Source organism: Trichococcus sp. (assembly GCF_055118575.1).
The window spans coordinates 1-54,575 of record NZ_JBSQPW010000015.1; the positions used below are offsets into that span (position 1 = coordinate 1).

The window sequence follows — 54,575 nt, forward strand, 5'->3', positions numbered from 1 at the left end:
TTAGATAAATCTGTCCTATTGCGCTCTTCGATGCTCAGTCGGACAGATTTCCTAAATTTCTTTCAGGGCTGAACGAACCCGTTCAGCATTTCTTATATAACTAGGAAAGTATATAATTTTCCGGCTGTGGAACGTTGTTCTAGTGCGTGTTTCACAGTTTTTCTTTTGGTTCCACAGTGGTAAAATAGAGGTATGAATAAGAACATTCTCCATACTATTTTCTTTGATGAGAACAATCATTGGGACCAGTTTTCTAAAAAATTCAAGCTGAAGATAAGACCTGTGGTCTTTCGAGAGGTTGAAAAGTTTAGATACTGTGGGGATATTTCTAAAGGATTCCGGTTATTCGTTTGTGAAGGATGCCATGCGGTAAAAAAAGTTCCAATTCGGTGTAAAGGCAAATTTTGTCCGACCTGTTCTGTCGGTGAAAGTGAGAGGTGGAGTGAAATTGTATCTCAGGATATGTTCCACACCACTCACAGACATATTGTTTTTACAATTGATGAAGGCTTGAGGAATATCTTTTTAAAGTATCATCGGGAAATACTTTTGAAAGGACTAATGGATGAGGCTGCGCAAGTGATTTTGGACTACTTCAAGAAACAGAAGATTCGGCCTGGCATCATTTTGACTCTCCACACTTTTGGATCCAAACTGGAGTTTAACCCCCATGTACATATGATTGTAACCATGGGTGGGCTGACCAAAGGTGGTGAGTGGAAAGATTACGATTATATTCCATACAAAATGTTGCGGATAAATTGGCAGAATGCAGTGTTAAAGTTGATTCGGCGCGTGTTATCTCCGAAGGAGAAAAAAGAAGTACAGCCACAGCTTCAAACAGCTTATACTAAAAATGCTGAAGGCTTTTACGTCAACGCTCCGAAGAGAAGCCGAACGAATGTCAAAAGAGTTCTGCAGTATATCAGCCGCTACATGAAACGCGGACCGATCGCGTTAAAACGTATCCTCATGTACGATGGTGATATCGTAATGTTCCGTTATCACGACAAACGGACTGATACCGATGAAACAGAAATCATGCTTGCGAAGGAGTTTATTGCAGCTTTAGTAAGGCATATCCCCGATAAAAACTTTAAAATGGTCCGCAGATATGGGTTATACAGCAGGAGACTCAAGACAGTTGCGAAAGAAGTCGTTAAAGAAATCCAATCAAAGATAAAGCGGCTGTTGTTGAATGTTTCGACTGCTTTGAAACCAAAGAAATGGGCTGAACGAATTGTCGAATGTTTTGGAGAAAATCCCCTAAAATGTTCCTGTTGCGGAAACCTCTTTGTGTTCCGCGGGATTGTTGTGTCCAAAAATGGAGTGCTTATAATCCAATACGCGAATGATTCGGAGGCTAGGAAATATCTACGAGAGGAGATTCGGTACATTGAGTCAAAAGAATTCAAAATTAACCAAAAACAAGCTGAAAAAGAAATTTATGAAGCAATTCGCTTCGACTGGGAAAAACAACGTCAACTATATATGCCTTCAATGTAGAATCAAGGAAACGATTCCGAAGGAAGTCGTGGATGAATTTGATTTGTGGGATGAAGGTGATTTATCTGATGCGCCGAGATTCACTTGTCAAAATTGTGGTGGAGAGATGTACCCGGAATACTACAAAAGTACCCACGGTGTGGAATATAAACTATCAGATTATCAAAAATAATAATACAACAACGCAAAAAAGGCATCGGGGTGTTTTTCCCCGATGCTTTTCTTATTCGTTCGAACCGTCTCGTGGTGCAGTATTTGTAACAATTCTGATTTTCCAATTTTTATGAATTTATGGTATTATAAGGTGCGTATATTGCATCGGGGATGCAAAGAGTTGGATGGAATTGCAACATGTTTTTGGTTGAGTACTTCCATGTTTGAAATTTATGAAATGAAAGATTGGAGAACAGGCATGAAAGTCACAATTGTAAATTGTTTTGATACAAACCGTGATAGAGTGGATTTGATTTATGATTACTTCAAGGCGAAGAGCTATGAAGTTACCGTTATTGAATCTGATTTTCATCATGGCAGAAAAGAGAAAAAGGACATTACCCGTGATGATTTCCTGTTCGTCGATACCTTGCCTTATGAGCGTAATCTCTCGGTCGGCAGGTTAAAATCGCATGATGATTTTTCTAAAAAAGCTATACAACTTGCGGCAAATCTGCATCCGGATATCCTGTATGTAATGTTCCCACCGAATTCTTTGATGAGATATGCCAGTGCATATAAAGCTAAAAATCCGCAGGTGAAATTGATAGCAGACATCATCGATCTTTGGCCGGAAAGCATGCCAGTGCCGGGGAAACTGAAGAAGTTGTTTGTCTTCAAAATGTGGGCCGATATCAGGAACAAACATTTGGCAAAAGCTGATTTGGTTTTGACTGAATGTCATTACTATTATGATGTATTGAAAAATTACATTGGTCAGACAGAAACTGGGACGTTATATTTAGCGCAAGATTCAGTTCCACACGAGCCCAAAAAATCTACTAAGCTTTCCCAAGAGAGTTTCGATATTTGTTATTTGGGTTCCATCAACAACATCATTGATATCGATTTTATTTCCGAGTTGATCAAAAAGATGTCCGCCGTAAAAAAAGTGCGTCTGCATATCATCGGTGATGGCGAATCCAGGGATGAATTTATCCAAAGTTCCGAACGAGCCGGTGCTGAGGTTCTTTACCACGGCAAAATCTACGACGCCAATGAAAAACAGGCCATTTTCGATCAGTGCTATTTTGGTCTGAACATCATGAAAGAAACTGTTTCGATCGGCTTAACCACGAAATCGATCGATTATTTCAATGCGGGCTTACCGATCATCAACAACATCAAGCATGATACCGTAAAACTGGTTGATCAGTACGGTATCGGCATCAATATCACGAGAGATTTGGATAATGTTTCTGAAATAATGAGCGAATCGATCGTGTTAAACGAACAACGAAGAACAAAGGTCAAAGAAATATTTGAACAGTATTTTTCCAGATCAGCTTTCTATGAACAGCTGCAAGTTTTATTGCGTAAAATAGATATTTGATAGGCACGATTGCCAGTTGCAATGATGCAAAAACAGAACTAGCCATTACCACAGTGATTGCTAGTCAAGAAGGGAACGGTTGTTATTCAAAATCAAAAAATTTCAATACTCTTGGCTACTTACAGACCTAATTGGGAATTCTTCAAATTATTGTTGATCAGTTTGAATAATCAAGATTATCCGCATTTGGAATTGTTGGTGCGCGATGACAGCGACCAAATCGAAACAAGCGAAAGAATTCAGGAATACTTGCGGGAATTTATCACAGCGATGCCGTATGTCTTTACGATTAATGAGCGGAATATGGGCAGCAACAGAACTTTTGAATTGCTGACGGAGGAGGTGGCGTCTGGAGGCTACCTTGCCTATTGCGATCAGGACGATGTATGGGAACCTGAGAAACTAAGCACCCTCGCCGCGCTGATTGAAGCACCTAGTGTCACCTTGGCTTACTCTGATTTATCCGTCATCGATCAGGACGGCAATAAAAAAGCCGACAGTTTCAGAGAGTTCCAAAAACGGGTCATCCATATTTATGGGGCTGATCTGTTCGGAACCTTGTTGATGCGCAACAGCGTCACCGGTTGTTCAATGTTGATTGACACGGAAGTTGCCAAACGGGCCTTGCCTTTCAGCAACTATTTTGTTCATGACCATTGGCTGACCTTGGTCGCCTCCAGCATCGGTGAACTGGCCTATTCGGCTAAGCCGTTGATCCAATACCGATTGCATGACAATAATCAAATTGGTGCCTCGATGCTGCCGGGCATCAACAATAAGGCGGATTATGTGGAGAAAAAATTGTCCCAGGATATTGTACGTTTCAATTCTTTGTTGGCAGGAGACTTGTTTACGGCAGAGCAAAAAGCGCTTATTCAAGGGAAAATCACTGCTGTCGAGCATAGGAAGGCCTTCATCCAATCACCTAGCCTGTCCGGTTTTAGCAAATTGTTCAAGGCTTTGCAAGGGGATCATCAATTGTTTCTGGTCGAATTATTTTTGGGGATGGCCGGCAACAAACTGGGTGAGCGATTCCTGAAATTCCTGAAACGCTAGCAGTCAGTTCGCCGCTCGATAGAGTGAGTAGAATAGTAATGTAAAGAAAATACACTAAAAATTATCAGGAAAGAATAGGAGCTGAAGAAATGAAAGGAATTATTCTAGCTGGAGGTAGTGGGACAAGACTATATCCGCTGACGAAAGCAGTCTCAAAACAATTGATGCCCATCTATGACAAACCGATGATCTACTACCCAATGTCTACGTTGATGTTGGCGGGGATCAAGGACATTTTGATTATTTCCACGCCGACCGATACTCCCCGTTTTGAACAGTTATTCGGTAATGGGGCTGAATTAGGCTTGAATATCGAGTACGCTGTACAGGAGAATCCTGATGGATTGGCACAAGCTTTCATCATCGGTGAAAAGTTCATCGGCGATGATTCCGTCTGCCTGATTCTGGGCGACAACATTTACTACGGCAGCGGCTTGGCTAAAATGCTGCAACGTGCGGCCTCCAAAGATAAAGGCGCAACAGTCTTCGGCTACCATGTTCAAGATCCGGAACGCTTTGGTGTGGTGGAATTTGACGAAAATATGCGAGCCATTTCGATTGAAGAAAAACCGGAAAATCCGAAGAGCAGTTATGCGGTAACCGGGTTGTATTTCTACGATAATGATGTGGTGCAAATCGCGAAGAACATCAAGCCATCTCCACGCGGCGAATTGGAAATCACCGATGTCAACCGCGTTTACCTGGAAAAAGGCTTGTTGGATGTCGAAATTATGGGACGCGGCTTCGCTTGGTTGGATACGGGCACCCATGAGTCGTTATTGGAAGCTGCGACTTTCATCGAAACCATCGAAAAACGTCAAAATTTGAAAGTGGCTTGCTTGGAAGAAATTTCTTACCGCATGGGTTACATCAGCCGTGAGCAGTTAATCGAATTGGCACAACCTTTGAAGAAAAATGCATATGGCCAATACCTATTGCGCTTGGCAAATGCTTAAAAAATAAAAAGGACCGTTCCGCCTCAATAGGATAGGAAATGAAGTTCAGCCAGAAAAAAAGGGGTAATCGAGTATGAACGTTTTAGACACAAATTTGCAGGACGTAAAAATTATTGAAATGCCAGTCTTCGGTGACCACCGTGGCTTCTTTACGGAAAGTTATTCCAAAGAAAAATTTACAGCAGCAGGAATCACAATTGATTTCATCCAAGATAACCATTCTTTATCGGTGGAACCTGGTGTCTTACGTGGGATGCATTTCCAGACTCCAGAAAAAGCCCAAACCAAATTAGTCCGTGCAACAACTGGTGTCATTTATGATGTTTTGGTGGATATGCGCGTAGGTTCGCCTACTTACGGTAAGTGGGAAGGTTATATTTTGAGCGAATACAACCATCGCCAATTATTGGTGCCAAAAGGTTTTGCTCACGGATTTGTGACTTTGACACCTAATTGCAATGTCCAATACAAAGTCGATGAATACTATTCAAAAGAGAACGACGGTGGAATTGCTTTCGATGACCCGGCAGTGGGAATCATTTGGCCTATGCCGATCGATAAGCTGGTCCTGTCTGAAAAAGACACGCAACATCCGACTTTAGCCGAGTTGGATAATCCATTTATTTACGGAAAAATTTAAGGACTAGGGGACACATGAAATGAAAAATATTATTGTTACTGGTGGGGCAGGATTCATCGGATCGAATTTTGTTCATTACGTAGTGAACAACCACCCTGAGATTCACATCACAGTGTTGGATAAATTGACTTACGCTGGAAATAAAGAAAACTTGGCTGGTCTTCCGACTGACAGAGTGGAATTGGTTGTAGGAGACATTGCTGATGCCGAATTGGTGGATCGACTTGTGAAAGAAACCGATGCAGTCGTGCATTATGCTGCGGAATCCCATAACGACAACTCGCTGAAAGACCCGTTTCCGTTTGTTCAGACGAACATTATCGGTACGTACACTTTGATCGAAGCGTGCCGCAAATATGGCGTACGCTATCATCATGTTTCAACGGATGAAGTGTATGGCGACTTACCATTACGGGAAGACCTTCCTGGACATGGGGAAGGTCCGGGTGAAAAGTTCACTGCTGAGACACCCTATAACCCATCCAGTCCCTATTCTTCCACAAAAGCGGGTTCTGATTTGTTGGTGAAGGCTTGGGTCCGTTCTTTCGGATTGCAAGCGACGATCTCAAACTGTTCCAATAACTACGGGCCTTATCAACATATCGAGAAATTTATTCCGCGCCAAATCACCAATATCTTATCCGGCATTCGTCCAAAACTGTACGGAGAAGGTAAGAATGTTCGTGATTGGATCCATACGAACGATCACTCTTCAGCCGTATGGGCGATCTTGACAAAAGGCCGTATCGGAGAAACCTATCTGATCGGTGCGGATGGAGAAGAAAACAACAAACAAGTATTGGAGCTGATCCTTGAACTTATGGATCAACCAAAAGATGCTTATGATCACGTTAAAGATCGCGCTGGCCACGACTTGCGTTATGCGATCGATTCGACAAAACTTCGCGAAGAATTAGGATGGACACCAGAATTCACCAATTTCAAAGACGGTTTAGCTGATACCATAAAATGGTATACAGACAATAAAGACTGGTGGGCAGCTGAAAAGGCAGCCGTTGAAGCGAACTACGCGAAAAACGGTCAATAGATGACAGAAATATAAAAGAGGTAGGATATTCCTGCCTCTTTTTATAGAGGAGGAACTTTTTGATGATTTTGATTACGGGTTCGAATGGCCAATTGGGTACAGAATTGTGCCACTTATTGGATGAAAGAAATATTACCTATACTGCGACGGATGCAGCCGAAATGGATATTACGGATAAGGCTGCCGTGGATGCGGTTTTTCAAGAAGTGAAGCCTACCTTCGTTTTCCATTGCGCGGCCTATACGGCAGTGGACAAAGCCGAAGATGAGGGCAAAGAACTGGATGAAAAAATCAATGTGCTGGGGACAAAAAATATTGCTGAAGCAGCCGAGGCGGCAGGGGCAACGCTGGTCTACATCAGCACAGACTATGTATTTGACGGCACGAATACAGGAGAATATGCTGCTGATGCGGAAACGAATCCTAAAAACGAATACGGACGAACGAAATTGGCTGGTGAGCGACTGGTGCAATCGATCTGCTCAGATTACTATATCATCCGTACGTCTTGGGTGTTCGGCCAATATGGCCACAACTTTGTCTATACGATGCGCCGTTTGGCAGAGACATATCCGACTTTAACAGTCGTAAGCGATCAAGTCGGCCGTCCGACATGGACCCGTACTTTAGCTGAGTTTATGGTGCATGTGATGGAAACCAAACCAACAACAGGCATCTATCATTTATCCAATGACAACAGCTGTTCATGGTACGAGTTTGCCTGTGAAATTCTGAAAGATTTTGATGTGGAAGTAAAGCCGGTCACCTCAGAAGAATATCCACAAAAAGCTTACCGCCCGAAACATTCCGTGATGGATTTAAGTAAGGCCAAGGCAACCGGTTTTGCGATTCCAACATGGCAAGAGGCTTTAGCAGGCTTTATAAAAAATATTTAGTCACAAAGATGAATGAGGATTTCGGTCAGTGCCGCGAACAAGCCGGCATTGACCGGAATATTTTTTACATAATCCTTAATCAGGGCTGAACGAACCCGTTCAGCTTTTCTTGTTTGATTCGTTCAATTTGACTATTATGTTGAAACTATTCGTTATGAAATATGTGGAAAGGAATTAAAAAAATAAGTTCATTATGGGAGAGAGATTAAATGGAGAATCAGAACAAATTTTCAAAGTGTCTGACCCTGACATTGTTGGCTATGATGACCTTGAACATAGGACTTACAACGGTTTATGCGACGACGTATGAAGTAGAATCTAGTTTAACAGCGCAACCGTCAGAGGACGGATCCATAGGGGCAGAATCATTCGATTCGATTGAAATTGATAGCGCTATTGAAGACACAGATGCAGCAAATACAACTAGTGACCAGACCGCTGACCCGAATTTAAAAACGGATGCAACACCGGAAGTGGTTGATCCTTCAGTAACTGAATCAGAGTCTTCAAATGTGGTGAATTCAGAAAATAATGATGCTTTAATTTTGGAAGAAATCCCCGAAGAAGTATACGATCGAGAAAGAACGGCGGATAAAGCAATGCAAATGATGGAAGATGATTTAGCTCAAAATGGAGATTTCCAGGCACTTTCCAGAAGTCTGACTATATCGCCAACTACGACTTTCATCAACAACATTGCAGCTTCTGCAGTGACAACTTGGTCAACGCATCAAGTATTGCCATCCATAACAATTGCCCAAGCAATTTTGGAATCCGCCTGGGGGACAAGCAAACTGGCTGTGGAAGCCAACAATCTTTATGGCATTAAAGCCTCTGATGATTGGACAGGTGAAATCTACGCCATAAATACTGCCGAATACGGTGATGAGGGATGGCATATTGTCACTGCCAATTTCAGAAAGTATAATTCTTGGTTGGACAGCACCAGTGATCACGCAGCGTTTTTTACCAGTACAGCTTGGAGAAAAGAAAACTACAAAAATGTAGTAGATGAGACCAACTATAAAAGGGCTGCCCACGCTTTAAGTGCAGCCGGATATGCAACAGACCCAGCATATGCATCGAAGCTGATCAGCATCATTGAAAACTACAATTTATCCCGATTCGATCCGGTACCCAACATTACGATGAGTACCTACGTTGAAAATGACGGCTGGTCTGGATTGGGAATTGGTGCTGATTATAATGGGAAAGTCAGTGGAACAATAGGGGAAAGTAAAAAAATATACAGTTTTAAGCTCTCCATCGATAACCATGCTATTGCTGATGAAAAAGGTTTAGGTATCGAATATGCCGCCCACATCCAAGACTTAGGGTGGACAAACTATGTTTCCGAAGGAACGGCTTTGGGAAACGCCAGCCAAAATAAACGGATGGAAGCCATTAAAATAAGATTGACCGGAAATACCAATCTTAACTACACCATATGTTACCGAGTTCAAACTGCAAATCTAGGTTGGACTGGCTGGGCAAAAAATGGTGAACCAGCAGGAACGGAAGGGTTTGAATATGGTATAGAAGCAATCGAAGTTTTGTTGTTGCCTCATTCAGAAATGACGCCATCTTCACCTGAGGTTGCCTTTCAATCTTTGAGCGAAATGAAAGCAATTCAACTGAGTTATGCAGCCTACAGCCAGAATCTCGGATGGCAAGCAAATGTTTTTGAAAAACAGACAGCAGGCCAGATGAATTTGAGACTTGAGGCTTTTAAAATCAATATGAGCAACAGCAAATATGCAGGAATGCTCCAATATCAAGCGTTTGTAGAGGAAAGTGGTTGGCAAGCATGGCAACTAAGCGATTCAACAAGCGGCACAACAAATCAAGCCAAGCGCGTTGAAGCAATCAAAATCCAGCTCAACGGTTTGATGGCCCCGTATTTCGATGTCTATTACCGCGTGTACGTAGGAGGGATAGGCTGGCTTGATTGGGCGAAAAACGGTCAAATGTCAGGGACAAATGGAATGGCCTCTCGTATCGAAGCGATGCAAGTTACCTTAGTGGAAAAAGGGTCTGCTAGCCCTGGGGTGACAACCCGGCCGTATATTGAAGTTCCCCCTATTTCCTATAAGATCTTCAGCAAATCAACAGGCTGGCAGGGTGCAGTGAGTCATGGAGCTACCAGTGGAGCGGTCATCGATTCCAATCAAGTTGAGGCACTGCAAATCAAAGTACCTAACTTAAACATAAGTGGAACAATCCAATATCGTACTCATGTCCAGGACTATGGTTGGCTAGAATGGGCATCTAGTGGGGAAACAGCTGGGTTCACTGATAAAGGAAAACGCGTTGAAGCTATCGAAATCAAGCTGACTGATGATCTTGCTGCCAAATACGACGTGTATTATCGCGTTTATACCAACGCATTCGGATGGTTAAACTGGGCCAAAAACGGCGCATCAGCCGGGACTTCTGGGCTAGCTGATCCAATCAAAGCAATTGAAATCAGAATTCTTCAAAAAGGCAGTACAGCCCCAGGGACAACCGCCACACCATATGTCGATAAAAAAGAGTATGCGAGTGTCCTTTATCAAACCCATGTTCAAAATATCGGCTGGCAAAGGGCTGTAGCGGATGGAGTACTCAGTGGTACCACCGGCTTGTCTTATCGCCTAGAGGGAATAAAAATTGACCTACAAAATAGTGCATATAGCGGCTCAATCAGTTACCGGACCCATGTGGAAACTTATGGCTGGCAAGGCTATGTAGTAGACAATGCCATCAGTGGCACGATGGGTCAGGCCAAACGTTTAGAAGCTATCGAAATAAAACTAAGCGGCGAAATTTCTGAACATTATGATGTTTACTATCGCGTCCATGCTCAAGACTATGGTTGGCTGGGATGGGCAAAAAATGGGGTTTCAGCCGGTACCGCAGGTCTTGCCAAACGCTTGGAATCGATTCAGATCAAGTTGATTCCGAAAGGTTTGGCTGCACCAGGGAGCACAGCGAATACGTATATTATGAAATAAATGAAAAGCTTTCACATCATCGTATTTTTTGATTTTAGAAATTTCTGATTGAGCACTATGTAAGGAACACTACCGGGAATCAATTAAACTGACTTAGGGGAAATTTTATGAATAAACGATTGATCTTAGGTTTTATCATATGTATAATTATGGGTCTCTCTTTGGCGCTCTTTTATGGAAGTGCTAGACTTCCCGAAAAGGAACAATTCTCTATTTCTGAAACCGCAGATAGTGAAATAATTCTTACACAAACCGAAACTGGCATTCCGACTGGATCAGTGGAAGCGAGTAGCGTAAGTGAGCGTATGGATTTGCCATTAGAAACAACGGAACCAGATATAGCAGAAGATGCAGATCGAGTTGACCAGGGGATCAAAACTGCAGATTTTCTGATAGAAAACCAGTCACAACAAATCTTTTTCTCAGGAAAACTTTCACCGCCCCAAGTTCCAGGTGAAGAAACCGCAAAAATGTTTCTGCAGGAGCAAAAACTGGCTATCGGCTTATCTGATGATGTTGAACTAGAGGTCGTTGAAATCAGAACAGACGAGATAAACAACACCCATGTAAGATTTGCTCAAGTGGTGGATGGCATCAAGGTTGAGAAAGATTCTTTGAGCGTACATTTTGATGAAACTGGTGTAATTACAAGCGTCACCGGCGCTTTGACAGCAGTTCAATCAATAGAAAAGACGGATAGTGAACGACTTACCGAAAGCAACGCGATAGAAATTGCAAAAAAACAATACACCTATGAGAGTTTGAGTGAACCGACAATAGTTGAGAGGGTAATTATCACCAACAGCGGAAAAAACTATGAAACCTACAAAGTGAAAATTGCTTTTACGGTGCCAGAGATTGCAAGCTACAGTGTATATGTTGATGCCTACTCTGGTAAGGTCATTTATTCAGAAAGTAATATCCGTTATGCAAATGTTGTGGGATCTGGGTTAGACGTTTTGAATAATATCCGGGCTTTGAATCTGTATTATGACGGCACTTATTATTACATGCAGGACTATTCACACAATGCCACGCATAGGATCGAGACTAACTCGATGGGCGGCGGGACATCGACTAGGAATCTTGTGAAAGCCGCCACCAATGTCTTTTCTTCTGAAAATGACAAAGCTTCTGTAAGTGCTCATTATAATGCGGAACGAACGATTGATTTTTATAAAAATGTATTTGACCGCAACAGTTTGGATGACAATTACATGGCTGTTGTATCGTCCACGCAGTATTTGACGAATTACAATAATGCTTTCTGGACGGGCACTCAAATGGTATATGGCGACGGTGATGGCCACACCTTCACTTATTTGAGCGGAGATTTGGATGTGGTGGGGCATGAAATGACACACGGCGTGATTGAGCATACGGCTGACTTATCCTATCATAATGAATCCGGAGCGCTAAGTGAATCAATCGCTGACATATTCGGTGTACTCATTTCCACCTATGATAAATACAATGTGGAATCGGGGGGCAACTGGATTTTTGATGCTAGCGACTGGGTGATCGGGGATGATATATACACACCTTATATAGCAGGAGATGCTTTGAGAAGCTTATCTGACCCTACCTTATATAATCAACCGGACAAGATGAGTGCGTACATCAATTCCCCGGATACGGAATCTGGTGACTGGGGAGGAGTACATACTAACTCGGGTATCCTTAACAAGGCTGGGTATCTTATAGCGGAAAGAGTTGGAATGGAAAAGACTGCGCAAATATACTACCGTGCATTGGTACAATACATGACAGAAACGACAGATTTTGAACAGACCAAGAATTATCTTGTACAAGCAGCAAAAGATTTGTATGGCGAAGATTCAGCGGAAACCGAATCAATCAATCACGCTTTTTCTACAGTTGGCATTGGGCCAGCAATGGCAGTGCCAGTCACAGGAATTGCGCTTCTGCCGGAACAAATCAGCTTGCAGATAGGTGAAGAACAAATACTCGAAGCCGCCATCACTCCACGGGATGCTACCGATTATCAGATAGCTTGGTCAAGTAGTGCACCTGAGATTGCTACGGTAGATGAATATGGTACAGTCAAAGCAGTAGCGATCGGGCAAGCAATCGTGACGGCCAAAATCGGAGATATAATTGCTTCATCAACCGTAACCGTAAAGGGAAATAACCTTTCTGTATCATACAGCGTTCATGTTCAAAACATAGGTTGGCAAACGGCAGTGAAGGATGGCCAATCTGCCGGGACTTCAGGGCAATCGTTGCGGCTTGAAGGCATAAGAATGAATCTTTTTGAAGAGGGCAGTAGTCTTTCCGAAGGTATTTCGTATCGAACCCATGTGCAAGATTATGGATGGATGGATTGGGTGCAAAATGATGGTATGAGCGGCACGACAAACCAAGCAAAACGATTGGAAGCTATCGAAATCGCTTTAACCGGAGAAATGAGAGAACGATATGATGTTTACTATCGTGTTCATGCGCAAAATTTTGGCTGGTTGGGTTGGGCAAAAAATGGAGTTTCCGCCGGGACAGCGGGATATGGCTATCGATTGGAGGCCATTGAAGCCCAATTGGTAAAAAAAGGTGATCCTGCTCCAGGACCCACTGATATGCCTTTCGTAGAGGCTAATACAAACAGCACAAAAGCTCTAAAAGTATCGTATACGACACACGTACAGGACTATGGTTGGCAGTCTTACGTTTCGGACGGTGACTTGAGTGGCACTTTCGGAGAAGCAAAACGCTTGGAAGCAATCAAAATACAATTGCAAGACACTCCTTATTCTGGAGCCATTTCTTACCAAACGCATGTTCAGGATTATGGGTGGCAAAATTGGGCTTCCGATAACGAACTAAGTGGCACTTCGGGAGAAGCGAAACGTCTTGAAGCAATCAGGATAGAAATAACAGGGGAAATCGCTGAATTTTACGATGTATATTATCGCGTTCATGCGCAAAACTTTGGGTGGTTGGATTGGGCAAATAATGGGGAGGCTGCCGGTACCTCAGGATATGCTTATCGTTTGGAAGCAATCGAAATTCAGTTGATTCCTAAGGGAGGCGTTGCACCTGGAACGATAGGTGGAATACCTTATGTAGAGAAAAAAACGAATTTGGCAACAATTCCACTCATAAAAAATGATGAAAGCCTAGATTATGCGATTGTTGAAAATGAACTTTTGACACTGGTCAATGATTTCCGCACAGAAAATGGACTGAATAAATTGACCAAGAATGATAAGCTAAAGCAGGCTGCTGACCAACGAGTAATTGAAGCAACAAGTTTATTCTCGCACACACGCCCTGATGGAAGCCAATGGAATACGGTTCTTGAAGCCAATCCTCATGAGTATCTTTATGATGCAGCAGGGGAGAATATGGCAGTATCGATCATTTTCCAGGACGAAGAAGAAATAGCTGCGTCTTTATTCGATATATGGATAAACAACCCCGATGATTATGCAAATATCATAGATACCGATTACAATGAAGTCGGCATTGGGCTGCATGATAGCAATGGGGATGTTTATGCAGTGCAAATATTCGGCACGCAATCAAATCAGTAAAAAATCCTTGCAGTAGCAAGGATTTTTTTTGCGGTCGTTTTAGCAATTATTCAATAATAATTATATATTTATTATTAATATTGAGCAATTTCATGTATAATTAAGGAGTCGCCCAGTCATGGAAGTATACGTTCTCGTTTATTTGAGCGACAGAGCAGAAGTTGCAAATTTTACGAGGAGAAGTGATCTTATTGAAGAAATTTTGGTGGTTAATGATGGTGGGGACGTTATTTTATGGCAGTGTCTTGCCCTTGGTGCAGGCAACGGAAGTATTTGAAGCCGACTCAACTGTAAGTACCTATTTGATAGATGAGGTAACAACGTCAGACAGTGCAGTAGATTTGGAATCAGAAACTACTGAAAGTTCAGTCTTAATTGACAGCTCAATTGAACTACCGGAAATTAGTGGGTCAGAGGATTTTTTGGAGACACAGAGCATTACTTCGCTAGCGGAAGAAGTTCCTTTTGTATCCTATCGCACACATATTCAAGATTTTGGTTGGCAAGATGAAGTGAGAAATGGAGAAACCAGTGGCAGTGTAGGAATGGCGAAGCGTTTGGAAGCCATAGAAATCAATCTAGGCGATGTCCCGGTAGCGGGGGGGATTTCTTATCAGGTGCATGTTCAAAACTATGGATGGATGAATAACGTAACCGATGGCAAATCAGCCGGGACGATTGGAGAAAGCAAGCGTCTGGAAGCCATTAAAGTCAATTTGACTGGAGAGATGGCAGCCCAATATGATGTTTATTATCATGTCCATGCGCAAAATTTTGGGTGGTTGGATTGGGCCAAAAATGGAGAACCTGCTGGGACTGCTGGATACGGTTACCGCTTGGAAGCAATTGAAGTTGTGTTGGTGACAAAGGGATCTTCTGCACCTGGAGCTACATCAAGATCCTTTATCAATTATCCTACGCTTTCCTATCAGACACATGTCCAAAATATCGGTTGGCAAAATTACGTTTCAGCTGGAGCTGTGAGCGGAACGACAGGAGAAGGTAAACGGTTGGAAGCTATTAGGATTCATTTGGTAGATCCAACATTTGTGGGTTCGATTTCGTATCGCACACATGTACAGGATTACGGCTGGCAGGCTTGGAAGCAGGATAATACCATAAGCGGCACCCAGGGCGAAGCCAAGCGATTGGAAGCAATCCAAATAAGCTTGACTGGAGAAACAGCGGATTATTTTGATATATACTATCGTGTGCACGCGCAAAATTTTGGTTGGCTGGATTGGGCTAAAAATGGCGAATCTGCAGGGACAGAAGGATTGGGTTATCGTCTGGAGGCTATCCAGATAAAGCTGATAAAAAAGGGTGAGGCAGCTCCGGGGCCAACGGCAATGCCGTTCGTCAAGCTGGGTGGAATTGCCACCAAATTGATTAGTGCGAAACAAATGAGTGCAACAAATGTGCAGTTGAAAACACAGCTTAGCTACGGAACATTTGTGAACGGTGCAAGGGTTGCAGCTCCAATCAACAAGATTTCAGCGTATATGCAGTCCACAATCAGCGGTCATCAGATTAATCTCTCAGTTTCCGCGACGACCGATCCATTGGTTTTCAACCTTAACTTCAATGAAAAAAATTTGAATCCTACTGAAACATATAAACTTGTAACTACAGTGGCAGGGACAGCATCACAATTATGGACAGTTGGTGTAAATCAAAATACGCTTTTAGGAAAATTGTCCACCAAAAGTAATTACGTATATTACAGTAGAGATCAAACACCGGTCACCCAGTTGACGCTGAAACATCTGTTGCAAACGGCGTTGGAGCCGGTAGGGAACACGCTGTATGTTTGGGGTGGTGGATGGAATGAATCGGACACCGGATCGGGCATAGAGGCCGTCACCATGGGAGTCAGTCCACAATGGAAAAGCTTTTTCAATCAATACGGATCAACCTATGACTATTCGAAAACACTGTATCAAATCCACAACGGTCTTGATTGCTCCGGGTACATCGGTTGGACAATCTATAACTCTGTCAACACGTCGAACTATAAAGATGGTTACGTGCTATTAGCGGATGGCATGGCAACTAATTTTGCATCCCGCGGCTGGGGTACCTACAAGAACAAAACACAAATCACTCAATATAAGCCCGGAGATATTTTGAGTTCCGCTGGGCATGTATATATGGTGTTGGGTGTCGCCTCAGATAATAGTCTGGTAATTGTGCATTCTTCTCCAAATGGAGTTCAAATAAACGGAACTCCCACACCCTCTGGCAACACAAACAGTGTCGCCGCAATTTTGGCGAAGAAATATATGAGTACCTATTATCCAACTTGGTATAGTAAGTTTCCAAATGTGAAGGTGCGTTATTCTTATCTGACTGACTTCAACCAAATGACATGGGATGTTTCCGGAACTTCATTATTGAACGATCCGGAAGGAATATCCAAGAAGAGCGCAGAGCAAGTGTTGGCGATTCTTTTTCAATAATAGGACGATATTAAGGAAGTTTGAATAAGCTGAAAATGGTACGGATTTATGGGTCAGAAAGTTTTGGTCATTCGAAATGAACCAAAACTTTCTATTTTTAGCAAGGTAAGTAGGCGGAATTATGAAGATAATCGTTTAGTTTAAGCTGCGCTCATTCTTGGTGGTTTCATCAATAAATGATATAGTTATATTAGTGATTATATGAATATTCACCCTCTTAATGAGTGGTGAGGCACATGTTTTTTTCTGGTTGTTGAATGAATCCGGTTACAAAAAGTGAGGGGGACAGGGACAATGAAAGCGATAGGTAAAATTATTATTCTGTGGTCATTCATTTTGAATAGTTTATCACCAGCACTTGCATACGCTACTGAAAATAGCGCTACATTTATTCAAAGTGATATTTCCGAGGCCAAGAGCGCAGAGTTATACACTAGTGAAGCGGATGGTTCATTTACATCTCCGGATGCGGGAGGCATAGACCAGACAACAGAACCTGCAACTTCGGGAAGTGATGAAAATATGGTTATTGAACCAGAAAATACGGATAGTTCAGCTCAAGTTCCGGAAAACGACGGAGAGACAAACAATTCAGAATTGGACATCGTTGGTTCAGATGATTCATCAGCATCCGGACAGCTTCCTTCAACCGAGATTGGAAGTACTACAAGTGATGCTGCAAATATAGACAGTTCAATGGAAACGAATGAAAGTGATGTTTTAACTGATCAGGCGGAATCCGGGACCACGATTACGGCAGTGGCGACAGCACCGTCAGTGTTGTATCAAACCCACGTCCAGAATTATGGATGGACAGATGCAGTCATGGATGGTATCACCAGTGGTACGATCGACGAAGCGAAACGTTTAGAAGGAATAAAGATAAGCTTGCTAAATGCAGAAGTACTCGGTGGTATTGAATATCAAACCCATGTCGAAAACATTGGTTGGATGGGGTTCGTTTCCGATGGACAGGTATCCGGAACAACTGGGCAAGGTAAACGCTTAGAAGCTATCCGCATCAATTTAACAGGAGAATTAGCGGGAATTTATGATATTTATTACCGCGTGCATTCCCAAAATTTTGGTTGGTTGGATTGGGCAAAGAATGGAGAAGCTGCCGGAACTTCGGGGTATGCGTATCGGTTGGAAGCCATTGAAATTCAACTCGTGAAAAAAATGAACCCGCTCCGGGGGCTGTAGCGAGGCCATACATGGAGAAGGGGGCAGGTGTATCTTATTCGGCGCACGTCCAATCGATTGGCTGGCAAAATTACGTGGAAAATGGCGCCCTGAGTGGAACGACAGGGGAAAGCAGACAGATAGAAGGTATCAAAATTAAAGGAACAAATTTTCCGTCGTCAGGTTCGATTACTTATCGCGCCCATGTCCAAGGTGAAGGATGGCAGAATTGGGTGGTAAACGATGCCCTGAGCGGTACGGTAGGAATGGGTAAACGTTTGGAAGCTATTGAAGTCAAGCTCACAGGAGAAATGGCCGAGCGTTACGATATTTATTATCGTACACATGTGCAGAAATTTGGTTGGCTCGGGTGGGCCAAGAATGGTGAATCCGCAGGAACAGAATCCTATTACTATCGTACTGAAGCAATCGAGATCAAGTTGATTGAAAAAGGTAATGCTGCTCCTGGTTCAACGGCTAACCGCTTTGTCATCCGAAAGGAGCCAATTGTTTCATACGCCAGCCACGTCCAAAATATAGGGTGGCAGAATTATGTTTTTGATGGTGGTTTAAGTGGTACTTTAGGGGAAAGTAAACGTGTGGAAGCCATTAAGGTACGGTTGGACATGCAACCTTATGAAGGTGCTGTTGCTTACTGTGCCGATGTACAAGGACTTGGTTGGCAAGCGTGGTCGCAAAACGACATTTTTGCAGGAACGACAGGAACTGGAAAGTATTTAGAGGCTGTAAAAGTCAAGCTGACGGGTGAAATGGCAGAATACTATGATATATATTATCGTGTTCATACTCAAAACTACGGTTGGTTGGATTGGGCTAAAAACGGTGCCTCCGCAGGGACTGAAGGATACAATTACCGCATTGAAGCTGTGCAGATCAAGATTGTATCCAAGGGAGGGGCAGCGCCAGGAAACACGAGCCGAGCATTTGTGAAAAAGCCGTCGGTTGTCCTCGGGCCAAACTGGACTGTCGAACAAGGTTATTTCCAAGCAACCTCCGGTGTCAGGTACTATGTAGGAAGTAATTATATTATCATTAGCATCGCTCAGCAGAAAATGTGGTCATACATCGGTACACAAAAAATTGTAGAAACAGGTGTCATTACCGGAAACCCGTACTTGGGGTACGCTACTCCAAAAGGATTATTCTCAATACTCAGTAAACAATCACCAAGTGTTTTAATTGGTCCTGGATATGTTTCGCCCGTGCAGTATTGGATGCCGTTCATAGGTAATTCATACGGGATACATGATTCTTCTTGGCAAACGCATGGTTATGGGGGAGATTTGTATTTAACTTATGGTTCCCATGGCTGTGTGAACACGCCTTTAACAGCGGTTAGAACGCTATTCTACACGCATTCGATAGGAACACCAGTGGTTATCTATTGATAATAATTCTGAATTGCAAAAAAACGCGCAACCGAAGCAGTCAAGTGCTGCTTCAGTTGCGCGTTTTTCTTATAACTTGGAAAAGGGTGTTACTAATAAAAAATGTTTTAACTACACTAAAAAACAAAAAGAAACATTTACTGAACAAAAACAAAAAAATAAAACAAAAAATCGAACAAAAAGATTGATTTTGTGTTTGGTTCTGTTTATAATGAGGTTATAAGGAAATAAAAACGCTTTCGGGGAAATGAGTTGTGATTTTCCAAATTGTCTTCGTAAAATCAGGTAGCGTAAGACGGGCTTTAATACTATCGATACACTAAGCAAAGTTCTTGGAACGACAGCAACATCTTGGAAAGAAAAAATCTGAACAAATTGGAGGAAATGAAAATGAACAGGGAAGAAGCTACTTTATTAGGGTTTGAAATTGTTGCCTATGCAGGTGAAGCGCGATCGTACCTTTTGGATGCTTTAAAAGCAGCGGAAAAAGGTGATTATGATAAAGCCGAAGCATTATGTGAAGAAGCAAATACCAGCATCAAAGAGGCTCATAAAGCTCAGACAAGTTTGCTTACTATGGAAGCTTCAGGCGATGATATTGCGTACAGCGTTACGATGATGCATGGACAGGATCACTTGATGACAACATTACTGCTTAGGGATTTGATGAAACATATGATTGAATTGTATAAAAGAGGGAGCAACTAATTATGATGAATGCATTGATTGCACAAATTGAAAAAGCTAAACCTTTCTTTGAGAAAGTATCCCGTAATATCTATCTACGCGCCATACGTGATGGCTTTATCTCAGCGATGCCTGTTGTTCTGTTTTCAAGTATTTTCCTATTGATTGCATATGTTCCTAATATCTTCGGTTTCTCATGGAGTGCATCGACTGAAGCTTTGATTATGAAACCATACGGATATACAATGGGGATTTTAGGCGTTTTGGTTGCCGGCACAACAGCAAAATCTTTAACGGATTCCTTTAACAGAAAGCTGGAAAGCACCAATCAAATTAACTTCCTTTCCACTATGCTGGCTTCCATATCTGGTTTCTTACTCCTTGCTGCGGATGCAGTTGAGGGCGGTGGATTTGCGAACGGATTCTTAGGGACAAAAGGACTATTGACAGCGTTTCTTGCAGCATTCATTACTGTGAATATCTATAATATCACTGTGAAAAATAATGTGACAATCCGGATGCCGGAAGAAGTACCACCAAACATTTCACAAGTATTTAAAGATATCATTCCTTTTACCTTAGTGATAGTCGTTCTTTATGGTTTGGATATACTGACTAGGAACATTATGGGCACGAATGTGGCGGAGTCTGTTATTAAGTTATTCGAGCCACTGTTCACAGCGGCTGATGGTTACTTGGGCATTACAATCATATTTGGTGCCTATGCACTATTCTGGTTTGTTGGTATACATGGGCCATCCATCGTTGAACCTGCTATTGCAGCGATTACTTATGCGAATATTGAAACAAATTTCCAACTTTTACAGGCTGGACAGCATGCAGATAAGATTCTGACATCCGGAACACAGATGTTTATCGTTACAATGGGTGGTACGGGTGCAACGTTAGTTGTTCCATTCATGTTCATGTGGTTATCAAAATCAAAACGGAATAAGGCGATCGGCAGAGCGTCAGTTGTGCCAACTTTCTTTGGGGTTAATGAGCCAATTTTATTTGGAGCACCTATCGTATTAAATCCAGTATTCTTTGTTCCATTTATTTTTGCACCAATTGCTAACGTATGGATTTTCAAATTCTTCGTTGATGTTATTGGAATGAACAGCTTTAGTGTGAATTTGCCTTGGACAACGCCAGGTCCTTTGGGAATTGTTATCGGAACAGGATTTGGGTTGATGTCATTTGTTCTCGCTCTTACACTGATTGTAGTGGACGTAGTGATTTACTACCCGTTCTTTAAGGTCTATGATGCACAAATTCTTGAAGAAGAAAAAGCAGGTGTATCCTCTATTGATAGTTTGAAAGAAAAAGTTGAAGGCAGCTTTGATACTAAAAAAGCCAAAGCGGTCCTTGCAAGTGCTGATACGAACGAGAATGATCCGAAAGTTTTTGAAAATAAAATAATAGAAGCTAAAAATGTTCTTGTCCTTTGTGCCGGCGGTGGAACAAGTGGCCTTCTTGCTAATGCTTTAAATAAAGCTGCGGCTGAATATGGGGCTCCTGTAAAAGCAGCAGCAGGCAGCTATGGGGCGCACATGGATATCATGAAAGACTATGATTTAGTCATCCTGGCACCTCAAGTGGCTTCGAATTACGAAGATATCAAACAGGATACTGATAGATTGGGCGTTAAACTTGCTAAAACGCAAGGAGGTCAATACATTAAATTGACCCGTGATGGCCAAGGGGCTCTTGCATTTGTTCAGGAACAATTTGAAGACTAGACAGGAGATTATAATATGAAAAAGTTACCAAAAGATTTTATTTTCGGGGGCGCAACAGCAGCCTATCAAGCTGAAGGGGCGACACAAACAGATGGAAAAGGCCGTGTAGCATGGGATACTTATCTTGAAGAAAACTATTGGTATACAGCAGAGCCAGCCAGTGATTTTTATCATCGTTATCCTGTGGACCTGGAACTTAGTGAAAAATTCGGTGTAAACGGCATTCGAATTTCCATTGCATGGTCACGTATTTTTCCGACTGGTTTTGGTGAAGTAAATCCTAAAGGTGTTGCATACTATCATAAGCTCTTTTCAGAATGCCATAAACGTCATGTAGAACCTTTTGTCACGCTGCATCATTTTGATACTCCTGAAGTGTTGCATTCAGATGGAGATTTCTTAAATCGTAAAAACATTGACTATTTTGTTGATTACGCTGAATTCTGTTTTAAAGAATTTTCAGAAGTGAACTATTGGACTACATTCAATGAAATAGGCCCGATAGGTGATGGTCAGTACTTAGTGGGTAAATTCCCACCAGGGATCAAGTATGATTTTGAAAAATTATTCCAATCCCATCATAATATGATGCTCGCACATGCAAGAGCCGTCAAGCTTTATAAGGATAACGGCTATCCGGGAGAAATAGGTGTCGTTCATGCACTCCCAACGAAGTACCCTTATGATCCATCCAATCCAGGAGATGTTCGTGCAGCAGAATTGGAAGACATCATCCATAACAAATTCATTCTGGATGCCACTTACTTGGGTAGGTACTCTCAAAAAACGATGGAGGGTGTCAATCATATTCTCTCCGTAAATGGTGGCAAGTTGGATCTTCGTGAAGAGGATTTTGAAATGCTTGAGGCAGCGAAGGATTTAAACGATTTTCTGGGCATCAATTATTACATGAGCGATTGGATGCGCGCCTTTGATGGTGAATCAGAAATTACTCATAATTCAACCGGGGCTAAAGGCGGATCTAAATATCAGCTGAAAGGTGTCGGAAGAAGAGAGTTTGACGTAGATGTTCCACGAACGGATTGGGATTGGATGATCTATCCACAAGGCTTATATGATCAAATGATGCGGGTCAAAGATGATTATCCTAATTATAAAAAAATCTATATTACTGAAAATGGCTTAGGCTATAAAGATGAATTTGTGGATGGTACAGTCAAGGATGATGCACGTATCGATTATGTTAAAAAGCATTTAGAAATCATTTCAGATGCAATAACAGCAGGTGTGAACGTGAAAGGTTATTTCATCTGGTCATTGATGGATGTTTTCTCTTGGTCAAATGGCTATGAGAAACGCTACGGATTATTCTACGTGGATTTTGAAACACAGGAACGTTATCCGAAGAAAAGTGCTTACTGGTATAAGAAGCTGGCAGAAACTCAGATAATCGAATAGCACGGTTTAATCTTATAGAGCAGGAAAGTAAAAAATAATGCACCTACACAAAACAGCATCGGGAAATTTTTTCCCGATGCTGTTTTTTCGGGGAATTGAGAGCCAGCTCCGGTGAAAGGACTGCTCGCCGGTGGAACCGATCCACGAACAGGGGCAACGCCGGCGAAGCCCCCCTCGCCGGAGCAGGACAGCGAAACCCAGCAGGCAACTACGGCGAAGCCGTCGTTCACCGGAGCACAGCTCCCTTTGATACGGTAACCTTGGCAACACCGTACTTTACAAAAAGAGAACGCATCCTCGGCCGGGCCGATGGTGCGTTCTCTTTAACTTTTATGCTTGCTCTGCGAAAAGGCGCTGGGTGAAGCCGTGGAAGTCCGTGATGACACCGTCCTTGCAGAGGTTTTCCTTTTGGAAGGTTTCCCGGTTCTTGAAGAACGGGTCGATTGCGATGATCATGCCGATGTTCGCGCTGTTGGCCGCTCGCAGACCGGAATAGGCATCTTCGATGACCAGACATTCTTCGGGAGCGACCCCGAGTTTTTTGGCGGCATGCAGGAAGATGTCCGGCTCCGGTTTGCCGGGGAAGGAACCGTCATCGAAGACGACTTTGTCCGGATCGAACCAACGATCAAGCGCAAAGGTGTCGAAATAGAAGTCAACATTTTCTTTGATGGTCGCGGTGGCGATCGTCAGCGGCAACTTGCGCTCCTTCAGATCGTCCAGCACTTCGGTCAAGCCGTCCGTCAATACGAGTTGCTCCGGTTTGTTCAGGCAGAGTCTGCGGTAATGCTCTTCCTTCTCCAAAGAAAGTTTCTGCACTTCTTCGTCCGTCAAGTCAGCGGATACAAAATGACGCAGGATTTTGTCGTTCGTGCGGCCGTGTACGTTTGTCAGAATCTCTGTTTCTGTGAGCCCGTTGCCTGGACTGTACTTTTGGATCATGTCGATCCAGGCCTGTTCGTGCAGATGCGAATCCTGGAACATGGTGCCGTTGAAGTCAAAAATGATGCCGTTCAGTTTCATAAGTTAGCTCCTTCTTCTGTTTGGGCTTGGGTCAGGGTGACGTACTGCGAGTAATGCGTGACCAAATCTGCGCTGATATGGTCATCGGTGACCAAGTGATCGATGTCGTGCAGGTTGTAGAAATTGTAGAAGTCGTCCCGGTTGAATTTCTTGTTGTCCGCCAGCAAGTATTTTGTGCGGGAGTTGTTCAGGGCGATGTTCTGGGTTTCGCCTTCCGCCATGCTATAGGTAGAGATCGCTTCGTTGTGGATGCCGTTGGCGCTGATGAAGCATTTGGAGAACTTCAACTTTTTCAGGTTGTCGTTCGCGATCGGGCCGAAGAAAGCACCTGTATTTTTCCGGTAATCGCCGCCGATCATAATGATATCCGCGGTGTCGTATTGGCGCAGATTTTCGAAAACCGGATAGCTGTTTGTGATGATGCGGATTTTTTTGCCGCCGAGATAGCTAGCCATTATTTCGATCGTCGTTCCCGGCCCGAGGAAAATGGTGTCGCCATCCTCGACGTAGCTTGCCGCCAATTTGGCAATCGCTTTCTTTTCTTCTTTTTGGACTTCTTGTTTTTCCGTATGCGAGAGTTCCTGGTCCAATGCGTAGCTGATGCTTTGTGCTCCGCCGTGGATGCGCAGGATTTTTCCGGCCTTATCGAGTTCGTCCAGATCCCTGCGCACGGTCATGTCGGAAACGTTCAGTTGCTTGACGATATCGGCTACGGTGATGATGCCTTCCTGGTTGACGATTTCAGTGAGTATCAGCAGGCGTTCTTTTTTTAACATTTTCATTCACCTCTTCATATTAACCATAATTTAGCACAATTTCACGGTCTGGTCAACACAAAACGAACAAAAATAAACAAAAATGCAACTATTTGATGAGTTTTCGAACAAGAATGTGTTTTTTAATACCGTAAAGGTTCAAAGAAACATAAACAATCATTAATGAACATGAACAGGAGAGAGTCAGCTGTTTCGATCACCTGAAGATCTTCTATTTAGTTGGGCCACTGCTGTATATCAAGAAGGTGTGTATTTCTATCATAAAGTCTTTGTGGAATGCGAAGAACAAGATGTGCTACCATTCGTGACGTTGCATCATTTCGGCGCAATTCTGATTCGCAACAAAAAAACCAGCACATAAGCTGGTTTTTTTGTTGCGAAAATACATCGCCATCTTCGGGGAAGGGCCTCCCACCGGAGGAGACAACAATAAGATACCCGCCAGCTCCGGCGAAGAACCGCTCGCCGGAGGAAACAACTAAAAAAGCAGTCAACTCCGGCGAAACCGTCGATCACCGGAGCACAGCTCCCGGTGATCCGTTATCAGATCAGGGTGTAATTGGAAAGGCACAAAAAAAGACGCACACCAGCCGATTGCTAGTGCGCGTCCGTATTTCTTGATTATAGTGATTTAGCCAATGCTTCTACTTTCGCCAAGCCTTCTTCGATGATTGCTGCTGCTTGATCAGGAACAGCTGCATGTCCTTCGATGATGACTTCGCCGATGATTTCCATTCCGAATACGCCGCCGAATACGTTGCGCATGTAGTTGACGCCCATGTCCATTGGAGACATTTCAGGAGTGGAGTAGTTGCCGCCGCGTGCGTTCAGAAGGATGACTTTCTTCTCAGGCATCAAAGCGACCATATTTCCAGTTTCGTCGTATTTGAAAGTGAAGCCGGCTGCAAAGATGTAGTCGATGAATGTTTGCAATTTAGCCGGGATCGTCAAGTTCCACAATGGGAATGCGAAAACGATCACGTCAGCAGCAGTCACGGCATCCATAACTTTTTGTTTTGCTGCCAAAAGGCGTGTTTCGATATCAGTCAATTCTTCGCCGACTGCCATTTTGCCGTAAGCGCCGAAGAGGTCTTGGCCCAAGTAAGGCATATCTTCTGAAAAGACGTTATAAGTTGTGATGTTCAATTTTTCATTTTCTTTGGCTGCAGCCAAAAAAGTTTCATACATTTTTGAAGAAATGGCTTCCTCTGCTGGTCTGTTGTTTCCTTTTACTACTAAAACGTTCATGTGTGTTCCTCCACTTATGGTATATTTGATGCGAGTTTCATTTCACTTACCGCATGTAAGTATAGTATAACATCTCGGCTTCGAAATAAATAGTGGATATGCTCAAAAAAATAAACAATTTGAATTTTTGTAACATTTGCACTAACATAGGAAGGAATATTTCGATAGTTTTGTTGATAATGGGAGTGAATGATGTGCAAAAATCCGGCCAAAGCCAACGGATTGAAATCTTTGACGGTATGCGGGGATTAGCCTCGGTCATTGTCATGATTTTCCACATGGCGGTCTGGACAGTTTATGGTTACAGCGCCAATGAATACAAAATCTTTGCCAATTCTTTTTGGAGGGTGGCGACGCAGACACCATTGAAAATGATCTGGGGCGGCAATGAGGCGGTGCTGGTCTTCTACATCATCGGTGGTTTCGTGCTGGCGCGGCCTTACCTGAGTGGGCGCAAGCTGGATTTCAAGCCTTTCATCATCAAACGCTGGATCCGCTTGATGCTCCCTTATGTGCTGCTCATCACGGTAACGGTCATACTGATTGCCTTATTCGGAGCTTGGAAACATGACACGATCGACTTGAGTGGTTCGTTCAATGTGAAATGGAAAAGGGTGCCGAATGCGCTGGAGATGCTGCTGTATTTTCTCGGGTATGACTACAATCTGAATATTTTGAGTGGGGCTTTCTGGAGCATGGTTCAGGAATGGCGCCTTTCCTTCATCCTGCCTTTTATCGCGGTGGCATTGCATCGCTACGCGACGGGGAAAGTGTTAGGCGGCTATGCGGTCATGCAGTTCGGGATCGAGAAGCTGACGGATTGGGGCATGCGCAGCGGCACAGCCTGGCTGGCACACTTGTCGGAGTCGCTCAACCGGACGAATTATTATGCAATCTTTTTTGTTATGGGAGCTGTTTTGGCGAAGCATCTGCCGGCGATTCGGACATTTGTGCAGCAGCACCATCTTTTCCGGATCCTGTCGGCCTGGGCGATTCCGTTCTTGATTCCTAGCCAGTGGATCCTGGCGGCGCTCGGATTTTCGTTCTGGGTGCGGCATGCGCTGTTGCTGACTGGTTTGGGCATCATTTTGTTCCTGTTGTTGTGCCTGGAATCGCCGCGTTTGACGGCCTTCTTCAAATCGAAACCGCTGCTGCTCTTGGGAAAGCTGTCCTTCAGCCTGTACCTGACGCACACTACTTCGATCATCCTCTTTGTGACATTTTTGGGCCAGGTCATCCCGCCGGAAACGGCGCTGTTGCTTTCGCCGCTTTTCGCTTTGCCGGTGGCGTACCTGTGGCAAAAGCACGTCGAAACACGGTGCCTCGGTTTGCTGAAACATTTCAAGAAATAGACGGTCAACCAGCCTCAAGTGTGATACGATAAAGGAAAGCTCAGAATTCTGAAAGAACACGCAGGGGTGGACACATGTCAAAAGATATCATTTCCATCATCGTTCCTTGCCACAACGAGGAAGAGATGGTACCGATTTTTCATAAAGAAATAACAGCGGTCAGCGACCAGTTGCCGGATGCCGTATTCGAACTGATTTTCGTGAACGACGGCTCGAAGGATGCCACGCTGGCTGAATTGAAGCGATTGGCTTCTTTAGATGAGCGTGTGCATTACCTTTCCTTTTCGCGCAACTTCGGCAAAGAGGCGGCGATGGTGGCGGGGCTGCGCCACGCGAACGGGGATTACGTGGCCGTGATGGATGCGGATCTCCAGGACCCGCCGGCTATGCTGGTGGAGATGGTTGCCCTGATCCGCACAGGCGAATATGATTGCATCGGGACGAAACGCCTTGACCGCAAAGGCGAACCGCCGATCCGATCCTTTTTCGCGCGGCAGTTCTACCACCTGATCAACCGCATCTCAGATACCGAGATCGTCGACGGCGCCCGGGATTTCCGGCTGATGACCCGCCAGATGGTCGATGCGGTGCTTGAGATGACCGAATACAACCGTTTTTCGAAGGGAATCTTCAGTTGGGTCGGCTTCGAGACGAAGTACCTGTCCTACGAAAATCAGGAACGCGTCGCCGGCAAGACGACTTGGTCGTTCTGGAGCCTGTTCAAATATTCGCTGGACGGGATCGTGGCCTTCTCCGAGGCACCGTTGGCGATCGCGGCCTTCACCGGATTCGTGTCGTTCGCGGTCGCGATTTTGGCAGCCTTGATCCTGACCGTGCGGACACTGGTTTTCGGAAACGCAACTTCCGGCTGGACTTCGCTCATCGTCATCATCTTGGGGATGGGCGGCTTGCAGTTGCTCTGTCTGGGGATCCTCGGAAAATATCTGGGGAAAACCTTCATGGAGACGAAGCGGCGTCCGCTCTATATATTGAAGGAGACGGACGGTGCCTTGCCGATTGGTCGCAAGGAGGAGCAGAACGATGACTAAAGTGTTGGCTCAAGTGGCAAAATTCGGACTCGTCGGTGTCGTGGCGACGGTACTGGATTTTCTGATTTTGTTTGTTCTGGCCGACTTCATCGGCCTGCATTACTTGACGGCCGCTGCGTTGGCGTTTGTTGCGGCGACGTTGTTCAATTACGCGGCGAGCATGCGCTACGTGTTCACGAGCCGCTTTGGCGAAGCTGAGAAGCGTCAGGAATTGCTGCTCTTCTTCACTCTAAGTGTCATCGGGCTGGGCTTGAACCAAGTGCTGATGTGGGTCTTCGTTGATCAAGTGGCGTTGCATTACCTGGTGGCCAAGATTGCCGCTACTGTGTTCGTGATGGCCTGGAATTTCATTTCGCGGAAGATTTGGCTGGAGGATAAGAACGCAGGATAAAAAAAGCCTGGTCTGGGACCGGAACTCCGGCGACAGCATGGTTGGCCGGAGCTGGAAGTACCCTGCGAGCACCAGCTCCGGTAGGCCGGTTTTCGTCGTAGTTGGAGTCGGAAACGCGTCGCCAGCTCCGGCGAAGACCTCCTTCGCCGGAGCTACGGTTCCAATTATCAAGCGGGCAACACAGACAAAAGAAAAAACGAATGCGGCTGTTCCTCACAAAGGAGGCAGTCGCATTCGTTTTTTTGTGAGAGTAACCAAAAATCAGTAGCTGGTCCATCCGCCGTCAACGGTCACGACAGAACCATTGACGAAACTGGCATCGTCAGAAGCCAGAAAGAGTGCGACGGAAGCAATCTGGTCGGATGTTCCGAAGGCCGGATTAATGGCCATGCCGACGCCGGTTGTTTCCTGGCCAAATGTGCTGATGTTGCCCATTGACTGGGCGATATTGGTGGCGACAGCTCCTGGGGCGATTGCGTTGCAGCGGATACCTTTTTTTGCGTACATGAAGGCCGTGTTTTTGGTCAGTCCTATGACAGCATGTTTGGAAGCGACATAGGCCGCACCAGCACGACCTCCCTGGAGGCCGCCGATTGAGGCGATGTTGATGATATTGCCATGGCCGTGTTCCAGGAAATATTGGATGGCTTTACGGCTTGCATACATCGGGCCGTTGACATTGACGGCGAAGACACGGTCCCACCTCGCATTTGTGACTTCTCCGACCGGTTCGAAGCCGTCCATGATGCCGGCATTATTGATGAGGATATCCATTTTACCGAAGAAAGTGATTGCAGTGTCAATCATGGCATTTATGTCGGTTTCGATGGAGACATCGGTTTTGATGGCAGTTGCAGCGTCAGGGGGTTTCCGTGTTGATTTCATTTGCGACTTTTTCGGCACCTTCGAAGTTATAATCGGCAACGACCACTTTTGCGCCTTCTTTAGCAAACAGGCGACAGATGGCTTCGCCCATACCCGAAGCGCCTCCAGTTACAACAGCGACTTTGTTCATCAGTTTCATGTCGTTCTCCTCCTCATGCCTTGCTGGTCTAATTATATCACGACAGCGCTTACAAGTTTGAGGTGACGATCCACTCAAAATAAAAAATATAAAAAGCGATGGCATATTTCCACATTTCAGATAAAATAGAGTGATAATAAGGTGAGGAAAGGGTGTGGAGAGCAGAAGATGGCAAATTATCCATTCGACAAGGAGCGCAGCCTCCTGAAGACGGACGAATCGACCAGAATAACGATGTTGCTGCTGAATGTATTTCTGATCGTGACTGCCGTATCTTTGACAATCAGCTTCTACATCCTCGCCAATCTGGAAATCAATGAGGAACCGGTCGTTTCCGACATCATCATCGTACCTGAAGGCGCGCCGGAACGAGGAGTTAAGGCCTCAGAACTGTTGGAAGCAGGTTATTCCGAATCCGGCAAAATCATCGTTTCTCCGCTGCTTGTGGATGCCGAACTATTGCATCTGCAGCCCTACGGCGAACTTGGGATGATGGATGATGATATACTGGCGGATTACCAAGCGACCAGTACATGGACCAATGCCATATACAGTATCGCGTTGATGGAAGGAAATGATTTCGACACAGCGATTGTTGTGTCGAGCGATTATCACATGAACCGGGTCAAGTACAGCTTCGAGAAAGCTGCAAAAGGAAAGGATTTGACATTCATCTATGTGTCAGCTGGCGGTCCGTACGGCTTACCATGGATCGAAACCCAACTCGGGAGACGCCTGGCGCAGCATGAAATCTTTAAAACGATCGGTTATTGGCTAGGTTTGTATCATTTCATCGATATCGGCGAAGGCGGCTCTTAATGGGGAGTGCGTCTTTTTTTATGGTTCGGGGTACCTGATTTCCGGTAAGATGGTGGCTCGCCGGAGATTGGGTGTGGATTCACCAGCTCAATTCCGGCGAGGAAGGCTTGAGCGGAGAACAACGCATAATCATAGTTGTTTCCTCCGGCGAGGCAAACGTTCCCCGGAGCTGGAGAGCCCCTCCCCCGGATTTGTTCGCCGCAGTGTGATATTCGCTGATGATGCAAAGATCCACAAATTCCCTACAAATCCGCGCATTTGTATCCGTTTGCAATGATGTTATCCGCTTTTGCATTCTTGACGGTTATTCTTAGAAGAAAAGCCGCCAGGGTGCTATACTTTTTGGTATAGGAGGTGTCAGAATGCTCGTAGAAATTGTGATGGAGAATTTTTTTTCCTTTAAAGATGAGGCTACCTTTTCGATGGTCGCCAGCCCGATCGGCGAACACCCGGAGTCCGTCTATGGCAAAAACAATATCGCTGTGACAAAATTGGCGACGATCTATGGGGCGAATGCCAGCGGGAAAAGCAATCTGCTGAAGGCCATGAAGGTGATCCAGGAAGGCCTACTGTTGCAGAAGTGCTCATCCAGTGAATGGCTCGACCATATCGAACCGTTCCATCTGGATGCGCGCACCGAGAAAAAGGATACGATGTTGGAAGTAAGTTTTCTTTTGGACGGGAAGCTTTATCGCTATGGTTTTTTCGTCAACCGCAAACGGGTTACCGAAGAATTCCTTTACCTGGAAGGCGACGAGCAGAAGGATCTGTTTTTCCGGAATGCGACCGGACAGATCGCCGGTGGGGAATGGGCTGAAATGTTCCGCGACATCATTTTGGACGATACGCGTTTGGCCTTGTCTTCGTTGCTTTCCGCTCCTGAATCAGCTGAACATCCGGAACTGAAACTGTTCATAGAATGGTTCACGGAGATGCGCATCATCCTCGACACTTCGAAAATCGGATTGTCGATTTCGATGGCGAAGATGCACCTGTCAAAAGACAAGCATAATCTCTTGGCCTTGATTCAGGTGGCCGATCCGTCCATTCAGGATATTGTTGTTCACGAATTGGAAAATTCGCGCAATGGGAGGCCGGAACTTGCCTTTTTTGTCGTCAAGACACGGCGCAATGAAGCCGGGGAATCGGGGCTCCATTGCGAAAATTTCCGTTTCCAGGATACCGAATCGGCAGGGACGGTCAAGCTTTTGGCTTTGGCCGGTCCGATCATCGAGGCGCTCGAAAAAGGTGGACTGTTGATGGTCGATGAAATGGATACGCAATTCCACACTTTGATGACGCGCTACGTGCTGGAACTTTTTTCCGGCGACGTCAACGATAAGGGGGCGCAGATGATATACTCGACGCACGATATCACGAACCTTTCCAGCAACCTTTTCCGTAGGGATCAAGTCTGGTTCGTGGAAAAGGACACGTACAGCGCTAGCCACCTGACTTCCTTGGTTGAATATCGTTTTGATGACGAGGAAAGGAAGAATAGTTTTGAATTTTACCGCAACTACCTGAACGGCAAATATGGGGCAATCCCATTTCCTCGGCCGTTGGATTGGTGGGTCGACAATGGAAAATAGAAGAAGAGAACACAAGAAAAAATTTGAACGGCCGGTCGGAACGAAAAGGCCGGAAAAAACTTTCCTGATTCTTTGCGAAGGCACCAAGACCGAGCCGAACTACTTCCGCAGTTTTCACGTCATCTCTGCGCAGGTCGAAATCGTCGGGACGGCGATGAACACGATGTCTTTAGTCAACCATGCACGAGAGGTCGTCAAGGGTCGACCGGACGAATATGATGAAATTTGGCTGGTATTCGATAAGGATTCATTTGACCGGGATATTTTCAATGAAGCCGTCTTTTTCTGTGAAACGCATTACCGGGAAGGTTTCCGTGCCGCCTACAGCAATGAAGCTTTCGAAATCTGGTATCTGCTGCATTTTGAGCTGATCAAAAAATCGATTTCACGTTTCCATTATCCTGATATGCTGTCGAAACGACTGGGATTTTTCTACAAAAAAAATCATCCGCACATGTACAACGTATTATTATCAAGGCAGCCAGCCGCCATCCAGAACGCCAAGAAACTTTATAGTCAGCGCTCGTCGTCGCCAGCTAGGGACAACCCGTCCACGACCGTTTTCATGCTGGTCGAGGAGCTGAACAAGCATCTGAGGAAATAATTTAAAAAATTTTAAAAATAAAAAAAGTTGGCGCGTATTTTTGCGGATAATACCAGTGTAGGTCTTATCAAGCAGCAAAGGCCACTTAACAAGACGAGAAGGGATTGATTGCATATGTTCATGACACCGGTATTGGGAATGGATTTCTTGGAGGATAAGAAAGGGGTCGTCATTCATTTTGTCGAAGACGACACATTAGCGGAGGAGTATCTGTTCGAAACAACCGATGAGGCAGCCGCGTTTTTCAGAAGCTGCCAAAACTTGTGCGAGGAGGTCAAAGAGGAACCGCTAGAGGTCCAATATGCCCTTATCAGAGAGTTTTTGGATCTGGACATCGGCAAATTCAACTACGAACGCGCTTATTATTGATGGAAACCACAAAAGAAGGCCAGCCCCGGCATGATTCGGGGCTGGCCTTCTTTTTCTGGCGCCGGAATCGGCGCCCTCAGCTCCGGCGAGGGGTCGGATCGCCGGAGGTCACCGGTAATGATGGGCTTCATCTTCGACGAAGCCTGCCTCATCGGAGCAGGAATCAAAAATGTGGACTGAACTGCGGCGAAGCCTGCGTTCCCCGGAGCAGACCATTCCCGGCGGTAGGCAGGCTCAGTACTGGCGCACCTTCAATTGCTGTCCAATCAAGATCAGATCACCCGACAGCTGGTTCAGCTGCTTCAGCGTCGCTGGGGTCGTTCCATACTTGCGCGACAAGCCCCAAAGCGTTTCACCTTTCACGACGCGGTGGAGCAGGAACGTGCCGGGCGCGCTCGCAAGGGGAGGCAACGCAGAGAGTCCGGCTTCGATGTCCTGACGGAACCGGGTCTGCGAGATACCCCAGCTCGCGAGGTAGCCATCCGGATCGTTATGGTTCGTCCCGCCGACATTTTTGGAAACCCAGGAATGGGTTTTGATGCCTTTGTCATGTACGCTCGCTCCGCTGTTCAGCGTGCAGGGAATGCCTGCTTCCAGCGCCAATTTCTGCAGCAGCCAGACGTAGGCTTTGTAGTCCTGTTCAAAGATGGGGCGACTGCTTGTCCGAGCCAGCTCGACTTGGGCATAGGCATAACCGTTCGCTTTCGGGCCGACACCCCATTGGACTTTGCCCGTGTTGGCGATCTGGATTATTTTCCCGCCTCCGCCGACCCAGTGTGACACAAAGGCGTTCTGCCAGTTGCGCTGCATGTAGCTGACTTCGTTCTCGAGGCTGTTGCGGCCGACGTTGTTCGGGTTGCCGGACTCATGGGCGATGACCAGGTTGTTGGCGGTGAGAGGATTCTGATAGATGGAAAAGATCCGTTTTTCGATAGTGTAGTTCATGGTGTTCCTCCTCGTGTGTGTTCTCGATGGGATAAGCGACAAAAAAAGGGTGCCTCTGAATGAGACACCCTAGGCGTTGTTGATGAATACTTAAGCTGTAGCAGTCCAAGCGGCTTGTCCTGCTTTTCTGATTTTTATTCGGCTTCGGCGATCAGGTCGGTGATGGTGCGTTCCACGTAGCGAGCGCTGTTGACTGCCGTGAAGGGGTTGATCCCTTTCACTTCGAACGCGTTCAAGCCGATGATGGCATCCATTGCCGGTTGCAGTTCAGCCGATGTCAAGCCGCTTTTCGGGTTCTTGACACTCAAGCTGCGGGTTTTCCCGTCGGCTGTCAAAAATTTCAATTCCAAGGTTACTGTTGTCGTCATGTTCATTTCCTCCTAGATGTCTGATGGGTAGTGATTATCGAGCTGCTTTCGGTTGGCTTAGGCGATGGAGTAGCGGTTCTTTTCGACTACGACTGCGTAGGCTGCAGGCAGATCGACGAGACCGGATACGGCTGTTTGGAAGGATTGGACCTGTTCAGCAGTGACGCCTGGTTTCAGGTTCGCGAATGACTGTTTGACTTCCTTCTCGTTTGCAAAATCATTGAAATAAAGCTCGATGTTTCCTTCTTCGTATTGTTTCACCATTTGGCATTCCTCCATTTTCTTTTCTGGTAAGTGTCATGACTGCTTACACCAATAACGACGAAGGGGGATAGGTGATGTGTAACCCCGTCTGTCAGACCTTCAGAAAAGTGCTGGCTTTGGTTTGGATGTGGCGTCTTCTTTTGTAGATCGTTTTGCGCGAAATCTTTTGTTTCTTGGCGATTTCGGTGATGTTCAGTCCCTCCAGCGCGTCCCGCAAATAGGCGTTCTCCTCGACTGTCAGACAGGCGCAAAGGCGTTGCAGAAGATCTTCTTGCTCCAGTTGGTCTTCAAACGAGGCAGCATTGGGGATTTCCTCCAGCTCCTCTTCGGAAAGGTAGGCTTCGCGGCTTTCTTTTTTCCGGTCCTTGCGGATTTGGTCCAGGAAAGTCCAGTGGATTTTTTGTTTGGCATAGCTGACGAACAGAAAGCTGTTCTCGGTTGCGAGCGCGTCCTTCAGGCAAGTTTCGTAAGTGTCAAAAAGGGTGATCAGCCCTAATTGGTAGAAATCGTCGTAGTCGTTGTGGTCCGGGTACCGATTGATTTTTTTCAGACAATGATGGATGACACCCGCGTAAAGCTCGCTCAAAAGGGTGGCGGCTTCATCGGTGCAGATTCTTTTTTTGATATTCATGTTTTTGCCTCCGTTATGTAGTGGATGGCGTGATGCAGGGGATTTCCCTGTGCATGCTCATCACGGCCCGGCAAGCTTGCTGATGCCCATATTAGCGGTCCGGAGGCAAAATGGTCAAAACGGCAAATGCGGCAAAAAAAACGACAAAAACGAATCAACTCTCAAATTTGGACATTTTTGTGTCGATAACGGATAAAATGTAAGCGTTCTTGTATCATTCGAATGCAAAGTAGTATATATTTTTATTAAACATTCCTAGTTGGGGGGATTTTATGGAAAATATGGCAAATCGCAATTCTCAAAAGAAGCCGGATCGGCAAGCGGATAACCAAATAACCGAAAAATTCAGTAAGCCGATTGCCGCTCAATCCTCGGCAGAGTGGCTTGCTGAACAACGCCTGAATGACTTGGCGGCGACAAAAAATTCAGGCCGAGCACTTGATCCGGCGACGTTGGAAACAATCATTTCGCATCTGCGCACCTCATTGAAGGAGTCGGTTTCGCAAACCAGCCAGAAAAAAGATGCGCCGGAACCTTTCCTTGTCCTACTTGATCCGGAGAGTATCCAAATCTATCTGGAAAAGGCTTGGCCTCTGGATCGTTTTGTGCTGGACAACAGCTTTCTCTACTTGCTTAGCCTGGACCCCAAGCTGCACCGGACCGATTTCAAGACGCTCATCTTCTTCAAGGACGGCCGGCTCATCAAGACGCGCGAAAACAGCAACAATGTGATGTATTCCTTATTCGAACTGATTGGCTTCAACTATGATTTCATCCGGGGCATCTCCACCCGGGTCAGCGGCAAAGACAGCCATTGCGTACCTTATGTTTTCGGGAGGTATTCTTTTTTGCCGTTGAGCGGTCCGACCCGCCAGCAGAGTTCCTGGATCAACCTTTCGAAGGTGCAGCGCTATCGAGCGCTGAAAGGGGAGAAAGGGGTGGAAGTCCATTGCGTCAATCAGCATGTCATCCAACTGCCGGTGCGCCCGCAATTCTTCGCCGAAAAGGTCAAACAAGCCGATCAGGCCATCCATCGCCAAGAGCACCTTTTGCGCAACGTCTTGAAGAACTTCGATTACGTCGATGGGAGGAAAGAGGAGCGTGAAAACAATCTGTTGGGGAATGCTTTCCGTGCGCACACTGATCGTATTTCGCTGATCTCGATGGAAGATTACATCCGGATTTTTCAATTTTCCTTTGCAGAAACGGCTTTGAAGCATCCTTCGTTGCGTGACAATCCAGTGACGGACGAAGCGTTGCAGCTCTTAAGGGAGAATCTTTACGACGATCTGCCCCACCTCAGGAACACGGTGCGCTAGCCAGCCGCACAGATTTTTGATTTACTCGCTATGACAACGGCTATCATTTGTGATTCAGGTGGAAGTATTTTACAATGAATGCAAAGAACACATCTTCAGTAATGGGAGGAATCGTTATGGACAAGAGAATCGAAGGTACCTTTGCTAATCAGGAAATGCTGATCGATGAAATCACGCATTTGATCAAGCATGAGGGCTATGCACCTGAGCAATTGCTGGTCATCACCCGCAACGGCAAGAGCAATTTCATCACGGAGGAGACGGCGGTGCAGGTCATCATAACCGGAGAAGACCGCGAGGAAGATTCCTTATGGGACAAGATCGTAAAATTCTTTACGGTTGATTTGGACGAAGAAGAGGAAGAAGCGATTTTCGAACGCTATGGCATTGACGAGGATACGTACGAACGGTTTGAGGATGCGTTGGATGATGGGGAATTGCTGCTGCTGATCGACGATGCGGCTCCGATCAATGATGAGCATTCTGAATTTCTCGTGCGCGACGGCATTCTGCCTGACGAAAAAGTCGTCCCTGTCGAAGCAGTCACAGCTGCTACCGCTTCGAAACCGGATTGGATAGCTGCCGACAGCGAAGAAGTTGGCGATGTGCCGGCTCATTCCATCGAAGCCGCGAAGAAACGGGAAGGCACCGAAGCTGAAGTTGCGGCGCCGACTCAACCTGCTGATGTGACCGATGACATCACCGGCCAACCGATCGAAGCGGAAACGGTAGCTGATCCTGCAATGGCGGAAGAGAGTCACCATTTGCCTGAAATGCAGTTCGACAAAGACGATTCCCTTCCAGAAGTGAATGAAGAGAAGGGACAGTTTTCCAAAGACCCGTTCGGAGGCGACACTGTCGTTCCCGAAGCCGGCGAAGATTCAGAAGATATCGAGCCTGATTATGACGAGACGGACAAACCAAAACCGGCTCTGTGATTGATTAAAACACCAAAGGCTGCCTCTTTTTTTCGAGGCAGCCTTTGGTGTTTTTGTGCGTTTTGCCGCGGCCGAAACTATATGGGCCACTTCCGTTCCAAGAAATAATTTCGAACATACGTTTTGTTCCTTTTGTGTTTTGCATGTATAATAGCAAGTGAGATTCGCCGAAAGGATGTAGAACATGGATCATACCGAAGAACAGGCTGAAAAATTGCCTGTCGTAACAAAAATAACTGTCCAGAAAAAACGCAAGGACCGTTTCAACGTCTTCATTGACGGGGAGTACGCCTTTCCGATATCAGAAGCCGTGCTCATAAAGGTTGGCTTGCATAAAGGGATGACGCTGACGAAAGAGCGCAGCGCCGAAATCGAGAAGGAAAATTACGATTACATGGCTTACACGACGGCCGTCAATTACTTGTCCTACAGTCTGCGCAGCGAAAAAGAGGTCCGCAAAAAACTGCACGATGAAGAAATCAGCCCGGACGCGATCGAACGTGCGCTGACGAGGCTGGTGGATCAGAATTACGTCAATGACCGTATCTATGGCGAAAGCTACACGCGCACGGCGGCTAACCTGAACCTGAAGGGACCGCAACTCATCGCCAACGAACTGAAAGGAAAGGGCTTGTCGGAAGAAGACATCGCCATTTCCCTGCAACAATATCCGCATGCGTTGCAGTTGGAAAATGCCCAAACGATTGCTGAGAAGCAACTGCGCAAACAAAGCCGGGTTTCTTCGCATGAAGCAGCTTCAAAAATCCGTCTCCATCTGCATCAGAAAGGCTATCCTTCCGACATCGTCCTGGAAGTTATGGGAGAGATCGAAACGAAGAAAGAGGAAGAGGATGAAATGGCCGCATTGCGTCTGCAAGGGGACAAGCTTTGGCGCCGTTATGAGCGCAAAGCGAAAGGCCGTGAGCTGCAGCAAAAAGTGAGATCGGGCCTTTACCAAAAAGGCTACCAGGGAGACATGATCTCCGCCTATATCGAAGAAAAGGAACAGGAAGCAGAATAATGACAAAATCGGAACATACAAAAATATTCAAAGCAGCCGGCATCGAAATGTGGTCGGCCGAGAAAATACAGGCTTTCCGCAAAGCGCTGTTGGACTGGTACGACAAAGAGAAACGCGATCTGCCTTGGCGCCGGACGAGCGATCCCTACAGCATCTGGGTTTCGGAAATCATGCTGCAGCAGACACGGGTGGATACGGTCATCCCGTATTATCATAATTTCCTGGATAAATTCCCGGACATCGCAGCGCTGGCGGCAGCTCCGGAAGACGCGATCCTGAAGGCGTGGGAAGGGCTGGGTTATTATTCTCGTGTCAAGAACATGCAGAAAGCGGCGCAACAGATCGTCGCCGAATACGGCGGTGTTTTCCCGGAAGATCCCCAGGAAATCGCGAAGCTGAAGGGAATCGGTCCGTATACGGCAGGAGCTGTCTCCAGTATCGCCTTCCAGATACCCGAGCCGGCAGTCGATGGCAACGTCATGCGGGTCATGAGCCGGTTGTTTGAAATCGATGCCGATATCGCCAAACCAGCCAGCCGGAAAATTTTTGAGGCGGTCGTGCGCGAACTGATCGACCCGGAGCGGCCGGGCGACTTCAACCAAGCCTTGATGGATCTGGGCTCGAGCATCTGTTCGCCGCTGAATCCGCAGCCTGAAATCAGCCCGATCAAGGCCTTCAATGCCGCCTACAAAAATGGAACGATGCATCTTTACCCGGTCAAAAGCAAAGCGAAAAGGCCGGTACCGATGAATCTGCAGGGTATCATCCTGCAAAACAAGGAAAAGCAGTTCCTTTTGGAGAAGCGTCCGAGCAGCGGGCTACTGGCGGATTTTTGGACGTTTCCGTTGATTCAACTGGATCTCGATGCGATACCCGGAACAGTGGCTGCGGAACCAGAATCGGCGGTCAGCATCCAGACGGAACTGCTGGTTGCGGAGGAATTCCAGAAGTTGACAGAAACTGCAAACAAATCCGACAAAAAGCTGCCCTCTTTTAACCAGATCGAAGCGAAGCTTTCCGAAGTTGTGGCTGAGAAATACGGCTTGAAGCCGGTCTGGTTGAAGGCGGAAACCGGATCGGTCAATCATGTTTTCAGTCATATAAAATGGCACATCACCGGCTATTACGGACGCGTATTAACGAAAGAGGATAGCCGTTTACCCGAACAATGCCGTTGGGTCAGCGAAAATGATTTTGCCGATTATGCATTCCCGGTGCCGCAGCAAAAAATGTGGCAACAATTCAAGCAACAGACCCGAAAAGAATTTGGCTTATAATTGCTAAAATTTCGCAATCCATTTCCATTCTATGATATACTGTTCAATGAACTGAAAGTTGAGAGTTCCGCCGAAATGATTTCCGGCGAGGGCTCAAATAGTTGAAGAAAGTTGGGCACCGTGATGCATAATCCTCGGGAGGGAGAATTCATCACCATAAAGAGTTATAAGCATGACGGCAGCCTGCATCGAACGTGGCGTGACACCATGGTATTAAAAACTAGTGACCAATCCATAATCGGCTGTAATGATCACACCTTAGTAACGGAAGCAGATGGGCGTCGCTGGGTCACCAGAGAGCCTGCATTGTTGTATTACCATAAACATTATTGGTTCAACATCGTCACCATGATCCGCCAAAAGGGTGTCTCCTACTATTGCAATCTGGCATCGCCTTATGTGATCGACCAGGAAGCACTGAAGTACATCGATTATGACCTGGACATTAAAGTTTTTCCTGATGGTGAAAAACGTTTGCTTGATGTAGATGAGTATGAATTGCATCGCAATCGCATGAATTACCCAAAAGAGATCGACCATATCCTGAAGGAGAACGTTAAGATTTTGGTGAGCTGGATCAACGAAGAAAAAGGTCCATTTTCCAAAGAATACGTCGACCTATGGTATGAGCGGTACTGTCAGCTGTCGCATAATCAGCAAAACTCGTGATGAATCCAAATTATAAAAAACCAGTCGAGCTTAATGATCGGCTGGTTTTTTATCGAAATATCCGCCTGTCCGAAAAAATACCGTGCATTAACACAACCGTTATATTATGATAAATATATCTGTAATATAGAGTCAATATTTGAAATACGATTAAAATATTGGAGGAATCAGAATGAAAAAAAGGGAAATAGTGCTTGTTTCCATCATGGGTATCCTTACGATTGCCATTGTTCTTTTTGGATATAAATACGCGGCCGCTAAAAAAGAGGCATTATTGAATGAAGGTGAGAAACAAACGGAAACTGTTGCGGAAACAGCTTCTTCCCAGGAGTCTATAGTCGCAGAGAGTGACACATCCGAAGCTTATGCGCAGTTCTTGGCCGCGTTTGCGGAGAACCGAAACAGCGCGCCGGTCATCGATTATCTGCAATATGTTCATCATCATACGAAGGAAGTCAATGTCGTCTTTTTCGGTGACGTGGCGGCAGATGCAGCTTGGGCCAAGTCCGCCATTGCCGGTATTCAGACAGACTTTCCGCTAGAAAACCTGTCGACTTCTTTCTTCAGCTACCCTTCTGATAGCAGCTCGGTTTATCTGAGTAGCCAGTATGTTCAGGAAATGGTCGCCAGCAATCCGGATGTCATTTTTTACACGATCCCGACGAAAACCGATCAAGTGGTTGATATCAGTTTGGTGGATTCAACGCAAAACATCTACAAGATTTATGATGAAATCAGGGCTGCTTTGCCTAATACGCTGATCGTCTTGGTGACGCCACCTCCGGCAGAGTCCAAAATGGCTGATTGGAATTCACGTTCCTTGGATTATCGGAACTATACCAATAATCTGGTGGAAGAAAATGCAGCTTTCACTGTTCCGTTGTATGACCTGCATGCAGATTTCTTAGCTGAGTTGACGAACCGCAGCGAAACGTTGGCCAACTATATGGATGCAGCCGGTTTGGAATTGAACGAAGCCGGACAGCAACTTTATGGAGAACTCTTTGCCAACAGCCTACGAACAAAAATAGTCGATACTACGGCCGGTCTGTATGTTGAAGGTGAAAAACCTGCCTACACACCTATTGCTCCATCATTGGTCGTTCCGGTGGCGCCAGTCACTGTAATCGAGGAGCCAGTTATCGAAGAGGAAGTGTACGAAGCACCGGTTTATCAAGTGCCGACCTACGTTGCGCCAACTTATGATTATGTTGAGCCTAATCCGACTACACCTTTGCCGAGTGCGCCAGATAATTCAATTTCTTCTGAGAACATCAATGGAACTGGAGGAAATGCAGATCAGGAAATTGATGGTGGTTTGTCGGAATAGCCGGATGATCTGCTGATTCTTTTTTGACAGTGATCGGACGACTGAACGTTTTCAGCAAATCATCACCAATAAATCACAGAATATAAAGCTCGCATGTATCGGATTGTCCGGTATATGCGAGCTTTTTTAGTGATTTTTTCGTATTATCGGCCACAATAAAGCGGATAAGTCAATCTGCCAGCATCTGGACTTCACAAATTATCTGAGTTAGGATAACACAAAAACATTATTGCTTTTACTTCCGGAGATACTCTTCGGAATATTGATATTATCATGTTTTTGATGTATAATTATGGCATGAACAAAAGATGTAAGCGTTTTATGGGAAGGTGTTCTGTGTAGGTCGAAGATTATGTATTTCACAAACATGCAGGCAAATTTGGAGGCCGCTGCACAATAGACAGCTGCTTAAACGCAATTTCACCAGAAAAAAGATTTTTCGGAGGTAATGTCATGTACATACAAGTTGATGAACGGAAACGGACTGACGTTCCATCGACTACTTGTTATCAATACGACTTAGATAATTTAGATGATCCACTAGAGCAATTTGTGCAGTCGCCTGTTTTTGATAAAAAGTATTCATTTGATGGAGAATTGGGGGCAATTTATACACCGCAGAGGACTATTCTGCGGTTGTGGGCTCCGACCGCGCTCAGTGTAGAAGTAATTGTTTATGAAAGTCTGTACCGCAAAGAGAAGAAAAGACACACGATGGGGAAAGGCGGAAGAGGGACTCACGAACTCATTATGATTGGGGACTATGCAGGGACCGCATACAAATATGCGATTACTTTCCCGGATGGCAAAGTCGTCGAAACGGTCGATCCCTATAGTTACGCGACAACCGCAAACGGAGAACGTTCCGTTATTTTGGATATATTCAATACCAATCCAAAAAAATGGGGACCCCGATTGGAACCAATCGCTTCACCAGTCGACGCCATTATTTATGAATTACATATTCGTGACTTTACGATTTCCCCAACAAGCGGAGTTACAAACAAAGGTAAATTCTTGGGAGTGGTCGAGGAAGGGACATTATCCGTGAATGGCGATAGGACAGGTTTGGATTATCTGAAAGAACTGGGTGTATCCCATGTCCAAATTTTGCCGATGGCCGATTTTTCCACAGTCAATGAGTTGAAACCGTTGGAACAATACAACTGGGGTTATGATCCGCAGAACTTCAATGTTCCGGAAGGATCCTATGCCACCAATCCCTATCAGCCGGAAGTTCGCATCCTGGAAATGAAGGAAATGATCCAAGGCTTGCACGATGCGGGAATCCGTGTCATCATGGACGTCGTTTACAATCACGTCTATTTACCGAAACTGCATGCTTTGGAAAAAACTGTGCCAGGTTATTATTTCCGAAAAAATGCTGATGGAACGCTATCCAATGGGACGGGTGTCGGTAACGATACCGCTTCGGAGCGTTATATGATGCGCAAATACATCATCGACAGCATCACTTATTGGGCGAAGAACTTCCACATGGACGGATTCCGCTTTGATCTGATGGGAATCCATGATGTCGAAACGATGAATGAAATCCGTATCGCTTTGGATGCAATCGATCCTTCCATCATCATTCTCGGTGAAGGGTGGAATCTGAACACCAATCTGCCTCCTTCCGAAAAGGCTGTCCAACAGAATGCGGACCGCATGCCCGGTGTGGCTCATTTCAATGATGCGTTGCGTGAAGCAATCAAAGGTTCCGACTTCAACAGCGGGAACGATACCGGCTTTGTCACCGGCAAACCGTTCATGGAAGGCTGGATCGCCACAAATCTGCAAGGCGGAGCGTACTACCCCGCTAGCCGAGGCAACTACAAGACTCCAGCCCAGATGGTGCAATATGTGGAGGCTCACGACAATTTGACGCTTTATGACAAATTGAAGATTTCGCTGCCATGGGATGATGAAGGTTCCCGTATGCGGCGCCATCTTTTGGCAAGCAGCTTCGTTCTGCTGAGCCAAGGCATCCCGTTCATTCATGCAGGGCAAGAGTTCATGCGCACAAAGAACGGGCTGGAGAACAGCTACAATGCTCCGGATTCGATCAACCGCATGGATTGGCACCGTCGTTCTGAAATGAAACAGGCTGTGGATTACATGAAAGGCTTGATCGCGTTGCGCAAGCACGAGCCGTTATTCCGCTTGCGGACCATTGATGAAGTCAAGGAGCACATGAATATAGTCAAAGCAGACTATCAAATCGTTGTGTATCAGTTGGAGGACACGGAAAAGTTATACTACGTCATTTTCAATGGCCAGACGAATGCTATCGATTTTGATGTTGAAGCCGGAGACTATCGAGTGTTAATCGAAGACGGCAAAGCGAACTTGGATGAACCGAGAATAGTCGAAGGACTATCCCGCATCCGGGTGGAATACCTCTCCGTTACAGTGCTTGTAAAAAATAAATGATGGTAGTCCGGGCGGTCGTCTCACTTGAGGCGGCCGTTTTTTGGTATGCAGGAACTGCCCGGAGCTGTCCTCCGGGGAGGACGGCTTGAACGGAGGACAGCGTTCGAAACTGAGCCCATCTCCGGCCAGCGGGTGGTCGCCGGAGATGGGCCACCGAATCTGCGATGAACTCCGGCGGTCCAGGTCTTGGCCGGAGTTGGTGATCAGGCGCCGGCCTGATTGCTGTTCTATGCAACATTTTTCATTCTGCTTTATGCAAGATTGTCACATCCTAAAGCATTTTTTGGTACAATGAATAGGCAAATACATCGAATGAAAATGATGGGGTGGGTTCACTGATGATAAAAATGATAGCAATCGATATCGACGGCACGTTGGTCAACGGCCAGAAAGTGATGACGCAAAAAGTGAAAGAGACGATCCAAGAGGCAATGCGTCGAGGTATCAAAATCGTACTATGCACAGGCCGTCCGCCTGCGGGCATCAAGCCTTACGCGGACGAACTGGGATTTGGCGAACATGAGGACTACATCATCGCACAGAATGGCGCCTATATTCTGCGCGCGGACACGAATGAAACGGTCTACAAAAAGACCTTGACGCTTGCTGAGGTGCAGGAAATTTACGAGTTCGGAAAAGGGTTTTCTGCCGGCACGCTGTTGGTCGGGGAGCACCATTACTACAGTCTGGAAGATGAAGTGACGGAATCGATGCAGAAGGATGCCACCATCGTCAACATGGACATCAGCGTATTGGATCCCAAAGCGGTAACCGAAGAGATGGGCTTGATGAAGATCCTTTACATCGGCGAACCGAGCGAGGTGGATGTCATTGATTCGGCCATTCCAGTCAAGATGCGTGATGACTTCTATATCGTCCGTAGCCAGGATTTCCTTATGGAAGTAATGGAGAAGAGCTCAAATAAAGGCACTGCGTTGACTAAATTGGCGGACCATCTGGGGATCGCGATGGAGGAAGTAATGGCGCTGGGCGACGGCGAGAACGATTATGAAATGATCCAAGTTGCCGGTCTGGGTGTCGTGATGTCCAACGGAACCGATAATCTGAAGAGCATTGCCAATGAAATCACCTTATCCAACGAAGAAGACGGCGTGGCCCATGCCATCGAGAAGTGGGCTTTCCAAAGCTAGATCCAAAAATGTTTTCAGAATATAAAAGAGGCGCGCAGTCGACAAGAAAATACTCTTGGTCGATTGCACGCCTCTTTCTTGCTGTCCCTAAAAAAGTTGGCCGACTCTTTAGTGGATGATGTCTTCGATATTATTGATGTTTTTTGATTTATTGCCCGGAGTCGCTTTGTAGCTTCGGACCAGTTTGTTGAAGTGAACCAGATCGTCTTCGTACGCCAGGATGGCACTCATCAGGTGGATGATGCCGTAGCTTTCGGAACTGCTGTACTTGCCGAAATCACTTTCTTCTTGGGCGCGCTGGAAAAAGACATCCATCATTGCGTGGCGTTGGGCTTTATCTGCTTCAAAGAAATTGACTTGATTGGCCCGAACGCGTCCGCTGAATTTCAGCATGATCTGTTCATGGCCGCTCATTAAGGTTTCCAAGCGTTCACGGATCATGATGCGCATTTCGACAGGAAACTGATAGAAAACATTTTCGTAATCGTGGAGCACTTCCAGGACGTGGAAGGCGGAGCGTGTCGTTTGGATCATTTTGCGGTAGACGACCAGCATTTTTTTGTTCTGATATTTATTTTGTTTGTTGAACAGGCCGCTTTCGGTCAAGTATTGATAAAGATTGTCCATTTTTTTGAGCTGCGTGCGCGCCCATTTCAGATCGTTGTTCATGATGGAGTATTCGGTATTCTTGCGCAAACCGGCACGGATCCAAATCAGAAATTCGGTAGTGGCATAGTCCACCGTGTGGTACAGGCGTTCGTCGTATCGCGGTGGGGCGACGAATGTATTGACCAAAAAAGCAATGATGACGCCGACGAATGTCTCCAATACGCGATAGGTGGCACTTAACATCAAATTGTCATCCGTGCCGACCATAATAACGATCAACGTCACGATCGACAACCCGATCACGTCTTCGAGCTTGAGGGCATTCAGGATGGCAATCAACAACATCACTGAAATACCGAGCAGATAGATGTTGTATCCCAAGGTCATGACGACGAAAACGGCTACCAAGCCACCGATTGTATTGGCCATGATTCGGCTTTTCAAGTTGGTGTAAGAACGGCCAAGTGAAGGTTGGGTGGAATAAATGGCTGCGATGCCTGCGATGACGCCTCCGCCTTCGAATCCGAAGTATTGGGCGACAATCATTGCTAATGCGACGGCGAGACCCGTTTTAAAGGTGCGGGCGCCAAGTTTCATATAGATTCAGCTCCAAGTCGATAAATGATGTAAAAAAAAATAATCCAAATTAAGAATATACTAATCCCGTGGCCATGTAAAGGTCGACAGGATGGTTGTTTGAAAACTGCCGTTCTGGATTCGTTTCCATCTGCGACATGATAATAAAAAGTAAGGAATTTTTTGAATGTTAAGGGCTTATGTATTGCTATTTTCGGCAAATCGATATATGATGAACTCAGCTAAATGTAAATTATAATGACTATCATATACAAGTGATTCCAGAAGAGGGGGGATACACCATGCACCATACAATCGTAAATGATTCAATCGAGAAAATGAAAAATGCAAATATCCGAATTACACCACAACGTTACGCGATTTTGGAATATTTGGTCGAGTCCAGGATGCATCCGACAGCGGATGATATCTACAAAGCGTTGGCCGATCGTTTTCCCAACATGAGTGCTGCCACTGTCTACAACAACTTGAGACTTTTCGTAAAAATCGGCTTCGTGAAGGAATTGGCATACGGAGATGCTTCGAGCCGTTTTGACTTCAGTAACACGCAACATTATCACGCAATCTGTGAAAGTTGCGGGAAAATCGTCGATCTCTATTATCCGGTATTGGATGATGTGGAGATGGTTGCCGAAAATTTGACCGGTTTCCAAGTCGGCCATCACCGCATGGAAGTCTATGGCATTTGTCCTGAATGTCAGGAAAATGGGATCCAAAAAGAAGATATTGCTGACGGAGCGGAAGCTGCCGGGCATCATCACCATCATTAATAGTCAAGAGCTCTTCCTCAGGTTTTCCGGGGAAGAGCTCTTTTTGCATAGTAAACGAAACCCCTAAGCGAGTGAGCAGCTCAGGGGTTTTGTTTTGGTTGTTTTCAGTTTTCTTTCGGTTTGCTCATGGCGATGGATTTGTCGATAGTTGTCTGGACTGCTGAGATGACAGCGGATCGGAATCCGTTTTTCTCCAATTCGGCAACGGCTTCGATCGTCGTTCCGCCCGGGGAGCAGACCATATCCTTCAGTTCGCCTGGGTGTTTGCCGGTTTCCAGAACCATTTTTGCGGATCCGAGAACAGCTTGTGCCGCAAATTTATAGGCTTGTTGGCGGGGCATTCCGCCGCGTACGGCACCATCCGCCAATGACTCGATGAACATGAAGACCAAGGCCGGGGATGAACCGCTGACGCCCGTCACTGCGTCCATCATGTATTCCGAAACCATTTCGCTGCGGCCGAAGCTGTCGAAGATGTTTTTGACATCCGTCAGCTCAGCGACGTTCACCAATTCGTTGGCGCAGATGCCGGTCATGCCTTCGCCTACTAAAGCAGGGGTGTTCGGCATGGCGCGGACCACTTTGACTTTGCGGCCGAAGCGTTCTTCGATGTCACTCAAGCTTTTTCCGGCTGCAATCGTGACGATGACTACGTTCTCTTTGATGGATGTTTTGATTTCATCGATGACGACAGTGTAGACATTCGGTTTGACGGCCAAAAAGAGGATATCCGACTCGACTGCCACCTGTCTGTTGTCGGCCGCGATGCGGATGCCGTGTTGCTCCTTCAGTGCTTGCAGGCTTTCGTTATCTTGGCTGGATACGATGACTTGGTTAGGTGCGACAAGTGCAGAACCGACAAGCCCGCCGATGATGGCTCCGCCCATATTCCCGCTGCCGATAAATCCGATTGTTTTTTTCATGGATGAGGACTCCTTTTGGATGATGAGTAAGTTCGTTTGATTTCCTTAATTTTATCATTATAACAAGAAAAAAGGGAAATCGTACAGAAAATGATGGAATTCTGCAAAGTATGGGCATCATCACATCCTGTGATTTGTTTTTATTAGGCCTTTTGGGTAAGCTTAAGGTAAGTATTGTTCCAACGAATAATGATGGCTAGCTTCACGGGTTAGTCTGAACGAACCATTGAAGCTAGCCATCACGAAAGTGAGGTTTTTGGTATGGGTAATGTGCGTGAGTGGTGGCATGGATTGATTGTGTATCAAGTGTATCCGATGAGTTTTCAGGACTCCAACGGGGATGGTATCGGGGATATCCGCGGTGTTATCAATCGTTTGGATTATATTCAAAATTTGGGCGTCAACATGATTTGGCTGAATCCAATCTTCAAATCGCCGAAAGTCGATAATGGCTATGATATTTCCGACTTCCTCGAAATCGATCCGATTTTCGGGACGATGGCTCAGGTTGAAGAGTTGATTCTCGAAGCGCATAAACGCGGCATCAAAGTCATTTTCGATTTCGTGATGAATCACACTTCGGAACAGCATCCGTGGTTCCAGGAAGCCTTAAAGGGGAAAGATAATCCGTACCGCGATTATTATATCTGGGCAGACGGCAAAAAAGGCGGGCAGGATCTGCCTAATAATTGGGAATCTTTTTTCACCGGAACTGTTTGGGAAAAGGAACCATCAGGTGACCAATATTATTTCCATCTGTTCGCGAAAGAAATGCCGGATCTGAATTGGGCCAATCCGGAAGTGCGGCGCGCAATGGTCGATATCGCCTTTTTCTGGCTCGATAAGGGAGTCGATGGTTTCCGACTGGATGCTTTTATCCATCTGCAAAAGGAAGAAGGTTTCCCGGATGTGGAAGGGCTGGACGAAGGGGAAATCGGATTGGCTGAGAATTATTACGCCAATCTTCCAAAAATCAATGAATACATGAAATTCTTCACCTCGACTCTACGGGAACGCTATCCGGATACGTTCATCGTCGGGGAGGCAGCTTCGGCAACCGTCGAGCTGGCGCGTTCCTATACCGATCCCGTTCTCGGCGGCTGCGACACGGTCATCACTTTCCGTTATTTCACGATGGATGAAAAATCGAAAGATCCGCGCCTTTCCTCGAATATGCAAAAGACGAAGCTGCTGTACGGCGCCTTCAAGAAAAATCTTCAGGAGTGGCAGAAAGTCATGGCGGATGTAGGCGGTCCGACGCTCTATTGGAACAACCACGATATGGCTCGGGTCGTTTCCCGGATTGGGGACGACAGCAAGCACCGCGATAACAGCGCGAAAATGCTGGCGGCTCTGATGTATCTTCAGAAAGGCATTCCTTTCATCCTGAATGGGGAGGAGCTTGGGATGAAAAATCTATTTTTGAACGACATCAAAGATTTTAAATCTCCGGAAGCCAAGACGTTCTATAAGGACGCACTCGCGTTGGGGTACAGCGAAGAAGCGGTTCTCTACAATCTGCGGGAAAGTTCAAAGGACGCCAGCCGCGGTGCGATGCAATGGGATCAGTCGGCTTTTGCCGGTTTTTCGACAGTCCCCCCGTGGAGTGGCATCAATGTTGAAGCGGATTATAACGTATCCGCGGAAGAAGCCAATCCCGGCAGTATCCTGCATTTTTACCGGAAAGTATTGGATCTGAAGAAGACGGATCTGTTCGTCGAAGGCGACTATCATCTCTGGGATACGCACGATGATTTTTATGTCTATGAACGTGTGATGGACAAACAAGTCGGTCTGGTCATCTGCAACGTCACGGACCAGCCGAAGGAGTTTGTGCTTCATCAGTTGGAGTCCCATGGTTACCGCCAAGTTCTGTTGCAAAATGAAGGGAACAGGCTGGAAGGGCAAACGTTGCACTTGGCGCCTTACGGTGTGGCTGTTTTCCAGACCGTTTACAATAGCTGAAATGGTTAAGGAGGATCCTTATGGCAAAAGACACACTTTTGGACTTACGGAATCAAATTATCTACTGCATCTATGTTCGGAATCACACATCTGAAGGGACTTTTAACGCCATCATCCCGGATCTGCAACGTATAAAGGGGCTGGGGGCCGACATCATCTGGTTTATGCCGATCCATCCCATCGGTGAAACGAAGCGTAAAGGCGTGGAAGGCAGTCCCTACGCCATCAAAGATTACCGCGCGGTCAATCCTGCCTACGGGACGATAGATGACCTCAAAGCACTGGTTTCCGCGATTCATGATTTAGGTATGAAAGTGATGATTGATGTTGTGTATAACCACACGTCGCCGGATTCACGGCTTGTCGAACAGCATCCGGAGTGGTTTTACCGCAGACCGAACGGCGAAATGGGCAATAAAATCGGCGAGTGGTATGATATCGTCGACTTGGATTACAGTCATTCGGATTTGTGGGATTACCAGATCGAGACATTGAAGCAATGGGCTTCCATTGTTGATGGCTTTCGCTGCGATGTGGCGAGTCTCGTGCCGTTGGAATTTTGGATTCGAGCCAAAAAAGAAGTCGCAGAAGTCAAAGAAGGCGTTATCTGGTTGGCCGAATCAGTCCACCCGAGTTTTCTGAGGATGAATCGGGACCGGGGTAATGTCGGCCATTCCGACAGTGAATTGTATGAAGCCTTCGATATCACCTACGACTATGATGTGCACGATTTCCAGCAGGCTTACTTCTGGGGGGAAATCAGCCTCAAAAATTATCTTGATGTCCTTCTGTTCCAGGACGGCATCTATCCCGTGAATTACGTCAAATTGCGTTTCTTGGAGAACCATGATCATCCACGCATCCGCTCGAAGATCGATGACATCGGCAGGCTGCGGAATTGGACTGCTTTTGCCTATTTCCAGAAAGGGACGCTGCTGCTCTTCGGCGGACAGGAGACCGCGACGGCGCACCTGCCGGATCTGTTCGAAAAGGATCCGATTGCGTGGACCAGTGAGGAGGATCTGACACCTTTGTTGCAGCGGCTGCAACGTTTCAAGCGGGAAGGCGCTGTTCGGGAGGGCAGTTATGACCTGAAAGCAGCTTCCGGATCGGAAACGGTCATCGGCCATTACCGGTTCGGGAATGAAAGGCTGACGGGCATTTTCTGCCTGGATGGGAAAGCTGCCAAGGTTGCTGTCGATTTGCCGGATGGTGCTTATCGGAATCAGCTGGATGACCAGGAGTATCAAATCAGTGAAGGTTTGCTGGAGACCCGCGGCGTGCCGATTTTGTTCAAGAGTTACGGCGAAGCGCTGCTGATCGAGGTCTGAAAGCACATGGGAAATATTATAGAATAATGTATGGGCGCGCTTGCACTGAGGTGGCCGAAATTGGGATAATAGAGTCATCAGAACAATCAATTTTATGCGGTCTCCGAAAAGGACCGGCATCTGATTCCGGAAATAAGGACTGTTATATGAAAAGGCTCTTTGATATCGACCATTGGAAAATAAAGACGGCTGTATTGGACAAAGAAGAGAAGCGACTGCAGGAAAGCTTGACTTCAATCGGCAATGGCTATATGGGGATGCGCGGCAATTTTGAGGAGGGTTACTCAGGCGATACCCATAAAGGGTCCTACTTGGCGGGTGTCTGGTATCCCGACAAAACGCGTGTGGGCTGGTGGAAGAACGGCTACCCCGAATATTTCGGGAAAGTCATCAACGCCATGAACTTCATTGCTGTGGGTATCCTCGTTGATGAGGAACCGCTTGATTTAGCGAAGCAGCCTGTCGCGGATTTTCATATGGAATTGGATATGCGCCGAGGCGTATTGAACCGCAGCTTCATTTGGAAAAGCGAGAGCGATGCTGCGGAAATCAAGTTCACTTTTGAACGCTTCGTCAGCATCTCACAGAAGGAGCTTTGTCTCGTGCGGGTAACGGCAGAAGTGTTGAAAGGGTCCGCCGACCTGGAATTCCCCCCGCGTCTGGATGGCAATGTGACGAACGAAGATGCAAATTACGAGGAGATGTTCTGGGAAGAAGCTGGGCGTACGCTGGATGCGCCTGTCAGTCTGAGCACCAAAACGATTCCGAATCCGTTCGGGATCGACCAGTTCACGGTCACTGCAGCGATGAGCAACCGTGTTTCTGGATTGAGGCAAACCGGCTGCAACGAAAGCGGCCTTTTAGTAGAAGAAACTTTTTCAGGAATCGTTTCCGCGGACGAAAAGGTCGTTTTTGACAAGTATGTCACTGTTGTCACCAGCCGGGACATTCCGGATGCTGAGCAGGCGTTTATCGCCAAAAAGATGGCAACTGAAGCTGCTGGAGAAGGCTACGACACGCTTATCGCCGCGCATGAACGTGCTTGGCAAGCGAGATGGACAAAAGCGGACGTGAAAATAATGGGCGACGACGAAGCGCAGCAAGGGATCCGCTTCAATCTTTTCCAACTTTTTTCTACTTATTACGGCGAAGATGAACGCTTGAACATCGGTCCGAAAGGCTTCACCGGCGAGAAATACGGCGGCGCCACTTATTGGGATACGGAGGCATACATGGTGCCGATGTACCTTTCCGTGGCCGATCCGAAAGTCACCCGCCAGTTGTTGCGCTACCGTCATCAGCAGTTACCTGGTGCTTTCCATAACGCACGCCAGCAGGGTCTCAAAGGCGCTTTGTATCCGATGGTGACTTTCACCGGGGTCGAATGCCACAATGAATGGGAGATCACTTTCGAGGAAATCCACCGCAACGGGGCGATTGCGCATGCCATCTATAACTACACGAATTATACTGGCGATGAAAACTACCTTGTTGAAACGGGAATCGATGTCCTGGTCGGTATTTCCCGTTTCTGGGCGGATCGGGTCCATTTTTCTAAACGCAATCAAAAATATATGATCCATGGCGTGACGGGTCCTAATGAGTACGAAAACAATGTCAACAACAATTACCACACCAACAATATGGCAACTTGGACGCTGCAGTACACGCTGGACGCGCTAAAAAAGTGTCCCCTGAGAAATGGGCAGAGCATGGCCTGACGGAAGCGGAAACGGAGCACTGGAAAGATATTGTTGCCCGGATGTATTATCCGTATGATGAGGAAATCGGCGTTTTCGTACAGCATGACACGTTCCTTGATGAAGACCTTCGTCCTGCCGATACGTTGGATCCGAGCGAAAGGCCTTTGAATCAGCACTGGTCATGGGATAAAATCCTGCGATCCCCGTTCATCAAACAGTCCGATGTGCTGCAGAGCATCTATTTCCTGAATGATCGGTACAGTATGGAAGAAAAGAGACGCAACTTTGATTTCTATGAACCGATGACTGTGCACGAATCTTCCTTGTCCCCATCCGTGCACGCTGTCCTGGCTGCGGAACTTGGGAAGGAAGAAAAAGCTGTTGAATTATATGCGCGCACCGCTAGGCTCGATCTGGACAACTACAACAATGATACGGATGACGGGCTCCACATCACTTCGATGAGCGGTGCCTGGTTGGCTATCGTTCAAGGCTTTGCCGGAATGCGCGTGAAAGAGGGCGCCCTGCATTTCAAACCATTCGTTCCTAAAAATTGGCAAGGCTATGATTTTAAAAATCAATTTCCGCGGCAGCCTGCTTGATGTGCAAGTGATCGGTGGAGAAGTGACCCTCACTATAGAAGAAGGACCAGAGTTAGCTGTGTATTTAAATGATGAATTGGTGCAAGTGAATGAAGCTGTCGTCGTCAAGACGAAGCACTGATCGAATTGGGGGCTGCTGGAAGGCGGCCCTTAATTGCGTTCTATCATTGCTGAAGAGCCGTATTGTCATGGAAAGTGTATAGGCAGTTGAATGGAAGCTGAAGACACTAAAATTGTAGCCATAAAGTCAGCCGGAAACTTGGGGGAATAAATAAATAAAAAAATTCAAATAATGGAAAATTGTAAAATGAAATGCATAAGGAAATAAACAAAAAAAATCATGTAGATACGATATACTTGTTAGCAACCAAACCAAAAGTATAAGGGGTATC

45 protein-coding genes and 2 pseudogenes are annotated in these 54,575 nt (G+C 46.0%); 36 read left to right on the forward strand and 11 right to left on the reverse strand.

Annotated elements, in window-relative coordinates; genetic code table 11:
- Positions 1-192: 192 nt before the first annotated feature.
- The 15 genes from ACTCCX_RS05665 (at position 193) to lacG (ending at position 23,090) form a co-directional block, all read left to right on the forward strand.
- The gene (locus tag ACTCCX_RS05665; RefSeq protein WP_463275119.1) at positions 193-1,506 is read left to right on the forward strand and encodes an IS91 family transposase; all 1,314 of its coding nucleotides are present in this window, start codon (positions 193-195) and stop codon (positions 1,504-1,506) included.
- A 412-nt stretch (positions 1,507-1,918) separates the two neighbouring features.
- Positions 1,919-3,052 (forward strand): glycosyltransferase family protein, encoded by a 1,134-nt coding sequence (locus tag ACTCCX_RS05670; RefSeq protein ID WP_463275120.1) that lies wholly within the window; start codon positions 1,919-1,921, stop codon positions 3,050-3,052.
- A 111-nt stretch (positions 3,053-3,163) separates the two neighbouring features.
- Positions 3,164-4,108, forward strand: a complete 945-nt coding sequence (locus tag ACTCCX_RS05675; protein WP_463275121.1) for a glycosyltransferase — start codon at positions 3,164-3,166, stop codon at positions 4,106-4,108.
- 89 nt (positions 4,109-4,197) lie between these two features.
- Positions 4,198-5,064 carry a glucose-1-phosphate thymidylyltransferase RfbA gene (gene rfbA / locus ACTCCX_RS05680; RefSeq protein ID WP_463275122.1) on the forward strand — a complete coding sequence of 289 codons (867 nt, stop codon included), beginning with the start codon at positions 4,198-4,200 and terminating at the stop codon, positions 5,062-5,064.
- 73 nt (positions 5,065-5,137) lie between these two features.
- Positions 5,138-5,704: a dTDP-4-dehydrorhamnose 3,5-epimerase gene (rfbC, locus tag ACTCCX_RS05685; protein WP_463275123.1), complete on the forward strand. Its 567-nt coding sequence runs from the start codon at positions 5,138-5,140 to the stop codon at positions 5,702-5,704.
- A 19-nt stretch (positions 5,705-5,723) separates the two neighbouring features.
- Positions 5,724-6,752 (forward strand): dTDP-glucose 4,6-dehydratase, encoded by a 1,029-nt coding sequence (rfbB, locus tag ACTCCX_RS05690; RefSeq protein ID WP_463275124.1) that lies wholly within the window; start codon positions 5,724-5,726, stop codon positions 6,750-6,752.
- Positions 6,753-6,814: 62 nt separating this feature from the next.
- Positions 6,815-7,648: a dTDP-4-dehydrorhamnose reductase gene (rfbD, locus tag ACTCCX_RS05695; RefSeq protein WP_463275125.1), complete on the forward strand. Its 834-nt coding sequence runs from the start codon at positions 6,815-6,817 to the stop codon at positions 7,646-7,648.
- Positions 7,649-7,857: 209 nt separating this feature from the next.
- Positions 7,858-10,641, forward strand: coding sequence for a glucosaminidase domain-containing protein (locus ACTCCX_RS05700; protein ID WP_463275126.1), 2,784 nt, complete (start codon positions 7,858-7,860; stop codon positions 10,639-10,641).
- 107 nt (positions 10,642-10,748) lie between these two features.
- Positions 10,749-14,192: a M4 family metallopeptidase gene (locus ACTCCX_RS05705; protein WP_463275127.1), complete on the forward strand. Its 3,444-nt coding sequence runs from the start codon at positions 10,749-10,751 to the stop codon at positions 14,190-14,192.
- Positions 14,193-14,383: 191 nt separating this feature from the next.
- Positions 14,384-16,651, forward strand: coding sequence for a hypothetical protein (locus ACTCCX_RS05710; protein ID WP_463275128.1), 2,268 nt, complete (start codon positions 14,384-14,386; stop codon positions 16,649-16,651).
- Between the two features lie 294 nt (positions 16,652-16,945).
- Positions 16,946-17,854 (forward strand): hypothetical protein, encoded by a 909-nt coding sequence (locus tag ACTCCX_RS05715; protein ID WP_463275129.1) that lies wholly within the window; start codon positions 16,946-16,948, stop codon positions 17,852-17,854.
- Positions 17,855-17,865: 11 nt separating this feature from the next.
- Positions 17,866-19,242: a L,D-transpeptidase family protein gene (locus ACTCCX_RS05720; protein WP_463275130.1), complete on the forward strand. Its 1,377-nt coding sequence runs from the start codon at positions 17,866-17,868 to the stop codon at positions 19,240-19,242.
- Positions 19,243-19,632: 390 nt separating this feature from the next.
- A complete protein-coding gene (locus ACTCCX_RS05725) occupies positions 19,633-19,950 on the forward strand; it encodes a PTS lactose/cellobiose transporter subunit IIA (protein ID WP_016173973.1) in 318 nt (105 codons plus the stop codon).
- Positions 19,951-19,955: 5 nt separating this feature from the next.
- Positions 19,956-21,671, forward strand: a complete 1,716-nt coding sequence (locus ACTCCX_RS05730) for a lactose-specific PTS transporter subunit EIIC (RefSeq protein WP_463275155.1) — start codon at positions 19,956-19,958, stop codon at positions 21,669-21,671.
- Positions 21,672-21,686: 15 nt separating this feature from the next.
- Positions 21,687-23,090, forward strand: a complete 1,404-nt coding sequence (gene lacG, locus ACTCCX_RS05735; RefSeq protein WP_463275131.1) for a 6-phospho-beta-galactosidase — start codon at positions 21,687-21,689, stop codon at positions 23,088-23,090.
- Between the two features lie 330 nt (positions 23,091-23,420).
- On the opposite strand, the gene ACTCCX_RS05740 is transcribed toward lacG, so the two are convergent.
- Positions 23,421-24,107, reverse strand: coding sequence for an HAD family hydrolase (locus ACTCCX_RS05740; protein WP_463275156.1), 687 nt, complete (start codon positions 24,105-24,107; stop codon positions 23,421-23,423).
- A 2-nt stretch (positions 24,108-24,109) separates the two neighbouring features.
- The gene (locus ACTCCX_RS05745) at positions 24,110-24,889 is read right to left on the reverse strand and encodes a DeoR/GlpR family DNA-binding transcription regulator (RefSeq protein ID WP_463275132.1); all 780 of its coding nucleotides are present in this window, start codon (positions 24,887-24,889) and stop codon (positions 24,110-24,112) included.
- 232 nt (positions 24,890-25,121) lie between these two features.
- On the opposite strand from ACTCCX_RS05745, the pseudogene ACTCCX_RS05750 reads away from it, so the two are divergent.
- Positions 25,122-25,211 (forward strand): annotated as a pseudogene (locus ACTCCX_RS05750) (family 1 glycosylhydrolase); the annotation flags it as partial.
- Between the two features lie 299 nt (positions 25,212-25,510).
- Here the strand turns inward: ACTCCX_RS05750 and ACTCCX_RS05755 are convergent.
- The gene (locus ACTCCX_RS05755; protein WP_463275133.1) at positions 25,511-26,137 is read right to left on the reverse strand and encodes an FMN-dependent NADH-azoreductase; all 627 of its coding nucleotides are present in this window, start codon (positions 26,135-26,137) and stop codon (positions 25,511-25,513) included.
- 194 nt (positions 26,138-26,331) lie between these two features.
- On the opposite strand from ACTCCX_RS05755, the gene ACTCCX_RS05760 reads away from it, so the two are divergent.
- The 3 genes from ACTCCX_RS05760 to ACTCCX_RS05770 all read left to right on the forward strand — a co-directional run bounded on the left by ACTCCX_RS05760 (position 26,332) and on the right by ACTCCX_RS05770 (position 28,929).
- Complete coding sequence (locus ACTCCX_RS05760) at positions 26,332-27,489, forward strand: acyltransferase family protein (RefSeq protein ID WP_463275134.1); 1,158 nt, start codon at positions 26,332-26,334, stop codon at positions 27,487-27,489.
- Positions 27,490-27,563: 74 nt separating this feature from the next.
- Positions 27,564-28,538 (forward strand): glycosyltransferase family 2 protein, encoded by a 975-nt coding sequence (locus tag ACTCCX_RS05765; protein ID WP_463275135.1) that lies wholly within the window; start codon positions 27,564-27,566, stop codon positions 28,536-28,538.
- Positions 28,531-28,929, forward strand: a complete 399-nt coding sequence (locus ACTCCX_RS05770) for a GtrA family protein (protein ID WP_068561028.1) — start codon at positions 28,531-28,533, stop codon at positions 28,927-28,929. Before ACTCCX_RS05765 ends, ACTCCX_RS05770 begins: the two co-directional genes overlap by 8 nt.
- Positions 28,930-29,190: 261 nt before the next feature.
- Here ACTCCX_RS05770 and ACTCCX_RS05775 read toward each other — a convergent pair whose 3' ends face one another.
- Together ACTCCX_RS05775 and ACTCCX_RS05780 are read right to left on the reverse strand one after the other, a co-directional pair.
- Complete coding sequence (locus tag ACTCCX_RS05775) at positions 29,191-29,814, reverse strand: SDR family oxidoreductase (protein WP_463275136.1); 624 nt, start codon at positions 29,812-29,814, stop codon at positions 29,191-29,193.
- Positions 29,789-29,953, reverse strand: a complete 165-nt coding sequence (locus ACTCCX_RS05780; protein WP_463275137.1) for an SDR family NAD(P)-dependent oxidoreductase — start codon at positions 29,951-29,953, stop codon at positions 29,789-29,791. Before ACTCCX_RS05780 ends, ACTCCX_RS05775 begins: the two co-directional genes overlap by 26 nt.
- Positions 29,954-30,121: 168 nt before the next feature.
- Here ACTCCX_RS05780 and ACTCCX_RS05785 point away from each other — a divergent pair, with 168 nt between their 5' ends.
- From ACTCCX_RS05785 to ACTCCX_RS05805, 5 genes are all read left to right on the forward strand, one after another.
- A complete protein-coding gene (locus ACTCCX_RS05785; RefSeq protein ID WP_463275138.1) occupies positions 30,122-30,772 on the forward strand; it encodes a YdcF family protein in 651 nt (216 codons plus the stop codon).
- A gap of 362 nt (positions 30,773-31,134) precedes the next feature.
- Complete coding sequence (locus ACTCCX_RS05790) at positions 31,135-32,364, forward strand: AAA family ATPase (protein WP_463275139.1); 1,230 nt, start codon at positions 31,135-31,137, stop codon at positions 32,362-32,364.
- Entirely contained in the window at positions 32,354-32,968 is a 615-nt protein-coding gene (locus tag ACTCCX_RS05795; RefSeq protein WP_463275140.1) for an RloB family protein, read from the forward strand. Before ACTCCX_RS05790 ends, ACTCCX_RS05795 begins: the two co-directional genes overlap by 11 nt.
- 114 nt (positions 32,969-33,082) lie before the next feature.
- On the forward strand, positions 33,083-33,337 hold the full coding sequence (locus ACTCCX_RS05800; protein ID WP_086989442.1) for a hypothetical protein: 255 nt from the start codon (positions 33,083-33,085) through the stop codon (positions 33,335-33,337).
- A gap of 30 nt (positions 33,338-33,367) precedes the next feature.
- Positions 33,368-33,517, forward strand: coding sequence for a hypothetical protein (locus tag ACTCCX_RS05805; protein ID WP_463275141.1), 150 nt, complete (start codon positions 33,368-33,370; stop codon positions 33,515-33,517).
- Positions 33,518-33,571: 54 nt separating this feature from the next.
- Here ACTCCX_RS05805 and ACTCCX_RS05810 read toward each other — a convergent pair whose 3' ends face one another.
- The 4 genes from ACTCCX_RS05810 to ACTCCX_RS05825 all read right to left on the reverse strand — a co-directional run bounded on the left by ACTCCX_RS05810 (position 33,572) and on the right by ACTCCX_RS05825 (position 35,545).
- Positions 33,572-34,282, reverse strand: coding sequence for a LysM peptidoglycan-binding domain-containing protein (locus ACTCCX_RS05810; protein WP_463275142.1), 711 nt, complete (start codon positions 34,280-34,282; stop codon positions 33,572-33,574).
- A 134-nt stretch (positions 34,283-34,416) separates the two neighbouring features.
- Positions 34,417-34,650 (reverse strand): DUF2922 domain-containing protein, encoded by a 234-nt coding sequence (locus ACTCCX_RS05815; RefSeq protein WP_463275143.1) that lies wholly within the window; start codon positions 34,648-34,650, stop codon positions 34,417-34,419.
- A 57-nt stretch (positions 34,651-34,707) separates the two neighbouring features.
- A complete protein-coding gene (locus ACTCCX_RS05820) occupies positions 34,708-34,914 on the reverse strand; it encodes a DUF1659 domain-containing protein (RefSeq protein ID WP_086629677.1) in 207 nt (68 codons plus the stop codon).
- A gap of 91 nt (positions 34,915-35,005) precedes the next feature.
- Complete coding sequence (locus ACTCCX_RS05825) at positions 35,006-35,545, reverse strand: sigma-70 family RNA polymerase sigma factor (protein ID WP_463275144.1); 540 nt, start codon at positions 35,543-35,545, stop codon at positions 35,006-35,008.
- 272 nt (positions 35,546-35,817) lie between these two features.
- On the opposite strand from ACTCCX_RS05825, the gene ACTCCX_RS05830 reads away from it, so the two are divergent.
- The 8 genes from ACTCCX_RS05830 (at position 35,818) to ACTCCX_RS05865 (ending at position 45,683) form a co-directional block, all read left to right on the forward strand.
- Positions 35,818-36,864: a competence protein ComK gene (locus ACTCCX_RS05830; RefSeq protein ID WP_463275145.1), complete on the forward strand. Its 1,047-nt coding sequence runs from the start codon at positions 35,818-35,820 to the stop codon at positions 36,862-36,864.
- A 116-nt stretch (positions 36,865-36,980) separates the two neighbouring features.
- Positions 36,981-37,802: a general stress protein gene (locus ACTCCX_RS05835; protein WP_463275146.1), complete on the forward strand. Its 822-nt coding sequence runs from the start codon at positions 36,981-36,983 to the stop codon at positions 37,800-37,802.
- Positions 37,803-37,986: 184 nt separating this feature from the next.
- On the forward strand, positions 37,987-38,823 hold the full coding sequence (recX, locus tag ACTCCX_RS05840; protein ID WP_463275147.1) for a recombination regulator RecX: 837 nt from the start codon (positions 37,987-37,989) through the stop codon (positions 38,821-38,823).
- A complete protein-coding gene (gene mutY / locus ACTCCX_RS05845; RefSeq protein WP_463275148.1) occupies positions 38,823-40,100 on the forward strand; it encodes an A/G-specific adenine glycosylase in 1,278 nt (425 codons plus the stop codon). The genes recX and mutY overlap by 1 nt, the downstream gene beginning before the upstream one ends.
- A 123-nt stretch (positions 40,101-40,223) precedes the next feature.
- On the forward strand, positions 40,224-40,769 hold the full coding sequence (gene ntdP, locus ACTCCX_RS05850) for a nucleoside tri-diphosphate phosphatase (protein WP_068561041.1): 546 nt from the start codon (positions 40,224-40,226) through the stop codon (positions 40,767-40,769).
- A gap of 172 nt (positions 40,770-40,941) precedes the next feature.
- Positions 40,942-42,099 carry an SGNH/GDSL hydrolase family protein gene (locus ACTCCX_RS05855; RefSeq protein ID WP_463275149.1) on the forward strand — a complete coding sequence of 386 codons (1,158 nt, stop codon included), beginning with the start codon at positions 40,942-40,944 and terminating at the stop codon, positions 42,097-42,099.
- A gap of 453 nt (positions 42,100-42,552) precedes the next feature.
- Positions 42,553-44,532 carry a type I pullulanase gene (gene pulA, locus ACTCCX_RS05860; protein WP_463275150.1) on the forward strand — a complete coding sequence of 660 codons (1,980 nt, stop codon included), beginning with the start codon at positions 42,553-42,555 and terminating at the stop codon, positions 44,530-44,532.
- A 338-nt stretch (positions 44,533-44,870) separates the two neighbouring features.
- Complete coding sequence (locus ACTCCX_RS05865) at positions 44,871-45,683, forward strand: Cof-type HAD-IIB family hydrolase (protein WP_463275151.1); 813 nt, start codon at positions 44,871-44,873, stop codon at positions 45,681-45,683.
- A 108-nt stretch (positions 45,684-45,791) separates the two neighbouring features.
- Here ACTCCX_RS05865 and ACTCCX_RS05870 read toward each other — a convergent pair whose 3' ends face one another.
- Positions 45,792-46,889 (reverse strand): FUSC family protein, encoded by a 1,098-nt coding sequence (locus tag ACTCCX_RS05870; RefSeq protein WP_463275152.1) that lies wholly within the window; start codon positions 46,887-46,889, stop codon positions 45,792-45,794.
- Between the two features lie 281 nt (positions 46,890-47,170).
- Here ACTCCX_RS05870 and perR point away from each other — a divergent pair, with 281 nt between their 5' ends.
- A complete protein-coding gene (perR, locus tag ACTCCX_RS05875) occupies positions 47,171-47,659 on the forward strand; it encodes a peroxide-responsive transcriptional repressor PerR (RefSeq protein ID WP_463275153.1) in 489 nt (162 codons plus the stop codon).
- A gap of 104 nt (positions 47,660-47,763) precedes the next feature.
- On the opposite strand, the gene proC is transcribed toward perR, so the two are convergent.
- Complete coding sequence (gene proC / locus ACTCCX_RS05880) at positions 47,764-48,582, reverse strand: pyrroline-5-carboxylate reductase (protein ID WP_086942996.1); 819 nt, start codon at positions 48,580-48,582, stop codon at positions 47,764-47,766.
- A 261-nt stretch (positions 48,583-48,843) separates the two neighbouring features.
- Here proC and ACTCCX_RS05885 point away from each other — a divergent pair, with 261 nt between their 5' ends.
- The 3 genes and pseudogenes from ACTCCX_RS05885 to ACTCCX_RS05895 all read left to right on the forward strand — a co-directional run bounded on the left by ACTCCX_RS05885 (position 48,844) and on the right by ACTCCX_RS05895 (position 54,304).
- The gene (locus ACTCCX_RS05885; RefSeq protein ID WP_463275154.1) at positions 48,844-50,547 is read left to right on the forward strand and encodes a glycoside hydrolase family 13 protein; all 1,704 of its coding nucleotides are present in this window, start codon (positions 48,844-48,846) and stop codon (positions 50,545-50,547) included.
- Between the two features lie 20 nt (positions 50,548-50,567).
- Complete coding sequence (locus ACTCCX_RS05890; RefSeq protein ID WP_068561048.1) at positions 50,568-51,878, forward strand: alpha-amylase family glycosyl hydrolase; 1,311 nt, start codon at positions 50,568-50,570, stop codon at positions 51,876-51,878.
- Between the two features lie 146 nt (positions 51,879-52,024).
- Positions 52,025-54,304 (forward strand): annotated as a pseudogene (locus tag ACTCCX_RS05895) (glycoside hydrolase family 65 protein).
- Positions 54,305-54,575 lie beyond the last annotated feature (271 nt).

Excerpts from the sequence above, each read along its gene's own strand:
- ACTCCX_RS05855 (WP_463275149.1), top strand. The coding sequence starts at position 40,942 with ATGAAAAAAAGGGAAATAGTGCTTGTTTCCATCATGGGTATCCTTACG.
- ACTCCX_RS05730 (WP_463275155.1), top strand. The coding sequence starts at position 19,956 with ATGAATGCATTGATTGCACAAATTGAAAAAGCTAAACCTTTCTTTGAG.
- perR (WP_463275153.1), top strand. The coding sequence starts at position 47,171 with ATGCACCATACAATCGTAAATGATTCAATCGAGAAAATGAAAAATGCA.
- ACTCCX_RS05795 (WP_463275140.1), top strand. The coding sequence starts at position 32,354 with ATGGAAAATAGAAGAAGAGAACACAAGAAAAAATTTGAACGGCCGGTC.
- ACTCCX_RS05785 (WP_463275138.1), top strand. The coding sequence starts at position 30,122 with ATGGCAAATTATCCATTCGACAAGGAGCGCAGCCTCCTGAAGACGGAC.
- ACTCCX_RS05770 (WP_068561028.1), top strand. The coding sequence starts at position 28,531 with ATGACTAAAGTGTTGGCTCAAGTGGCAAAATTCGGACTCGTCGGTGTC.
- ACTCCX_RS05830 (WP_463275145.1), top strand. The coding sequence starts at position 35,818 with ATGGAAAATATGGCAAATCGCAATTCTCAAAAGAAGCCGGATCGGCAA.
- ACTCCX_RS05800 (WP_086989442.1), top strand. The coding sequence starts at position 33,083 with ATGTTCATGACACCGGTATTGGGAATGGATTTCTTGGAGGATAAGAAA.
- ACTCCX_RS05755 (WP_463275133.1), bottom strand. The coding sequence starts at position 26,137 with ATGAACGTTTTAGTAGTAAAAGGAAACAACAGACCAGCAGAGGAAGCC.
- ACTCCX_RS05835 (WP_463275146.1), top strand. The coding sequence starts at position 36,981 with ATGGACAAGAGAATCGAAGGTACCTTTGCTAATCAGGAAATGCTGATC.
- ACTCCX_RS05775 (WP_463275136.1), bottom strand. The coding sequence starts at position 29,814 with ATGAAATCAACACGGAAACCCCCTGACGCTGCAACTGCCATCAAAACC.
- ACTCCX_RS05885 (WP_463275154.1), top strand. The coding sequence starts at position 48,844 with ATGGGTAATGTGCGTGAGTGGTGGCATGGATTGATTGTGTATCAAGTG.
- rfbB (WP_463275124.1), top strand. The coding sequence starts at position 5,724 with ATGAAAAATATTATTGTTACTGGTGGGGCAGGATTCATCGGATCGAAT.
- rfbA (WP_463275122.1), top strand. The coding sequence starts at position 4,198 with ATGAAAGGAATTATTCTAGCTGGAGGTAGTGGGACAAGACTATATCCG.
- ACTCCX_RS05820 (WP_086629677.1), bottom strand. The coding sequence starts at position 34,914 with ATGGTGAAACAATACGAAGAAGGAAACATCGAGCTTTATTTCAATGAT.
- recX (WP_463275147.1), top strand. The coding sequence starts at position 37,987 with ATGGATCATACCGAAGAACAGGCTGAAAAATTGCCTGTCGTAACAAAA.
- ACTCCX_RS05810 (WP_463275142.1), bottom strand. The coding sequence starts at position 34,282 with ATGAACTACACTATCGAAAAACGGATCTTTTCCATCTATCAGAATCCT.
- ACTCCX_RS05870 (WP_463275152.1), bottom strand. The coding sequence starts at position 46,889 with ATGAAACTTGGCGCCCGCACCTTTAAAACGGGTCTCGCCGTCGCATTA.
- ACTCCX_RS05825 (WP_463275144.1), bottom strand. The coding sequence starts at position 35,545 with ATGAATATCAAAAAAAGAATCTGCACCGATGAAGCCGCCACCCTTTTG.
- ACTCCX_RS05765 (WP_463275135.1), top strand. The coding sequence starts at position 27,564 with ATGTCAAAAGATATCATTTCCATCATCGTTCCTTGCCACAACGAGGAA.
- ACTCCX_RS05890 (WP_068561048.1), top strand. The coding sequence starts at position 50,568 with ATGGCAAAAGACACACTTTTGGACTTACGGAATCAAATTATCTACTGC.
- pulA (WP_463275150.1), top strand. The coding sequence starts at position 42,553 with ATGTACATACAAGTTGATGAACGGAAACGGACTGACGTTCCATCGACT.
- ACTCCX_RS05790 (WP_463275139.1), top strand. The coding sequence starts at position 31,135 with ATGCTCGTAGAAATTGTGATGGAGAATTTTTTTTCCTTTAAAGATGAG.
- ACTCCX_RS05670 (WP_463275120.1), top strand. The coding sequence starts at position 1,919 with ATGAAAGTCACAATTGTAAATTGTTTTGATACAAACCGTGATAGAGTG.
- ACTCCX_RS05745 (WP_463275132.1), bottom strand. The coding sequence starts at position 24,889 with ATGTTAAAAAAAGAACGCCTGCTGATACTCACTGAAATCGTCAACCAG.
- mutY (WP_463275148.1), top strand. The coding sequence starts at position 38,823 with ATGACAAAATCGGAACATACAAAAATATTCAAAGCAGCCGGCATCGAA.
- ntdP (WP_068561041.1), top strand. The coding sequence starts at position 40,224 with ATGCATAATCCTCGGGAGGGAGAATTCATCACCATAAAGAGTTATAAG.
- rfbD (WP_463275125.1), top strand. The coding sequence starts at position 6,815 with ATGATTTTGATTACGGGTTCGAATGGCCAATTGGGTACAGAATTGTGC.
- ACTCCX_RS05700 (WP_463275126.1), top strand. The coding sequence starts at position 7,858 with ATGGAGAATCAGAACAAATTTTCAAAGTGTCTGACCCTGACATTGTTG.
- ACTCCX_RS05665 (WP_463275119.1), top strand. The coding sequence starts at position 193 with ATGAATAAGAACATTCTCCATACTATTTTCTTTGATGAGAACAATCAT.
- ACTCCX_RS05815 (WP_463275143.1), bottom strand. The coding sequence starts at position 34,650 with ATGACGACAACAGTAACCTTGGAATTGAAATTTTTGACAGCCGACGGG.
- ACTCCX_RS05805 (WP_463275141.1), top strand. The coding sequence starts at position 33,368 with ATGATTCGGGGCTGGCCTTCTTTTTCTGGCGCCGGAATCGGCGCCCTC.
- ACTCCX_RS05715 (WP_463275129.1), top strand. The coding sequence starts at position 16,946 with ATGAAAGCGATAGGTAAAATTATTATTCTGTGGTCATTCATTTTGAAT.
- ACTCCX_RS05780 (WP_463275137.1), bottom strand. The coding sequence starts at position 29,953 with ATGAAACTGATGAACAAAGTCGCTGTTGTAACTGGAGGCGCTTCGGGT.
- ACTCCX_RS05720 (WP_463275130.1), top strand. The coding sequence starts at position 17,866 with ATGGAGAAGGGGGCAGGTGTATCTTATTCGGCGCACGTCCAATCGATT.
- proC (WP_086942996.1), bottom strand. The coding sequence starts at position 48,582 with ATGAAAAAAACAATCGGATTTATCGGCAGCGGGAATATGGGCGGAGCC.
- ACTCCX_RS05705 (WP_463275127.1), top strand. The coding sequence starts at position 10,749 with ATGAATAAACGATTGATCTTAGGTTTTATCATATGTATAATTATGGGT.
- ACTCCX_RS05865 (WP_463275151.1), top strand. The coding sequence starts at position 44,871 with ATGATAAAAATGATAGCAATCGATATCGACGGCACGTTGGTCAACGGC.
- ACTCCX_RS05725 (WP_016173973.1), top strand. The coding sequence starts at position 19,633 with ATGAACAGGGAAGAAGCTACTTTATTAGGGTTTGAAATTGTTGCCTAT.
- lacG (WP_463275131.1), top strand. The coding sequence starts at position 21,687 with ATGAAAAAGTTACCAAAAGATTTTATTTTCGGGGGCGCAACAGCAGCC.
- rfbC (WP_463275123.1), top strand. The coding sequence starts at position 5,138 with ATGAACGTTTTAGACACAAATTTGCAGGACGTAAAAATTATTGAAATG.